Annotated in this window: 51 protein-coding genes and 1 pseudogene (2 of these 52 cut by a window edge); 31 read left to right on the top strand and 21 right to left on the bottom strand. The window is 73.8% G+C overall.

Annotation, left to right across the window (positions count from 1 at the left end; all coding sequences use genetic code 11):
• From ACF09J_RS19445 to ACF09J_RS19435, 3 genes are all read right to left on the bottom strand, one after another.
• On the bottom strand, window positions 1–476 hold the beginning of the coding sequence (locus ACF09J_RS19445; RefSeq protein WP_392306664.1) for a phosphoribosyltransferase family protein. Its footprint begins 865 nt before the window's first position; only the first 476 of its 1,341 coding nucleotides appear in the window; its start codon is at window positions 474–476; its stop codon lies off the left edge, out of view.
• A 369-nt stretch (window positions 477–845) separates the two neighbouring features.
• Window positions 846–1,028 carry a hypothetical protein gene (locus ACF09J_RS19440; protein WP_392306663.1) on the bottom strand — a complete coding sequence of 61 codons (183 nt, stop codon included), beginning with the start codon at window positions 1,026–1,028 and terminating at the stop codon, window positions 846–848.
• A gap of 50 nt (window positions 1,029–1,078) precedes the next feature.
• A complete protein-coding gene (locus ACF09J_RS19435) occupies window positions 1,079–1,477 on the bottom strand; it encodes an STAS domain-containing protein (RefSeq protein ID WP_392306662.1) in 399 nt (132 codons plus the stop codon).
• 355 nt (window positions 1,478–1,832) lie between these two features.
• Here ACF09J_RS19435 and ACF09J_RS19430 point away from each other — a divergent pair, with 355 nt between their 5' ends.
• The 8 genes from ACF09J_RS19430 (at window position 1,833) to ACF09J_RS19395 (ending at window position 10,206) form a co-directional block, all read left to right on the top strand.
• A complete protein-coding gene (locus tag ACF09J_RS19430) occupies window positions 1,833–2,903 on the top strand; it encodes an alcohol dehydrogenase catalytic domain-containing protein (RefSeq protein ID WP_392306661.1) in 1,071 nt (356 codons plus the stop codon).
• Window positions 2,904–3,027: 124 nt separating this feature from the next.
• Complete coding sequence (locus tag ACF09J_RS19425; protein WP_392306660.1) at window positions 3,028–3,468, top strand: pyridoxamine 5'-phosphate oxidase family protein; 441 nt, start codon at window positions 3,028–3,030, stop codon at window positions 3,466–3,468.
• 65 nt (window positions 3,469–3,533) lie between these two features.
• Window positions 3,534–4,262 carry a CBS domain-containing protein gene (locus tag ACF09J_RS19420; protein WP_392306659.1) on the top strand — a complete coding sequence of 243 codons (729 nt, stop codon included), beginning with the start codon at window positions 3,534–3,536 and terminating at the stop codon, window positions 4,260–4,262.
• 147 nt (window positions 4,263–4,409) lie between these two features.
• Window positions 4,410–5,285, top strand: coding sequence for a universal stress protein (locus ACF09J_RS19415; protein ID WP_392306658.1), 876 nt, complete (start codon window positions 4,410–4,412; stop codon window positions 5,283–5,285).
• A gap of 7 nt (window positions 5,286–5,292) precedes the next feature.
• Window positions 5,293–7,680, top strand: coding sequence for a glycoside hydrolase family 65 protein (locus ACF09J_RS19410; protein ID WP_392306657.1), 2,388 nt, complete (start codon window positions 5,293–5,295; stop codon window positions 7,678–7,680).
• A 131-nt stretch (window positions 7,681–7,811) separates the two neighbouring features.
• The gene (locus tag ACF09J_RS19405; protein ID WP_392306656.1) at window positions 7,812–9,197 is read left to right on the top strand and encodes a rhodanese-like domain-containing protein; all 1,386 of its coding nucleotides are present in this window, start codon (window positions 7,812–7,814) and stop codon (window positions 9,195–9,197) included.
• A gap of 92 nt (window positions 9,198–9,289) precedes the next feature.
• Window positions 9,290–9,463: a hypothetical protein gene (locus ACF09J_RS19400; RefSeq protein WP_392306655.1), complete on the top strand. Its 174-nt coding sequence runs from the start codon at window positions 9,290–9,292 to the stop codon at window positions 9,461–9,463.
• Window positions 9,460–10,206: a sulfite exporter TauE/SafE family protein gene (locus ACF09J_RS19395; RefSeq protein WP_392306654.1), complete on the top strand. Its 747-nt coding sequence runs from the start codon at window positions 9,460–9,462 to the stop codon at window positions 10,204–10,206. The genes ACF09J_RS19400 and ACF09J_RS19395 overlap by 4 nt, the downstream gene beginning before the upstream one ends.
• Window positions 10,207–10,243: 37 nt before the next feature.
• Here the strand turns inward: ACF09J_RS19395 and ACF09J_RS19390 are convergent, their stop codons facing one another.
• Entirely contained in the window at window positions 10,244–10,531 is a 288-nt protein-coding gene (locus ACF09J_RS19390; RefSeq protein WP_392306653.1) for a metal-sensitive transcriptional regulator, read from the bottom strand.
• Between the two features lie 93 nt (window positions 10,532–10,624).
• On the opposite strand from ACF09J_RS19390, the gene ACF09J_RS19385 reads away from it, so the two are divergent.
• Entirely contained in the window at window positions 10,625–11,212 is a 588-nt protein-coding gene (locus ACF09J_RS19385; protein ID WP_392306652.1) for a rhodanese-like domain-containing protein, read from the top strand.
• 172 nt (window positions 11,213–11,384) lie between these two features.
• On the opposite strand, the gene ACF09J_RS19380 is transcribed toward ACF09J_RS19385, so the two are convergent.
• Entirely contained in the window at window positions 11,385–12,191 is an 807-nt protein-coding gene (locus tag ACF09J_RS19380) for a ribonuclease BN (RefSeq protein WP_392306651.1), read from the bottom strand.
• Between the two features lie 789 nt (window positions 12,192–12,980).
• Here ACF09J_RS19380 and ACF09J_RS19375 point away from each other — a divergent pair.
• Complete coding sequence (locus ACF09J_RS19375) at window positions 12,981–15,227, top strand: tetratricopeptide repeat protein (protein WP_392306650.1); 2,247 nt, start codon at window positions 12,981–12,983, stop codon at window positions 15,225–15,227.
• Between the two features lie 62 nt (window positions 15,228–15,289).
• Window positions 15,290–16,858: a phytoene desaturase family protein gene (locus ACF09J_RS19370; protein ID WP_392306649.1), complete on the top strand. Its 1,569-nt coding sequence runs from the start codon at window positions 15,290–15,292 to the stop codon at window positions 16,856–16,858.
• A gap of 316 nt (window positions 16,859–17,174) precedes the next feature.
• On the opposite strand, the gene ACF09J_RS19365 is transcribed toward ACF09J_RS19370, so the two are convergent.
• Together ACF09J_RS19365 and ACF09J_RS19360 are read right to left on the bottom strand one after the other, a co-directional pair.
• On the bottom strand, window positions 17,175–17,744 hold the full coding sequence (locus tag ACF09J_RS19365) for a hypothetical protein (protein WP_392306648.1): 570 nt from the start codon (window positions 17,742–17,744) through the stop codon (window positions 17,175–17,177).
• A 366-nt stretch (window positions 17,745–18,110) separates the two neighbouring features.
• Entirely contained in the window at window positions 18,111–19,901 is a 1,791-nt protein-coding gene (locus tag ACF09J_RS19360; protein WP_392306647.1) for a serine hydrolase, read from the bottom strand.
• 194 nt (window positions 19,902–20,095) lie between these two features.
• Between ACF09J_RS19360 and ACF09J_RS19355 the strand changes: the two genes are divergently transcribed.
• From ACF09J_RS19355 to ACF09J_RS19335, 5 genes and pseudogenes are all read left to right on the top strand, one after another.
• The gene (locus ACF09J_RS19355) at window positions 20,096–21,595 is read left to right on the top strand and encodes an acyl-CoA synthetase (RefSeq protein WP_392306646.1); all 1,500 of its coding nucleotides are present in this window, start codon (window positions 20,096–20,098) and stop codon (window positions 21,593–21,595) included.
• Complete coding sequence (locus tag ACF09J_RS19350) at window positions 21,592–22,185, top strand: GNAT family N-acetyltransferase (RefSeq protein WP_392306645.1); 594 nt, start codon at window positions 21,592–21,594, stop codon at window positions 22,183–22,185. The genes ACF09J_RS19355 and ACF09J_RS19350 overlap by 4 nt, the downstream gene beginning before the upstream one ends.
• A 57-nt stretch (window positions 22,186–22,242) precedes the next feature.
• Complete coding sequence (locus ACF09J_RS19345) at window positions 22,243–22,485, top strand: DUF397 domain-containing protein (protein ID WP_392306644.1); 243 nt, start codon at window positions 22,243–22,245, stop codon at window positions 22,483–22,485.
• Window positions 22,486–22,610: 125 nt separating this feature from the next.
• Window positions 22,611–23,512: pseudogene (locus tag ACF09J_RS19340) on the top strand (universal stress protein).
• Between the two features lie 304 nt (window positions 23,513–23,816).
• Window positions 23,817–24,314 carry a hypothetical protein gene (locus ACF09J_RS19335; RefSeq protein ID WP_392306643.1) on the top strand — a complete coding sequence of 166 codons (498 nt, stop codon included), beginning with the start codon at window positions 23,817–23,819 and terminating at the stop codon, window positions 24,312–24,314.
• A gap of 70 nt (window positions 24,315–24,384) precedes the next feature.
• On the opposite strand, the gene ACF09J_RS19330 is transcribed toward ACF09J_RS19335, so the two are convergent.
• Together ACF09J_RS19330 and ACF09J_RS19325 are read right to left on the bottom strand one after the other, a co-directional pair.
• Window positions 24,385–26,367: an N-acetylmuramoyl-L-alanine amidase gene (locus ACF09J_RS19330; protein WP_392306642.1), complete on the bottom strand. Its 1,983-nt coding sequence runs from the start codon at window positions 26,365–26,367 to the stop codon at window positions 24,385–24,387.
• 329 nt (window positions 26,368–26,696) lie between these two features.
• Window positions 26,697–27,836, bottom strand: a complete 1,140-nt coding sequence (locus tag ACF09J_RS19325; protein ID WP_392306641.1) for an aminoglycoside phosphotransferase family protein — start codon at window positions 27,834–27,836, stop codon at window positions 26,697–26,699.
• Window positions 27,837–28,069: 233 nt separating this feature from the next.
• Here ACF09J_RS19325 and ACF09J_RS19320 point away from each other — a divergent pair, with 233 nt between their 5' ends.
• Window positions 28,070–29,563, top strand: a complete 1,494-nt coding sequence (locus ACF09J_RS19320; RefSeq protein WP_392306640.1) for a hypothetical protein — start codon at window positions 28,070–28,072, stop codon at window positions 29,561–29,563.
• Window positions 29,564–29,584: 21 nt separating this feature from the next.
• On the opposite strand, the gene ACF09J_RS19315 is transcribed toward ACF09J_RS19320, so the two are convergent.
• Window positions 29,585–31,030 carry a PP2C family protein-serine/threonine phosphatase gene (locus tag ACF09J_RS19315; protein ID WP_392306639.1) on the bottom strand — a complete coding sequence of 482 codons (1,446 nt, stop codon included), beginning with the start codon at window positions 31,028–31,030 and terminating at the stop codon, window positions 29,585–29,587.
• A gap of 416 nt (window positions 31,031–31,446) precedes the next feature.
• Here ACF09J_RS19315 and ACF09J_RS19310 point away from each other — a divergent pair, with 416 nt between their 5' ends.
• Window positions 31,447–31,860 carry an SsgA family sporulation/cell division regulator gene (locus ACF09J_RS19310; protein WP_392306638.1) on the top strand — a complete coding sequence of 138 codons (414 nt, stop codon included), beginning with the start codon at window positions 31,447–31,449 and terminating at the stop codon, window positions 31,858–31,860.
• Between the two features lie 45 nt (window positions 31,861–31,905).
• Here ACF09J_RS19310 and ACF09J_RS19305 read toward each other — a convergent pair whose 3' ends face one another.
• Complete coding sequence (locus tag ACF09J_RS19305; RefSeq protein WP_392306637.1) at window positions 31,906–33,006, bottom strand: chemotaxis protein; 1,101 nt, start codon at window positions 33,004–33,006, stop codon at window positions 31,906–31,908.
• Window positions 33,007–33,409: 403 nt separating this feature from the next.
• Between ACF09J_RS19305 and asnB the strand changes: the two genes are divergently transcribed.
• Complete coding sequence (gene asnB, locus ACF09J_RS19300) at window positions 33,410–35,254, top strand: asparagine synthase (glutamine-hydrolyzing) (protein WP_392306636.1); 1,845 nt, start codon at window positions 33,410–33,412, stop codon at window positions 35,252–35,254.
• A gap of 14 nt (window positions 35,255–35,268) precedes the next feature.
• Here asnB and ACF09J_RS19295 read toward each other — a convergent pair whose 3' ends face one another.
• Complete coding sequence (locus ACF09J_RS19295) at window positions 35,269–36,876, bottom strand: alpha/beta hydrolase (RefSeq protein WP_392306906.1); 1,608 nt, start codon at window positions 36,874–36,876, stop codon at window positions 35,269–35,271.
• Window positions 36,877–37,137: 261 nt separating this feature from the next.
• Between ACF09J_RS19295 and ACF09J_RS19290 the strand changes: the two genes are divergently transcribed.
• Complete coding sequence (locus ACF09J_RS19290; RefSeq protein WP_392306635.1) at window positions 37,138–37,803, top strand: chaplin family protein; 666 nt, start codon at window positions 37,138–37,140, stop codon at window positions 37,801–37,803.
• A 134-nt stretch (window positions 37,804–37,937) separates the two neighbouring features.
• A complete protein-coding gene (locus ACF09J_RS19285; protein ID WP_392306634.1) occupies window positions 37,938–38,714 on the top strand; it encodes a GNAT family N-acetyltransferase in 777 nt (258 codons plus the stop codon).
• 34 nt (window positions 38,715–38,748) lie between these two features.
• Here ACF09J_RS19285 and ACF09J_RS19280 read toward each other — a convergent pair whose 3' ends face one another.
• The 3 genes from ACF09J_RS19280 to ACF09J_RS19270 form a co-directional block, all read right to left on the bottom strand.
• Complete coding sequence (locus ACF09J_RS19280) at window positions 38,749–39,015, bottom strand: GlsB/YeaQ/YmgE family stress response membrane protein (RefSeq protein ID WP_392306633.1); 267 nt, start codon at window positions 39,013–39,015, stop codon at window positions 38,749–38,751.
• A 196-nt stretch (window positions 39,016–39,211) separates the two neighbouring features.
• Window positions 39,212–40,585: a cryptochrome/photolyase family protein gene (locus ACF09J_RS19275; RefSeq protein WP_392306632.1), complete on the bottom strand. Its 1,374-nt coding sequence runs from the start codon at window positions 40,583–40,585 to the stop codon at window positions 39,212–39,214.
• Between the two features lie 123 nt (window positions 40,586–40,708).
• The gene (locus tag ACF09J_RS19270) at window positions 40,709–42,241 is read right to left on the bottom strand and encodes an SDR family oxidoreductase (protein WP_392306631.1); all 1,533 of its coding nucleotides are present in this window, start codon (window positions 42,239–42,241) and stop codon (window positions 40,709–40,711) included.
• Window positions 42,242–42,470: 229 nt separating this feature from the next.
• Here ACF09J_RS19270 and ACF09J_RS19265 point away from each other — a divergent pair, with 229 nt between their 5' ends.
• The 3 genes from ACF09J_RS19265 to ACF09J_RS19255 all read left to right on the top strand — a co-directional run bounded on the left by ACF09J_RS19265 (window position 42,471) and on the right by ACF09J_RS19255 (window position 45,503).
• Window positions 42,471–42,827 carry a YciI family protein gene (locus ACF09J_RS19265; RefSeq protein ID WP_392306905.1) on the top strand — a complete coding sequence of 119 codons (357 nt, stop codon included), beginning with the start codon at window positions 42,471–42,473 and terminating at the stop codon, window positions 42,825–42,827.
• Between the two features lie 323 nt (window positions 42,828–43,150).
• Entirely contained in the window at window positions 43,151–44,527 is a 1,377-nt protein-coding gene (locus ACF09J_RS19260; protein WP_392306904.1) for an RICIN domain-containing protein, read from the top strand.
• 55 nt (window positions 44,528–44,582) lie between these two features.
• Entirely contained in the window at window positions 44,583–45,503 is a 921-nt protein-coding gene (locus ACF09J_RS19255) for an oxidoreductase (RefSeq protein ID WP_392306630.1), read from the top strand.
• A 99-nt stretch (window positions 45,504–45,602) separates the two neighbouring features.
• Here ACF09J_RS19255 and ACF09J_RS19250 read toward each other — a convergent pair whose 3' ends face one another.
• On the bottom strand, window positions 45,603–46,310 hold the full coding sequence (locus ACF09J_RS19250) for a dienelactone hydrolase family protein (protein WP_392306629.1): 708 nt from the start codon (window positions 46,308–46,310) through the stop codon (window positions 45,603–45,605).
• Between the two features lie 326 nt (window positions 46,311–46,636).
• Between ACF09J_RS19250 and ACF09J_RS19245 the strand changes: the two genes are divergently transcribed.
• From ACF09J_RS19245 to ACF09J_RS19230, 4 genes are all read left to right on the top strand, one after another.
• Entirely contained in the window at window positions 46,637–47,011 is a 375-nt protein-coding gene (locus ACF09J_RS19245; RefSeq protein ID WP_392306628.1) for a BlaI/MecI/CopY family transcriptional regulator, read from the top strand.
• A complete protein-coding gene (locus tag ACF09J_RS19240) occupies window positions 47,008–47,943 on the top strand; it encodes a M48 family metalloprotease (protein ID WP_392306627.1) in 936 nt (311 codons plus the stop codon). Before ACF09J_RS19245 ends, ACF09J_RS19240 begins: the two co-directional genes overlap by 4 nt.
• Window positions 47,944–48,043: 100 nt before the next feature.
• Window positions 48,044–48,442 (top strand): VOC family protein, encoded by a 399-nt coding sequence (locus ACF09J_RS19235; RefSeq protein ID WP_392306626.1) that lies wholly within the window; start codon window positions 48,044–48,046, stop codon window positions 48,440–48,442.
• 57 nt (window positions 48,443–48,499) lie between these two features.
• Window positions 48,500–49,570 carry an adenosine deaminase gene (locus tag ACF09J_RS19230; protein WP_392306625.1) on the top strand — a complete coding sequence of 357 codons (1,071 nt, stop codon included), beginning with the start codon at window positions 48,500–48,502 and terminating at the stop codon, window positions 49,568–49,570.
• Here ACF09J_RS19230 and ACF09J_RS19225 read toward each other — a convergent pair.
• Both ACF09J_RS19225 and ACF09J_RS19220 read right to left on the bottom strand, forming a co-directional pair.
• Complete coding sequence (locus ACF09J_RS19225; RefSeq protein WP_392306624.1) at window positions 49,552–50,067, bottom strand: DinB family protein; 516 nt, start codon at window positions 50,065–50,067, stop codon at window positions 49,552–49,554. The genes ACF09J_RS19230 and ACF09J_RS19225 overlap by 19 nt on opposite strands.
• A 52-nt stretch (window positions 50,068–50,119) precedes the next feature.
• A complete protein-coding gene (locus tag ACF09J_RS19220; protein ID WP_392306623.1) occupies window positions 50,120–51,013 on the bottom strand; it encodes a LysR substrate-binding domain-containing protein in 894 nt (297 codons plus the stop codon).
• 129 nt (window positions 51,014–51,142) lie between these two features.
• Between ACF09J_RS19220 and mgrA the strand changes: the two genes are divergently transcribed.
• Window positions 51,143–52,135: an L-glyceraldehyde 3-phosphate reductase gene (gene mgrA, locus ACF09J_RS19215; RefSeq protein WP_392306622.1), complete on the top strand. Its 993-nt coding sequence runs from the start codon at window positions 51,143–51,145 to the stop codon at window positions 52,133–52,135.
• An 81-nt stretch (window positions 52,136–52,216) separates the two neighbouring features.
• On the opposite strand, the gene ACF09J_RS19210 is transcribed toward mgrA, so the two are convergent.
• The gene (locus tag ACF09J_RS19210) at window positions 52,217–52,600 is read right to left on the bottom strand and encodes a nuclear transport factor 2 family protein (RefSeq protein WP_392306621.1); all 384 of its coding nucleotides are present in this window, start codon (window positions 52,598–52,600) and stop codon (window positions 52,217–52,219) included.
• Window positions 52,601–52,902: 302 nt separating this feature from the next.
• Between ACF09J_RS19210 and ACF09J_RS19205 the strand changes: the two genes are divergently transcribed.
• Complete coding sequence (locus ACF09J_RS19205) at window positions 52,903–53,313, top strand: hypothetical protein (protein ID WP_392306620.1); 411 nt, start codon at window positions 52,903–52,905, stop codon at window positions 53,311–53,313.
• Here ACF09J_RS19205 and ACF09J_RS19200 read toward each other — a convergent pair.
• Window positions 53,297–54,478: a streptophobe family protein gene (locus ACF09J_RS19200; RefSeq protein ID WP_392306903.1), complete on the bottom strand. Its 1,182-nt coding sequence runs from the start codon at window positions 54,476–54,478 to the stop codon at window positions 53,297–53,299. The genes ACF09J_RS19205 and ACF09J_RS19200 overlap by 17 nt on opposite strands.
• A 260-nt stretch (window positions 54,479–54,738) precedes the next feature.
• On the opposite strand from ACF09J_RS19200, the gene ACF09J_RS19195 reads away from it, so the two are divergent.
• Window positions 54,739–55,194, top strand: a complete 456-nt coding sequence (locus ACF09J_RS19195) for an ATP-binding protein (protein ID WP_392306619.1) — start codon at window positions 54,739–54,741, stop codon at window positions 55,192–55,194.
• A gap of 143 nt (window positions 55,195–55,337) precedes the next feature.
• Here the strand turns inward: ACF09J_RS19195 and ACF09J_RS19190 are convergent, their stop codons facing one another.
• A protein-coding gene (locus ACF09J_RS19190; RefSeq protein WP_392306902.1) for an RNA polymerase sigma factor SigF crosses the window boundary here: on the bottom strand, window positions 55,338–56,207 show its 3' portion. It continues 15 nt past the right edge of the window; the window shows 870 of its 885 coding nt (coding positions 16–885); the start codon falls outside the window, past its right edge; it ends in the stop codon at window positions 55,338–55,340.

The following is a 56,207-nucleotide window of genomic DNA, read 5'->3' as shown; positions in this document are numbered from 1 at the left end:
ACCGGGACCGCGAGGACCACCTGCTCGGCGCCACGGGTCCGGGCCACCCGGCATGCGGCCTCGGCGGCGGCGCCGGTCGACAGCGAGTCGTCCACGACGAGCGCTGTCCGCCCGGCCACGGGCAGCGGCGGCCGGCTGTCGCGCAAGTGCCGCAGTCGGCGTTCCAGTTCGGCCCGTTCGGCGCGTTCGACGGTCTCCCGCCCGGCGGGATCGAGGCCGCTCTCGCTCAGGACGGTCCGGTCGATGACGCGTATTCCGTGCTCACCGAGGGCGCCGAAACCCAGCTCCGGCTGCCAGGGCACGCGCAGCTTGCGCACCACGGCCAGGTCGAGCGGGGCGCCCAGGTGCCGGGCCACCTCGAAGGCCACCGGGACGCCGCCCCGGGGCACTCCGAGCACCACCACGTCCTCGTCGCGCAGGTACTCCAGGCACCGGGCCAGGCGTCGTCCGGCGTCCGCGCGGTTCTCGTAGCGCATGCGCCGCCACCTCCTCGTACGTGGTTCCGGCGGCGCGGCGGCAAACCGCCTCGACTCCATTCGAACGCTTCCGGCGTGCGCACGCCTCCGGGCGGGTCGCGGACGTCTTGCCGGGGCAGCTCACGGTCCGGTCCCAGCGCGGTCCGACGAGGTCCCACTCCGCGCCCCACAGGTCGTAGCGGCGCCGGTCCGGCCGCCGGCGGACCAGGGCCGTCGCCGCGCGGGCCGGCCCGCCGAGGACGAGCGCCGCCCGGTGCCGAACAGAGCGGCCTGCGCGGTCGCCTCCGCCGGGCCGGGCGGCTCGGCGGCCAGGAAGCCCCCGGCCGTCCTGCCGGACGGTGACCGTCGCACCGGCGTGCAGGTCCGTGCTCACCAGGGCCTGCCCGGTACGGATGGTGCCGTCGGGCCCGTCCAGCGGACCTTCGCCGGTGCCAGACAGGTCGCGTCACCCGTCGACGTGGTGTCAGGAGCGGCCGTGAGCAGCACGGCCCGCACGGGCTGCCGGGCGGCGCGCTGCCAGGCGAACTCCTGGCCCGCGGCGCGCCCCGCCACCGTCGCCGCCTCCCTTTCTCGCGCTCACCGGGCACCCTGCCGCGCAGGCGTCATCCCTGTCCCGCGGCGGCCACCCCCCGCCGGTGCGCCGGCCCGGCGACCGGGCCCTCGCCGAACTCCGGCAGCACCTGGAAGACACCGGTCAGGCCGGTGTGCCGCAGGATCCGCCGGAAGGACGGACTGCCGCTGACCAGCCGCAGCCGGCCGCCGCGCGCCGCGACCCGGTTGCGGACCCGGCACAGCAGACCCAGCCCGGCGCAGTCGATGAAGGGCACCGGCCGCAGGTCGAGCACCAGGTCCGGCCGGGGCCCGTCGGTCAGCGTGTCGAGGTGTGCGGCGAGGGACAGCCTCGTGACCAGGTCGACGTCGCCGCTCAGTATGACGACGGTCGTCGTGCCGACCGTGCGTTCCGCATGGCTGTCGGCGGACCCGGTGGGACGTTCGGACATGCCGTCAGCCAAGCCGGTCCGGCGGGGTGCGGGGAAGGGCCGTTCGGTCCTCTCCGCGGCGGCCGAAGCGCCCTCGGGCGGCCGCCCGCGGGTACGCGCCCCCGCGGGCGGCCGATGGGGCCGACCGGCCCATGCGGAACCCCGGGTCGTCGGAGAAGCTGAAGACGTGGGCGGTGGCGGTGCCACGCCGGAGCGCGGTCCGCGCCCGCCGGCCGCGGACCGCCGGGTCCCGGCCGAACCGACCGGGACGGCCGATCGAGAAGGCCAACTGAAAGCGCCGTCCGAGAAGGCCGCCCGCGACGGCCGTCCGTCCGTCAAGGCCACCCGTTCCGGAACGAAGAGGGTGAGGTTCGGCATGAAAGGCTATGTCTTCCACGGCCCCGGGCAGTCCGCCTGGGAGGAGGTCCCCGACCCGGACCTCGAGGAGGCCACCGACGCCGTCGTGCGCGTCGACGCCGTGACCATCTGCGGGACCGACCTGCACATTCTCAAGGGCGACGTGCCCGAGGTCCGCCCCGGCACGGTGCTGGGGCACGAGGCCGTCGGCGAGATCGTCGAGGTCGGCGCCGAGGTACGCGCCGTACGGCCGGGCGACCGGGTCCTCGTCTCCTGCATCACCGCCTGCGGCCGGTGCCGCTTCTGCCGCGACTCCATGTACGGCCAGTGCCGCGGCGGCGGGGGCTGGATCCTCGGCCACCTGGTCGACGGCACTCAGGCGGAGTACGTCCGGGTGCCCTTCGCCGACCTCTCCGTGCATCCGCTGCCCGCCGCGGTGACCGACACGGACGCCGTGCTGCTGACCGACATCTTTCCCACCGCGTACGAGGTCGGCGTGCTCAACGGGCGGGTACGGCCCGGGGACACCGTCGTCGTGGTCGGCGCCGGGCCCGTGGGACTCGCGGCGATCGCCACCGCCCGGCTGTTCGCACCCGAGCGCATCATCGTCGTGGACCTGGCCGCCGCCCGGCTCGAGGCCGCCCGCAAGCTCGGCGCCGAGGCGGTGGCCGACGCGCGCGAGGTCCCCGAGCAGCTCGTCGAGGACCTCACCGGAGGCCTCGGCGCGGACGTGGTCGTCGAGGCAGTGGGCGTGCCGGAGACGTTCGAACTGTGCACGCGCATGGTGCGGCCCGGCGGACACGTGGCCAATGTCGGAGTGCACGGCAGGCCCGCCACCCTGCACCTGGAAGACCTGTGGATCAAGAACGTCACCATCACCACGGGCCTGGTCGACACCCGTTCCACGCCGACCCTGCTGCGCATGGCGGCGGCCGGCCGGCTGCCCACCTCCCAGCTCGTCACGCACACGTTCCCGATGGAGCGCATGGAGGAGGCGTACGACGTCTTCGCCCACCCCGCCGAGACGGGCGCCCTGAAGGTCGTGCTCGGCGGTCCGCGGCGCGAGGTCGTCCCGGTGACGGCGGCCTGACGGGCCGGACGGCTCCACCCGGCCGCGGACGTGCGCGGACGTGCGCGAGAGGTGCGGGAGACACGCGGGAGACGCGGCGCGGAACGGCCGCACGCGCTCCGCCAGGCGGAAAGACGGATGACTGATGTATCGCAACGACGGGTTCCGCGAGCTGGGGCGGCAGGAGTGCCTGCGGCTGCCGGCCAAGGCACCGGTGGGCCGTATCGTCCACACGCGGCACGCCCTGCCCGCGGTGCTCCCGGTCAACTTCGCCCTGGACGGCGACGGCGCGGTGCTGCTGTGCACCTCGGCCACCTCCGAACTGGTCCGCGCGATCGACGGCGCGTTGGTCGCCTTCGAAGCCGACGAGGTGGACGCGGTCGCGCACTCCGGCTGGAGCGTCGTCGTCACCGGCCCCGCCTCGGTGGTGACCGACCCCGCCGAGCACCGGCGCCTGCTTCACGGCGGCCCGCGTTCCTGGGTGCCCTCGCCGCGGGTGGTGTTCGTCCGCATCGAACCGGAACTGGTCACGGGCCGCGAACTCGTCGGCGGACTCAGCATCCACGGCCTGGACTCCGTCCTCTGATCTCCGCTCGATCCCCGACCCCCTCTTCAGTCCGACCCTCTTCTTCGAGCCCGCCGGAGGACGCCATGCAGGGTTCCCAGTACACCGTCGGCGACGTGATGACCCCGACCGTCGTGGCCCTGGCCCGTGGAGCGATGTTCAAGGAGATCGTGCGGACCATGGAGGAGTGGGGCGTGAGCGCGATGCCCGTGCTGGACGGCCGTGGCCGGGTGCTCGGCGTCGTCTCCGAGGCCGATCTGCTGCGCAAGGAGGAGCAGCGCGAGGACGACCCGGACCTGCCCGGCGGGCCGCCGCGGCCCGTGGCCGGCGCGGGCTCGGCCAAGGCCCGGGCCGTGACCGCCGAGGAGCTGATGAACACCCCGGCCGTCACCGTCCACCCCGCCGCCACCCTGGGCCGGGCCGCCCGCCTCATGGCCGGGCACGGCGTCAAGCGCCTGCCGGTCGTCGGTGACGACGGCGTGCTCGTCGGCATCGTCAGCCGCTCCGACCTGCTCAAGGTCTTCCTCCGCGACGACGAGGACATCGCCGCGGACGTACGCCGTCAGATCGTCGCCGCCGGTTTCCTGACGGACTCGGTGGGCGTGGCGGCGCGCGAGGGCGTGGTCACGCTCACCGGCCGGCTCCCGGACGCCTCTCTCATCCCGCTCGTCATCCGCCTGGCGCGGAGCGTCGACGGCGTGGTGGACGTGCGGTGCGACCTCACGGGGCCACGGCGCCGCCCCCTCCTGGAACCCGATCTGGCCGGCGAGCAGCCGCCTGGCGCCGCGGGGACGGGCACCGGACCCGAGACCTGACGGCGGGGTGAGGGGGGCCGAACGGCCCACCGAACCGGCCCCGGAAGGACCGAACCGCTCTCGCGCCGCGCCGTGCCGGATGCGACGGTGAAAGTGGGACGCGCTGCCGCAGGAGGGCGGCAGCCCCGGTGGAAGGCGGTGGGGTCGATGGAACTGCCCCTGGTGGTGGGCGTCGACGGGTCGGACCCGAGCCTGACAGCGGTGGACTGGGCGGTGGGCGAGGCCGCCCGGTTCGGACTGCCGCTGCGCCTGGTGTACGCGTCCCTGTGGGAGCGGTACGAGGGCGCGATGCCGTCGGGAACCGTGGGACGTTCCTCGGAGCAGGTGATGGCGGAGCACATCGTCGCCTCCGCCGCGGAGCGCGCCCAGCGGTGCGACCCGGAGGTGAAGGTCTCCACCGATGTCCTCCCGCAGGACGCGGTCACCGCCCTGCTGGGCGAGGCAGCCAACGCCTCCGCGGTGATCATCGGCTCTCGTGGCCGGGGACAGCTCAAGGGGCTGCTGCTGGGATCGGTCGGTCTGGCCGTGGCGGCCCGGGCGCACTGCCCGGTGGTCGTGGTCCGCGGCGACCGGGCGGGCCTGGCCGGCACCCATGAGCGGATCCTGCTGGCCGTCGGTGACGCCGACACCGGGCACGAGGCCGTGCGGTTCGCGTTCCGGGAGGCCGAGGTGCGCGGCTGCGTCCTCGACCTCGTACGCACCTGGCGGCGCCCCATGCACGAGGGTGTCGGGAACCCGGAGCTCGCCGACGAGCCGGCCCAGCGGCACGAGGAACACGCGGCCGCCGTCCTGGAGGAGCTGCTGCGCGAACCGGCGGCCGAACACCCGGCGGTACGGGTGCGCCCCGCGACGGTCGAGGGTCCCGCACACCGGGTGCTCGTGGACCGGTCGGCCGCCGCCGACCTCGTGATCGTCGGAGTACGGCGCAGGGAGGGCCACTTCGGTCTCCAGCTCGGCCGGACGGCCCACACCCTGTTGCACCACGCGCACTGCCCGGTGGCCGTCGTGCCGCAGCGGGCGTGACCGCGCCGTGCCGGCGGAGACGGCGCCGACCTGGGCGTACGACGGCTACGACCCCGCGCGGGAGCGGCTGAGGGAGGCCCTGTGCACTCTCGGTAACGGCCGCTTCGCCACCCGCGGAGCGCTGCCGGAGTGCGCCGCGGACGAGACGCACTACCCGGGTACCTATCTGGCCGGCTGCTACAACCGGCTCGTCTCCCACGTCGCCGGGCGCCAGGTGGAGAACGAGGACCTGGTCAACCTGCCCGACTGGCTGCCGCTGCGCTTCCGCCTCGCGGGCGGAGCCTGGCTCACCCCGGACACGGCGCCGGTCCTCGACCACCACCAGGTCCTGCACCTGGACCCGGGCGTGCTGGAGCGCCGCACCCGGTACGGGCTCGGTGACGGGCGGACGCTGACCGTGCGCCAGCAGCGGATCGTGCACATGGCCGACCCGTATCTGGCCGCCCTGCGCACCGAGTTCACCACCGAGGGCGGCCCTGCGGACCTGGAGGTGGAGGCGGCACTCGACGGCGGTGTGAGGAACGCCGGAGTGCGCCGCTACCAGGACCTGGACGGCCGCCACCTCACCCAGGTGCACACCGGCGGCGCGGCCCCGGACACGGTGTGGCTGCGCTGCCGTACCCGTACCTCCGACATCCGGATCGGCCTGGCCGCCCGCCTGAGCGGCGACCGGGCGGCCGGACCGGTCGGCACCCGGCACGAACACCCGCGCGCGATCCAGCGGGCACGTCTGAGCCTGGCGCCCGGCCGGACCGCCACGGTGGACAAGACCGTCGCCCTGCACACCTCCCGCGACCTGGCGATCAGCGACCCGCTGGACGCCGCGATCGACCGGGTGGGCGCGGCGCCCGCCTTCGAGGAATTGCTGGAGAGCCACCGTACGGCCTGGGCGCGGCTGTGGCGCCGGGCCGCCGTCGACGTGCCCGGGGAGCCGGGCCGCATCCTGCGCCTGCACCTCTTCCACGTGCTCCAGACCATCTCCCCGCACACCGCCGACCTGGACGTCGGCGTGCCGGCCCGCGGACTGCACGGCGAGGCCTACCGCGGCCATGTCTTCTGGGACGAGCTGTTCGTCCTGCCGTATCTGAACCTGCACTTCCCCGAGGTCTCCCGCGCCCTGCTGCACTACCGGCACCGGCGCCTGGAGCGGGCCTGCTCGGCGGCGCGCGCGATCGGCCGGCGCGGCGCGATGTTCCCGTGGCAGAGCGGCAGCGACGGCCGGGAGGAGAGCCAACGGCTGCACCTCAACCCCCGCTCGGACCGTTGGCTGCCGGACCACTCGCATCTCCAGCGCCATGTCGGCTCAGCGGTCGCCTACAACGTGTGGCGGTACTGGGAGGCGAGCGGCGACGCGGAGTTCCTGCACACCAAGGGCGCCGAGACGCTGTTCGAGATCGCCCGCTTCTGGGCCGATTCGGCGACCTGGGACGAGCGTCTGGGACGCCACCGCCTCCTCGGCGTGATGGGCCCCGACGAGTACCACGACGCCTACCCGGACGCCGAGCGCCCCGGCCTCGACGACAACGCCTACACGAACGTCACGGCCGCCTGGGTGCTCGACCGCGCCCTCCGGACGCTGCGCGTCCTGCCCGAGCCGCGCCGCCGTGAACTCGTCGAGCGCACCGGCGTGGACGACGCCGAGTTCGACCATTGGGAGCACGTCTCCCGCACGCTGCACGTGCCCTTCCACGACGGCGTCATCAGCCAGTTCGAGGGGTACGGGGGCCTCGCCGAGTTCGACTGGGCCGGCTACCGCGAACGCTACGGCGACATCCGCCGCCTGGACCGGATCCTGGAGGCCGAGGGCGACAGCGTCAACCGCTACAAGGCGTCCAAGCAGGCCGACGTGCTCATGCTCGGCTACCTCTTCTCCCCGGCCGAGCTGCGCGCGCTGTTCGCCCGCCTTGGCCACCGTTTCGACGAGGACCTGTGGCGGCGCACCGTCGACTACTACCTGGACCGCACCTGCCACGGTTCCACTCTCAGCGGTCTGGTGCACGGCTGGGTCCTGGCCCGCGCCCGACGGGCGGAGGCGTGGGCCTTCGTCCAGGAGGCGCTGCGCAGCGACATCGCCGACGTCCAGGGCGGCACCACCGGCGAGGGCATCCACCTCGGCGCCATGGCCGGCACGCTCGACCTCGTGCAGCGTGGACTGACCGGTCTGGAGACGCGCGAGGGCGCGCTGTGGCTCGACCCCGCCCCGCTCCCGGAGCTGTCCTCCTACGGCGTCTCGGTCCGCTACCGGGGGCACTGGGGCGTGGGGCTGCGTCTCGAGCACGGCCGGATCCGGATCACCGTCCCCGAGTCCGGCGGCTCGCCGATCGAGGTACGCCTGGCCGACCGCGCCGTCAGCGTCCAGCCGGGCGAGACGTGCGCCCTGGTTCTGCCCGACTGAATCCCGTTCCCCGCCCCTGGACCGTCCACCTCCCGCTGCCGAAGAGGGCGCGGAATACCCCGGGGGGTACTCGTGCTACTCTCGGTCCTAGATACCCCCGGGGGTAATTCTTCGCTAGGAAGGGAGCGCCTGTGTTCTTCGTCGAGACCATCGAGCTGGCAGGACTCGGCAACCGCAGCTACCTGGCCGGAGGCGAGCACACGGCGGTGGCGGTCGACCCGCCCAGGGACGTCGACCGGGTGCTGGCGGCGGCGGCACGGCGCGGGGTGCGCATCGCGTACGTCGTGGAGACCCACGTCCACAACGACTACGTCTCCGGCGGTCTGGAACTCGCCCGGCTGACCGGAGCCGACTACCTCGTCCCCGAGGGGGCCCGCGTCGGTTTCGCGCGCACCCCCGTCCGCGACGGCGACACGGTGACCGTCGACGGGGACGCCCGGCTGACCCTGCACGCCCTGGCCACCCCCGGACACACCCCGCATCACACCTCGTACGTCCTGCGCGAGGCCGCAGCCGCCCTCGCCGTGTTCACCGGCGGCTCGCTGCTGATCGGCACCGTCGGCCGCCCCGACCTGGTCGAACCGCGGCTGACCGAGGGCCTGGCCCGCGCCCAGCACGCCTCCGCCCACCGGCTCGCCGACGCGCTGCCCGACGCCACCGCGGTGCTCCCCACCCACGGCTTCGGCAGTTTCTGCTCGTCCGGGCAGACCGAGGGCGACGCCACCACCATCGGCCGGGAGCGTGTGGTCAACGACGCGCTCACCCGCGATGTCGACACCTTCGTCGCCGACCTGCTCGCGGGCCTGGACGACATCCCCGCGTACTACACGCACATGGGACCGGCCAACGCCGCCGGGCCCGTTCCGGTCGACCTGACCCCGCCCGCCGTGGCCGACCCCGAGGAGATAGCCGCCCGGCTGGCCGCGGGGGAGTGGGTCGTCGACCTGCGCAACCGGGTGGCCTTCGCCGAAGGGCACGTCGCGGGGTCGTTCAACTTCGAGGCCGAGGGCAGGCTCGCCACCTATCTGGCCTGGCTGGTGCCCTGGGGCAGGCCGGTGACGCTGCTCGCCGGGACGGCCGCGCAACTGGCCGACGCGCAGCGAGAACTGGCCAGGGTCGGCATCGACCGCCCGGCCGCCGCGGCCACCGGAGGGCCGTCCGCCTGGCTCCGCCCGGGCGAGGAGCCCGCCTCCTTCCCGAGGGCCACCTTCGCGGACCTCGCCGAGCGGCACCCGGGGGAGGGCGTCGTCGTACTGGACGTGCGGCGCGACTCCGAACGGGCCGGAGGCTTCGTCGAGGGCTCGGTGCACATCCCGGTCCACCGGCTGCACCGGCGGACCGGCGAGGTCCCCGACGGCCAGGTGTGGGTGCACTGCGCGGGCGGCATGCGGGCCGCCGTGGCCGCGTCCCTGCTCGACGCGGAGGGCCGCGACGTGGTCGCGGTGGACGACGGGTTCGAGTCCGCGGAGAAGGCCGGACTCACCGTGCGGACCCCACGGGAGGAACAGTGCCGATGAGTCCGGTCCGCCCCGCCCCCGCTCGGCCCACGGCTCGTGAGTCCTTCGCACGCCCGGGTCGCACCCCGGTCGGCGGCGGATCCGATACCGCCGTGCCCTTGGACGGGGGAGCCGTCTGCCGCCCGGGCAGCCGCTCCCAGCGGGTCGCCGGCCTGCCGGCCGCCCGGGGCGCCGACGCCGTCGACGTGATCGGCGGGACGTGGGACCGGGTACGGGCCGGACTTCCCGTGGCGGACGTGCGGGGCGAGGACGGCACGATCGCGTGAGTGCTCTGCTCCTCGCCCTCGCCGCCGGGGCCGTCGTCGGCCTGGCCCTGGGCGCACTCGGGGGCGGCGGCAGCGTCCTGGCCGTCCCCGCCCTGATTTACCTGCTCGGCTTCACCCCGGTCGCGGCCACCACCGCGAGCCTGGTCGTCGTCACCGTCACCTCGGCCACCGCGCTCGTCGCACACGCCCGCGACGGCCAGGTGCGCTGGCGTACCGGCCTGCTGTTCGCCGCCGCGGGCGCCGGACCGGCCGTGCTGGGCGGCGCGGTCGCCGGACGGCTGCCCGACGCCGTGCTGACCGCCGCCTTCGCGCTGGTCGCGGCGGTCGCCGCGGCCCGGATGCTGCGCCCGCGCCCGGCGCCGGAGGCGGACCGTCCGGTACGGCACGGCCGGGCGGCGGCCGCGGGCGCCGGACTCGGCGCGGTCACCGGCGTGCTCGGCGTCGGCGGCGGCTTCCTCGCCGTCCCCGCCCTGGTGGGCGTGCTCTCGCTGCGCATGCGCGCCGCCGTGGGCACCAGCCTGCTGGTCATCACCGTCAACTCACTGGCCGCGCTGGGGCTGCGGGCCGGGACGGTCGACGGTCTCGACTGGGCGGTCATCGCGCCGTTCGCCGGTGCGGCGGTCCTCGCCGCGTGGGACGGCAGGCGGCTGGCCGCCAAGGTGTCCGGGCCGGTGCTGCAGCGGATCTTCGCCGTGGCGCTGCTTGCGGTGGCGGCGTTCATGCTCATCGACGCGGTGGCCTGATGCCCGCCGCCCGGCCGCCCCGCACCGGCCCGCACGCTCACGCCAGCGACAGGAACAGCTTCTCCATGCGGGCCCGCATCATCGCGGGGTCCTGGCCGTTCGTCCGACCCGCCTCGATGTCGGCCACGCACTTCTGCAGGCCGGTGGCGATGATGGCGAAACCGGCCCGGTCCAGGGCGCGGGAGGCGGCGGCGAGCTGGGTCACGACCTCCTCGCAGTCCCGGCCCTCCTCGATCATCCGGATCACCCCGGAGATCTGGCCCTGCGCCCGGCGCAACCGGTTCAGCACGGCCTTGAGGTCCGCGCCCTCGAGCTCCAGTTCCACGATCACTCCTTGCAAAATACCCCTGGGGGTACTGTACGTCCGTCCCCGGGACGACGTCGACCGCCCCACCGACCGGAAAGGACCCGTTTCGCCGTGACCGTTCCCTCCACCCCCGTACCCCTGGCCGTCGAGCAGGCACGCTCACGGCTCGACGAGCTCACCGTCATCGATGTGCGCACGCCCGGCGAGTATGCCTCGGGACACCTGCCCGGCGCGCTCAACATCCCGCTGGACCGTGTGGGGCAGGCGCTGCCCGAGATACGGCACGCGGCGGAGCGCGGCGAGATCCTCGTCGTCTGCGCCTCTGGCGCCCGCTCGGCCAAGGCCTGCGTGTACCTGGCCCGGCAGGGCGTCGCCGCCGCCACCCTCACTGGCGGCACGGGCGCCTGGGCGGCGGCGGGTCACGAACTGCACCGGCCCACGGCCCGCGAGAACCCGGCCGGCTGGAGCATGGAACGCCAAGTGCGTCTCACGGCCGGGTCCTTGGTGCTGCTCGGGCTGGTGCTCGGACTGCTCGTCCACCCGGCCCTGCTGATCCTGTCGGCGGGCGTGGCGGGCGGACTGGTCTTCTCCGCCCTCACCGACACCTGCGGCATGGCCGTCCTGCTCGGGAAGCTCCCCCACAACCGGCCGCGCGCGGCCCGGCTCGAGGCGACGCTCGCGACACTGCGGAGCAGGTGAGACCGGCGGGGCGGCCGGGGGGGGGCCCCGCCCCCCCCCCCCCCCCCCCCCCCCCACGCCCCCGCCGCGCGCCGGCCCCCGGCCGCGGGGGGGGCGGCGGCGCCGCGCGCCCCCGCCCCCCCCCCCCCCCCCCCGCGACCGGCCGCCCCCGACGAATGAGTCCGGCCCGGACTCATTCGTCGGGGCCCTCCTCGTGTTCCAGCAGATGCCCCATGCGGTCGCAGAACAGATGGCCGAACAGGGCGCCGCCGTACACGACGAACCCCGCGCCGACCAGCCAGGACTCCACCACCAGGATGGTGCCGATGGCGCCGTAGCTGACCGCGTTGGTCACGATCAGCGGGGTGAACACCAGGAACGAGAAGGCCCGCAGGCCCACCAGGCCCACCATGGTGGCGACGGCGCCGGGGAAGAGGAGCCGCCAGCGCACCTGGTGGCCGAGCAGGAAGTGCGGGCCCCACCAGAAGAACAGCACGCCGACGCCCACGCTCAGCAGCATGCGGTAGGTCCCGTCGAACACCGTCCGGGTGAGCACCTGCATGTACAGGTACACCATGAGCGCGACCAGCCAGACGGCCTGCCGCCAGATCCGGTGCCAGGGCCCGGCGGGCAGCCGCCACACCCGCTCGTAGGCGTTCTGCACGCTCGACGCGAAGGACACGCCGAACACCGCGAGCAGCACCAGGCCCCACGCACTGGTGGTGCCGGCCACCTTGCGTGCCGGGCTGAAGACCTCCGAGAGCACGTCGGCGGACCGGCCGGACAGGTCCATGCCGTCCACCAGCCACAACGCGAACCCGCCGTGGTGCAGGGGATCGAGCGCGGCCACCACGATCAGCAACGGGGCCAGGGTGACCAGGGAGAGCGTGGCGAACCCCATCGCCCGGTGCATGAGCTCCAGCCGCTTGCCACGCCGGTAGAGCTCAGCGGCCCACCCCAGGTGTGTCGTCGGGCGGTCGGAGGACTTCCGCTCGCTCAACCCGGCCGCCGTGAACGCCCGTCACGGTGGCCGGTGCCGCTCGACGCCGGAGGGGACGGGGTGGGACATGACATGGCGACGGCGCCTCCTCTCCGCGGTCCGGGTGACCGGCCTCCGGCCGTGCAAACCCGGCGACCCACCCGCCCGGCCGCACCCGGCACTCCCATCGTCACGCCGCCGCAGCGCGCCGGCACACCGGGAGCAAGGAGGCCCCGCCCTCGCCCCTCCGCCGCATGCCCAGGCCCCTCCCGCCCGTGGACGAGAAGGGCCCTCCCTCACTGATGGCGAGGCGGTTCCAGCCTCAGCGCATCCTGGTGGTACAGACCATGTGCTCCGAAACCCAGACCCTCTTGCCGTGGCGGGTCGTGAAGTGTCCCTTGACCTTGTGACAGTGGTGCGCTGTCGAGTACGAGGTGGTGCTCTTGGCGGGCGCTGCCGATGCGGTGCCCACGGAGGCCACGGCGGCGCCACCCGCCATGACGCCCGCAGCGAGGCCGGTGGCCAGTGCGCGTGTGAGTCGACGTCGCATTACTGGCTCCCTTTCGCTTGAGAATCAGGTACCTTGCCCATTTTCGTCGCCGTTTTCGGCACTTGCATCAGGGCTGGTAGAGGGACCGGCCCCGGGTCCCGAGTCCGTTCCGCACCGTACAAAGCCGGGCGGTGGCTCGCCATACTGGACGAGGGCCTCCCCGCGGAGCAGGCCGGTGCCGGGACGGGGCCAGGGGCGGCCCGGACGGCGGGCCCGGTCCGGAGAGGCGGGGTACACGGCGACGGGGGCGGCGGCGCGAGATGTCGGACACCATGCTGATCCAGGGCCGTTACCGGCTGCTCGACACCATCGGCCGGGGCGGCATGGGCGAGGTCTGGCGGGCGCGGGACGAGTCACTGGGCCGCCATGTCGCGGTGAAGTGCCTCAAACCGCTCGGCCCCCAGCGCGACCCGTCCTTCACCCGGGTGCTGCGCGAGCGGTTCCGGCGCGAGGCCCGGGTGGCCGCCGCGCTCCAGCACCGCGGGGTGACCGTGGTCCACGACTTCGGCGAGTCCGACGGCGTGCTCTACCTCGTGATGGAGATGCTCGACGGGCGCAACCTCGGGCAGCTCCTGGACGACAACGACCACCGGCCCCTGGCCGTGCCCGAGATCGTCGAGATCGCCGAACAGGTCACCGCGGCCCTCGCCTACACCCACCAACAGGGCATCGTGCACAGGGATCTGAAACCGGCGAACATCATGCGCCTGACCGACGGCACGGTGAAGATCTGCGACTTCGGCATCGCCCGGCTCGGCCACGACATCGGTTTCACCGCCCGGCTCACCGGCACCGGCGTCGCCATGGGCACCCCGCACTACATGTCGCCGGAACAGATCGGCGGAACCGAGCTCGACCAGCGCAGCGACCTGTACTCGCTGGGCTGTGTGCTGTACGAACTCGCCACCGGTGCCCCGCCGTTCGACTTCGACGACGCCTGGGCGGTCCTCGTCGGGCACCGCGACACCCCGCCCGAGCCCCCGCGCCGCCACCGCGCCGAACTCCCCGAGTACCTGGAGCGGATCATCCTCGACCTGCTCGCCAAACTGCCCGAGCAACGACCCGACGACGCCCAGGCGTTGAGCCGCCGCATCACCGCCGGCCGCACGGCGGCGCCACGGTACGCGCCCACCGTGGTCACCCCGCTGCCACGGCCGCGCCCGTCCGGACCGGCCGGTCGTGACGCCCGACTGCCGTCCTGGACCCGCGGCATGACCACCGGTCACAAGGCCGCCGGGGCGGCACCGCGCACCGCGCCCCCGGACGGAGCGGCCGGGCTGACCGGCGAGTGGACCCCGCGCGCCGCCACCGGCGGCCCGGCGGAGACCGCGCGGGCGCCCGGCGGGCGGCCCGTCCCGCCGCCGGAGGCGGTCAGGGCGCTGGCCGACCGGCACCAGGCGGCCCTGGCTCTCGGCCGGCTCGGCCGCTGGGAAGAGGCGGCCGAGGCGCACCGCGCGATCACGGACGAGCGGGCCCGCCTCCTCGGGCCCGAACACCCCGACACCCTCGCCGGCCGCTACGAACTCGCCTTCGGCCTCAGCCGCACCGGTCGCCCGGCCGAGGCACTGCGTGAGTACAAGCAGGTGGCCGAGGCGCGCATCAGGGCCCTCGGCGCCGACCACCCGGACACGCTCGCCGTGCGCCAGGAGATGGCGTACGTGCTGGGCCGCCTGGGCCGCCACTTCGACGCGCACCAGGTGTACGCGGCGGTGCTCGCCGCGCGCGAGCGCACCATGGGCCCGGACCACCCCGACACCCTGCGCTGCCGGCACAACCTCGCCTTCAGCCTCAGCCGGCTCGGCCGCCCGGACGACTCCTACCGCATGGCGTGCCAAGTCGCCGCCGCCCGCGCCCGCGTGCTCGGGCCGCAGCACCCCGACACCCTGGTCACCAGATTCGAAGTCGCCTACGCGCTTGGACAGTTGGGGCGGTGGGCGGAAGCCCTGGAAACCTACCGCGAGGTCGCCGAAGCACGCGCCCGTGCGCTCAGCGCGGACCACCCCGACACCCTGACCGCCCGCTACGAGGTCGGCATCAGCCTCGGCCGGCTCGGGCACAGCGCGGAGGCGCTGGAGCTGTACCGGGCCCTGATCGACGACCGCACCCGCGTGCACGGCCCGGAGCACCCCGAAACCCTGCGCGCCCGCCACGGTCTCGGGGTCAACCTCGGCCGGCTCGGCCGCTGGGAGGAAGCCCTCGCCGAGTCCCGCGACGTGTGCGCGATCCGCGGGCGCGTCCTCGGCCCCGGCCACCCCGACACCCTCGTCAGCCGCCGCGAGGTCGCCGTCGGCCTCGGCTGGCTCGGCCGCTGGGCCGACGCGCTCACCGAGTACCGTGCCGTGGCCGACGCCCGCGAGCGCGTCCTGGGCGCCGGCCACCCCGACACCCTCGCCAGCCGCACCGACGAGGCCCACTGCCTGGAACAACTCGGCCGCGGCCCGGAAGCCGTGGAGCTGTACCGCAGGGTCGCCGTCCTGCGCGGACAGCGAGCGGCCGACGGGCCTTAGGTCCTGGATCCTCCACGGACCGCGCCCTGGCCGAAGTGGATCACCGCGTGTTACGAAGGACCATGAGCGCACACGAGGGACACGGTACGTACGACGCCGTCATCGTCGGCGGAGGGCACAACGGCCTGGTCGCCGCCGCCTACCTGGCCCGCGCCGGACGGTCGGTGCTCGTGCTGGAGCGGCTGGACCACACCGGGGGCGCCGCCGTCTCCACCCGCCCGTTCGCGGGCGTGGACGCCCGGCTGTCCCGCTACTCCTACCTGGTCAGCCTGCTTCCCCGGAAGATCGTCCAGGACCTGGGCCTGGACGTCCGGCTGCGCACGCGCACGATCTCCTCGTACACGCCCGTCGAGCGCGGCGGGCGGCCCACCGGACTGCTCGTGGGCGGCGGCGAGGAGCGCACCCGCGAGGCGTTCGCCGGGCTCACCGGCTCCGACCGCGAGTGGGAGGCCTGGCAGCGCTTCTACGGCATGACCGGCCGCCTCGCCCGCAGGGTCTTCCCCACGCTCACCGAGCCGCTGCCCACCCGGGAGGAACTGCGCCGCCGCGTCGACGACGAGGAGGCCTGGCGGATCCTGTTCGAGGAGCCGATCGGCGTGGCCGTCGAGGACCGCTTCGCCGACGACCTCGTACGGGGGGTCGTCCTCACCGACGCCCTCATCGGCACCTTCGCCGACGCCCACGATCCGTCGCTGGCGCAGAACCGGTGCTTCCTGTACCACGTGATCGGCGGCGGCACCGGAGACTGGGACGTACCGGTCGGCGGCATGGGCGCCCTGACCGACGCGCTCGCCGCGGCCGCCCGCCGGGCCGGAGCCGTCATCGCCACCGGCCACGAGGCGGTGCGGGTGGCGAGCGACGGGCGCGCGGCGGAGGTCACGTACCGCACCCGCGACGGCGAGGGCGCCGTCGGCGCCCGGCACGTGCTGGTGAACGCCTCCCCGCAGGCCCTGGCCGCGCTGACCGGCGAGGAGCCGCCGGAGCCCGCCGAGGGCGCCCAGCTCAAGGTGAACATGCTGCTCAGGCGACTGCCCAGGCTCCGCGACACCGCGGTCGACCCGCGCGAGGCCTTCGCCGGCACCTTCCACATCGCCGAGGGGTACCGGCAGCTCGCCGACGCCCACGCCCGGGCCGCCGCGGGGGAGCTGCCCACCGCGCCGCCCTCCGAGATCTACTGCCATTCCCTGACCGACCCGACCATCCTCGGCCCCGACCTGGTCGAACAGGGGTACCAGACGCTCACCCTGTTCGGCCTGCACACCCCGGCCCGGCTCTTCGCCCGGGACAACGACGCCGTACGCGAGGAACTGCTGAAGTCCACGCTCGCGCAACTCGACGCCCACCTCGCCGAGCCACTCGCCGGCTGCCTGGCCACCGACGCCGACGGCCGGCCCTGCATCGAGGCCAAGACCCCACTGGACCTGGAACGGGACCTGCGCCTCCCCGGCGGCAACACCTTCCACCGCGCCCTGAGCTGGCCGTACGCCCAGGAGGGCACAGGCCGCTGGGGCGTGGAGACCCCGCACGCCAACGTCCTCCTCTGCGGCGCGGGCGCGGTACGCGGCGGCGGAGTCAGCGGAGTACCGGGCCACAACGCCGCGATGGCGGTCCTCGAAGACCACGACGCCTGACGACACGCGTCGCGCGCCCCGGGATGGTGGGGACCCGCGCCCTCGCTCCCGCGGACGGCGCGGGCGGCCGACGCCCCGGATGGCGGGGCCCGGAGTCCCGCCCCCCGGACGGTGAAGACCCACGGGCCCCTTCCTGCACGCCACGCCGGCGGCGTGCTGTCGGGTCCGGATCAGGGTGGCGTGCGCCGCCGCGGCGGGCCACGACCCGCGCTCCCGCTCCAGCAGGCCGGGCGGGCGGCTGCGGTCCGGGGCCGTGGCTGCGCGCTGCCGCGCGGCGGGCAGTGGGACCGCGCCCCCGCCCCCCGTGCACGCCGGGCTATCGCACCGCCGCGGGGCCGTCGGTTGTACGTGGCTGTGTGCTGCCGGAGTGCTGTGGTGCCCGCCGCGCTACCGGACCGCCGCGGCCGACCACGAGCGGCTCCGCCGTGTCGCGGTGCCCGGTCCGCGTGAAGGCGGCCAGGGAGTTCCGCAGGGCGGGGCCGATCCGGGCCGCGGTGCCGGGAGCCCCGCCGGCGAGCAGGAACAGGCGGCTCGGCCGCTCCCGCGAGAGCACCGCGGACACGGGAGCCAGTTCGGTCCAGGACGACTCGGCCGGCCGGACCAGCTCCGGACCGGTCGCGCCGGGGGCGTAGGCCAGCCGGTGCAGGCGCAGCCGCTCGCAGCCGGCCTCCAGGACGTCCAGGGACGGGAGGGCGCCGGAGGCGAGTTGGGTGAGCACCCAGCCCAGGCCCGTGCGCGACCGCCCGCTGCGTTCCTCGGCGAGCACGTCCTCCCAGGCGGATCGCCAGGCGTGGGCGGGCGGCGGGGCCGCGGCGGACAGCAGCCGCGCCATCCCGTGCCGGTCGGGCGGCGCCGGCCGGAAGATCGGCCGCCGCGGTCCTCGCACCGTGGTTCCGACTGCACTGTTCCTCACCCCCCGAATACGGCCGCCGGCGCCCGCGGAGGCGGCCGGCGACCGTTGTCGCACATGTTTCAGGCATGGAACGGCCCTGACACAGAGACAGCCGGACTGAGCGCAGATCCCGGAATCCCCCATCCGGTTGCGGATTCACATTATCGCCCGTGATGCGGATGGGACCCGCATTCGTGAGCTTTTTATTTCCGTCGCCGCGTCGCTGGTGGGGGAGTCGAAGGGGAACTGAGGGAAAAGCAGGGGAACAGCATTTGTCTGTTTCCGCTGTTGGCGATTGCTGACGTTTTCCTGAGTGCGGGAAGGCCGGAATTGATCGAAGTCGACCGGGTGTCGATTTCCTCAGTCCGCGGAGGCCGTCCAGCCCTTCGCCTCGATACGTGACGAGTCCGCCGGGCGCGCCTCGTCGAACAGGACGGCGCGGCCGGTCTCGACCCGCTGGGCGTCGACGTAGGCTCCGCGGCCCACGTACAGGCGGTCCGTCGTGTAGCGCCAGCGCAGGGTCAGCTGCCCGGCCGCCGGGAGGTCCGCCGTGAGCCCGTGCCAGACCCGGCCCGAGTAGCCGGTGGCGGTGCCCGTGGGGTGCCGCTCCGGCTCCTCGCCCCGGTGCGTCGTGGTGAACGGCACCGGCTGCCAGGTGGCGCCGCCGTCCGCCGTGCACTCCAGGACGAGCACGTCCGAGCCGGGCTCGGTGTCCCACCACAGGTCGCACCGCAGCCGGGCGCCGCCGGCCGAGGTGTCGAGCGCCGGGAGGGCCAGGGTCGCCGTCGTGGAGCTCGCCATCCCGGAGAACCACGCAGTGCGGCCCCGTGTCGCAGGGACCGGTACGGCCCGGGCCAGATCGTTGCCGGTGGCGACCCGCGGAGCGGAGCCGGAACGCCAGTTGCGCACCGGGTGCACCGAGTTGCCGAGGACGACCAGGAACGAGTCGGTGGTCGGGTCGAGGACCAGCGACGTGCCGGTGAAGCCGGTGTGCCCCGCGGTGCGCGGAGTGGCCATCGCTCCCATGTACCAGTGCTGGTGGAGCTCAAAGCCGAGGCCGTGCGCGTCGCCGGGGAAGGCGGTGTTGAAGTCGGTGAACATCAGCTCCACCGACTCGGGCCGCAGGACGCGGGTACGCCCGTACGCGCCGCCGTTGAGCAGCGTGCGGCCCAGGACCGCGAGGTCCCACGCGCAGGAGAACACGCCCGCGTGCCCCGCGACACCGCCGAGGCTGAAGGCGTTCTCGTCGTGCACCTCGCCCCACACCAGACCGCGGTTCAGTCCCGACCAGGGCTTGCGGGCGTCCTCGGTGGCCGCGATCCGCGGCTTCCAGGAGGCGGGCGGGTTGTAGCGGGTGCGGTCGAGGCCGAGCGGCCCGGTGATCCGCTCGTGCAGCAGGGTGTCGAGCGGCTGCCCGGTGACCGCCTCCAGGACCAGTTGCATGGAGATCATGTTCAGGTCGGAGTACAGGTACGCGGTGCCGGGCGGGTTGATCAGGGCCTCGTTCCAGACGAGTTCCAGTTTCCGCTCGTACGTCGGCGCGTCGTACAGCGGGATCCAGGCGCGGAATCCCGAGGTGTGGGTGAGGAGTTGCCGGATGGTGACGTCCTGCTTGCCCGCCCGCCCGAAGTCCGGGAGATAGGACGCGACCTTGCCCTCGAGCTCCAGCGTGCCCCGTTCGAGCTGCTGCACCGCGAGCAGCGAGGTGAACAGCTTGGAGACCGAGGCCAGGTCGAAGACGGTGTCCCGGGCCATCGGGATCTGCTGCTCCGCCGGGAACTCCACGGCGGTGTCGGTCTTCTCGTCGTACGCCGAGTAGCGCACCGCCATGCCGATCGGCTCGTGCAGCGCCACGGTTCCGCCGCGCCCGGCGAGCAGCACGGCGCCCGCGTACCAGGGGTGCGTGGGGGACGGGCCGAGGAACGCCCCGGCGTCCTCGACGAGTTGACGCAGCGGGGTGGCCAGCAGGCCCGCCCGCTCGGGGGATCCGTACCGCAGGGTGGGGCTGCCGTTCGCCGGAGCGGCGGCGGCCGGGCCCGCGGGCAGGGCCGCGAGCGCCAGGGCGCCACCCAACGCCATTGTCCCCAAGCCAAGTTGGCGGCGTGTCAACCCGCCCGTCGCTCCTCTGCCTGCCGCGTCGTCGGTCGTCATGAGGCCTCCCGCCCACCGTCTGAAAGTATCTTTCGCGGATGGTCGTGCGGGGTGAAACTTTCGTGTCAGGTGGGGCCTGTGTCAACGGTGCGTGCGCGTGTGAATGAACCTGACTGCCCGTCAACCACCGCTGAGTGATGGGTGTGTACGGAGATCCTTGACCTTCCGCCGCGCCGGACCGAGGATCGTCTTTCATGACGCCTGGACACGGCAGTACGGTCGACGGAGTCCTGCGGCGCAGCGCCCGGCGCACCCCGGCACGCGTCGCCGTCGAGTACGCGGAGCGCTCCTGGACCTACGCCGAACTCGACGACGCCGTCTCCCGCGCCGCGAACGTCCTGCTCGGCCAGGACCTCGCCCCCGGCGACCGCGTCGCCGCCTACGGCCACAACTCCGACGCCTACCTGATCGGCTTCCTCGCCTGCGCCCGCGCGGGGCTGGTGCACGTGCCCGTCAACCAGAGCCTCACCGGCGACGACCTCGACTACATCGTCGCCCAGTCGGGCAGCGCCCTGGTCCTCACCGACCCGGACCTGGCCGGACGGCTCCCGGCCACGGCAAGGACGTTGCCGCTGCGCGACGCGGGCGACTCGCTGCTCGCCCGGCTGCCCTCCACGCTCCCGTACGACGGTCCCGAGCCGCGTTCGGAGGACCTCGTACAACTGCTCTACACCTCGGGCACCACCGCCCTGCCAAAGGGCGCGATGATGACCCACCGGGCGCTGGTCCACGAGTACCTGAGCGCGATCACCGCGCTGGACTTCAGCGCGGGGGACCGCCCCGTCCACGCGCTGCCCCTCTACCACTCGGCGCAGATGCACGTGTTCCTGCTGCCGTACCTCGCCGTCGGCGCGACGAACATCGTCCTCGACGCGCCCGACGGCGACCGCATCCTGGACCTGGTCGAGGCCGGACGCGCGGACAGCCTGTTCGCGCCGCCCACGGTCTGGATCGGGCTGGCCGGGCGCCCCGACTTCGCCACCCGCGACCTCGGCGGACTGCGCAAGGCGTACTACGGCGCGTCGGTCATGCCGGTGCCGGTGCTGGAACGACTCCGGGAGCGGCTGCCGCGGCTCGCCTTCTACAACTGCTTCGGACAGAGCGAGATCGGCCCCCTGGCCATGGTGCTCGGACCCGACGAGCACAAGGGCCGCATGGACTCCTGCGGCCGCCCGGTGCTGTTCGTGGACGCCCGCGTCGTCGACGAGGACGGCAAGGACGTGCCCGACGGCACACCCGGCGAGGTCGTCTACCGCTCACCGCAGTTGTGCGAGGGCTACTGGGACAGGCCCGAGGAGACCGCGGAGGCGTTCCGCGCGGGCTGGTTCCGCTCCGGCGACCTCGCCGTACGCGACCCGCACGGCTACTACACGGTCGTCGACCGGGTGAAGGACGTCATCAACTCCGGTGGCGTACTGGTGGCTTCGCGGCAGGTCGAGGACGTCCTGTACACGCACCCGGGTGTGGCCGAGGCGGCCGTGGTCGCGCTCCCCGACGAGCGGTGGATCGAGGCCGTCACCGCGTTCGTGGTCCCACGCGGCGAGGTCACCGAGGCCGGTCTGATCGCCCACGCCCGTGAGAAGCTGGCGTCGTTCAAGGCGCCCAAGAAAGTGATCTTCGTGGACGAACTGCCGCGCAACGCCAGCGGGAAGATCCTCAAGCGGGAACTGCGCGACCGGTTCGGCGCGCGATGACGGCGTACCCGGCGGCGGAGGCCGCCCCCGGCGCCCCCGCGCTGACCCTGCGCCCCTGGCGCCCGGAGGACGCCGGCGACCTGGTCGAGGCTTACTGGGACGAGACGATGCGCCGCTGGGCGGGTCCGGTCGTGGACGACGGGACCGGCGCGGCGCGGTGGATCCGGGAGCGGCGGCGGGACTGGGAGACGGGGGACCGCTTCTCGTTCGCCGTCCTGGAGACCCAGGGGCCCCAGGGGCGCGAGCGGCTGGTGGGGCACGCCGTCGTCAAGGGCCTGCGTCCCGGCGGCCCGTCCGCCGAGGTGGGCTACTGGACCGCCGCGCACGCGCGCGGCAGGGGAGTGGCGCCCCGGGCCCTGCTGGCCCTGACCGACTGGGCCTTCGCCCTGTTCGGGGACCGTGGGCCGACCCGGCTGGAGCTGCTGCACCAGGTGGACAACACGGCCTCCTGCCGGGTCGCGCGAAAATGCGGGTACGAGCAGGCCGGGATCCTGCCGGCGGCGCCGCCCGACTATCCGCTCGACGGCCACCTGCACATCCGCACGCGGCGTGACGCTTGCGCTGAAAAGTCCCCTCAGGTGGCCTGTTGACGCCCGGACTCGGTCGCTAGGCTGACCCGCGGACGACGATTGCAGAGGAGCACGGACGTGGCCGAGAGCACTGTCCAGCAGCACCCGTTCACGGGATGGGACAAGCCGGAACTGGATCTCAGCAGCGCGCAGTGGCAGTCCAGCAGCGGCGGCCTGGGAGATGTCCAGATCGCCTTCGTCGAGGGTTTCGTCGCCATGCGCAACGGCGGCCGCCCGGAAAGCCCCTCCTTGATCTTCACCCCCGCCGAGTGGGGCGCGTTCATGTCAGGGGCGCGGCAGGGGGAGTTCAACCTCACCTGACCGGCCGCGGAGCGGGGGTGTTTCCCCTCGTGTCCGGGGACAGGGGACCTTGAAAGCACCGCCGGGGCCGGCGGCCGAGCGGCGCCGGCCCCGCGGGGAGGTCTCCGTCCGGAGGAGAGGAACTCATGAGCACCCCACCGGTCGTCGCCGCCGTCGACGGCTCCGACGACAGCCTGCGCGCCCTGGACTGGGCCCTCGACGCCGCCCGGCGGCGCGGGGCGTCCCTGCGGGCGGTCCACGTCCGGCAGTACGCGGCCCTGGCCCAGCCCGACGTCCTCGTCGCCGGGCCGCCCGGCGACGACGGCGACCCGGTGCTCGACCAGGCACGCGCCCACCTCGGCGAGCGCGCCCGCGGTACGGACGTCGAGTGCTCCGGTCTGGACGGGCTTCCGGGCGCCCTGCTGCCGGAACTCGGCGCCGGCGCGCAGCTTCTGGTGCTCGGCTCACGGGGGCGCGGCGGCTTCGCCAGCCTGCTGCTCGGCTCCAGCAGCCTGGCCGCGGCCCGCGACGCCGAGTGCCCGGTCGTCGTGCTGCCCCGGCCCGGCCGCGAGGTCCCCGACGGGACGGCCGCCGGCCGGGGCCACGGGTGGTCGTCGGCGTCAACATCGACAGCCCCGACGACGCCGTGCTCGACTTCGCCTTCACGGAGGCCGCCCTGCGCGGGGCCCGGCTCCAGGTGGTCGCCGCCTACCCGTGGCCGCCCCCGGCCTGGGTAGCCCCGGCGGAGGTCACCGCGCTCATGGTCGACCAGGACGCCGTGGAGAACGAGACCCGCACCCTGGCCGAGGGCTTCCTCACCCCGCACCGCACCCGTCACCCCGAGGTGACCGCCGAGCCCCACGTGGCGCCCGGCGACGCGGCCGGCCTGCTGGTCGCCGCCTCCCGCGACGCCGAGCTGATCGTGGTCGGCCGCCACCGCCGGCGGCTCCTGGCCCCGGCCCGCATGATGGGCTCCGTCACCCAGGCCGTCCTGCTGCACGCGGCCGCTCCCATCGCGGTGGTGCCCCCGTCACCACCGGAGGAGTGACGCCGGTCACTCCTCCGCCCGCCCCCCGCACTCCTCACCCAGCCGTGCGGGGCTCCGCACCCACGCCGTGCGCGCCGGTGCGCCGAGCTCTCCCGGCGCACCGGCCCGCACGCCACGCACCCGCCGCGGACGATCCGTCCCGAAGCACCACTACCTCCCCGAGCGGGCCACCCCGCGCCCCGGTGACCGCGCCCGCGGCGCCGCCACCACGAGTCGCACCACGGGAAGGACCACGGGTGATTCCACCCCCGGTCGGTGGCCTCCCTCACGCCGCGGGGCCCGGCGGGGCACGTACCATGGCGGCATGTCGTTCCTCCGCCGCCGCAACGCCACGCCCGCCGGGCCCGACTTCGATGTCCTGGCCATGGATCCGGGCGACTGGCCCGGCAACCTGGGCGCCGGTCTGCTGCCCGCGCCCGACGGCACCTGCCAGGGCGTTTTCCTGCGCTACGACCTGTTCGGCGGCCGCGGCACGGCGATGATCATCGGCAATCTGCCCGAGGGCTCGGCCGCCCGCGAGGTCGCCGACGGCGAGGTCCCCTTCGAGGTGGCGCAGCTCCTGCTGGCCCTGGAGAACGACGAGGAGGTCACCGTCGTCGGCACCGAGGACATGCCGGTGCTCCAGGGCGACAACCTCCTGATCGTGCGCCGGCTGAGGCTCTCCGAGAGCCGTGTCTCCTGCGTGCAGTTCGACCGCAGCGACGGCGTCCTGGTCACCATCGCCGCCTGGGACCGGCCGATCACCGACGATCTGTACGCCCTGCTCAAGCCGCTGCCCGCCGAGCTGTTCCAGCAGGGCTGACCGGTCACTGAGCGAAAGGGCCGGCCCCACGGGGCCGGCCCTTTCGTCGTTCTCGTACACCCCCGGCCCGCTACCGGGACGAGCGTTCCACCTGTACGTCCGCGGCGCGCACGAACGCCACCCGGTGGCCGAACTGGACCTGGTAGTACATGTCCTTGCCGACCACGACACGGTGCGAGTCCGTGGTGAAGGTGGCCGAGTAGTAGTACTCACCCGGCAGCAGATCGCCCACCACGTACTTCTGGCCCGCGAGCAGCTTGTACGGCAGCGGCGACACCGCCTGGACGGGCACGCCCGCCGGATAGGCACCCTCCTCCGGGTAGGCCCTGCCGTACACCGGCACGCTGTCCAGCCCGGCCTTCGGCGTCACCACCGTGCCGGCCGCGTCCACCGCCGTCCGCTGCTTCGCCGGGTTCAGGAACCAGGCCTTCTGGCCCAGGTACCAGATCGCCGTCCAGTCGCCCTGCCGGTCGGCGACCGCGTACTGCTGCCCGGTCTCCACCCGCGAGGCCACGTCGTTCACGTCGATCGTCGACGGGCTGCCGTCCGGCCTGAGACCGATGTCCTTGATCAGCGGCGATGAGGTGTCGGGCTGCGAGTACAGCCGCACCTCGCTGGAGCCGTGCGCCGCGCAGGGCCGGCCGCTGGTGACGCAGCCCGTGTACTCGGGCCGGTTGGTCGCGTAGTCGGGGCGGATCGTCACCAGGCCGCCGTGCTTGCCCGCGGACGGCTCGAACGGGTGGCCGAGCAGCTTGAAGTAGTGCCGCCAGTCCCAGTACGGGCCCGGGTCGGTGTGCATGCCCGGAATGTTCGGCGTGGTGGTCCCCGGCACGGTGTCGTGGCCGAGGATGTGCTGCCGGTCCAGCGGGATGTCGTACTTCCGCGCGAGGTACTTCACCAGCCGCGCCGAGGAGCGGTACATCGCCTCCGTGTACCAGGCGTCCGGCGAGGCGAGGAAGCCCTCGTGCTCCAGGCCGATCGACTTGGCGTTGATGTACCAGTTGCCCGCGTGCCAGGCCACGTCCTTGGCCTTCACATGCTGGGCGATGTGTCCGTCGGTGGAGCGCAGCGTGTAGTTCCAGGACACATAGGTGGGGTCCTGGATCAGGTTGAGGACACCGTCCCAGTTGCCCTCTGTGTCATGGATGACGATGTACCGGATGGACTGCGCCTTCGGCCGGTCGCCCAGGTCGTGGTTGCCGTAGTCGTCCCCGCCGAACTCCTCGTACGGCGCGGGCACCCACTCGCAGGACACCGAGGCCGGGCACTCCGTGCCCTCCGCCGAGCGGCGCGGCAGGGCCGTCCGCGTCAGCTGGGCCTTGCGGGGGGCGACGCCGGGCCGCGCGGCCAGGACGACCCGCTGGCCCGAATCGGTGGTGCGCCGCTCACCGGAGCGGATCACGTTGTAGACGTCGTCGGCGTAGGCCGCCGCCGTCGCGCTGTCGTCCGCGCCGGAGTACCGGGCCACCGCGCCGTACCAGTCGGCCGGATCCGCGCTCAGCGGCTCGCCGAGCTTCTTCTGGGCGGCCGCCAGCAGGGCCGCGCCGCCCTCGATGTTCGCCGACTCGTCCTCACGCAGACGCTCGGCGGGGATCCCGGTCAGCTCGGCCGCCCGGGGCAGCGTCTTCAGCCGGGCGGGCAGGGCCGACTCCGAGGGCACCTCCGCCTCGGGGTGCAGGGCGGCCCGCGCGTCGTCACCGCGCGCGTCCTCCGAGCCCTCGGCGTGGTGCGGGGCCGAGGCGAGCGCGGTGCGCGCGTCGGTCAGGTGCATCGGTCCGTAGCCGCCGGTCACGCTCGGGGCGCCGCCGTGCCCGTCCCAGCGCGACTGCAGATAGGACACGCCCAGCAGGACGCTGAGCGGCACGTGGTACTCGGCGGACGCGGACGTGAACGCCCGCTGCAACCGGCCGGTGTCGTCCGTGGCGGCGCCCGCGGACGGGGCGCCGCCGAGCAGCGGCAGCAGCAGCGCGGCCGAGGCGACGACTCCCGCCGCGGCCCGTGCGCTTCTGCGTCCCGGCATGGATCTGGGGTCGGTGGTGGCGGATCCTCGCAATGCAGCCTCCTGGGGCGCTCGGGCGTAGCGGGGCGTGCGGGGCCGGCGTGGATCAGTGGTACCGGCTGTCCGACGATCCGTCAATCATGCGCGCAGCAAGGCGATTACCCATGTCAAGCGGCATCTCGGCGAGTTTCGCCGCGGTGCCCCCCAGGCCTGCGCGGCGTCAGTGGCTTACACCAATGGCCCCCGCGGCCAGTGCTCCGAAAGAGATCGGCTCCCGACGGGCAGCGACGCCGGACGAGCTGCACGAGAGCCGGGCAAGGGCGAGCATGAGGGAGGTCCGCGGCCACCCGAGTCGCAGGGTGCGCCGCGGACCTCTGTCCCGGTCAGCGAGTGCCGACGGCCGCGCGTACGGCCCGGCGGGCCATCTGGCAGTCGTCGTGGAGCCGTCGCAGCAGCAGCCGCTGTTCCTCGCCGGACGGCACGGCACCCGGGTGGGCCGTGCCCGGTGCCGACGGGGCCGTGTCGTGCATGGAACGCTGCACGGCCGTCTCGTAGGTGCGGATCTCCCGGGTGAGCACGAGCATCAGGTTCACCAGGAACGCGTCCCGTGAGGCCGGGCCCGCCGCCTGGGCGACCTGGCTGATCTGCCGCCGCGCGAGCGGGGCGTCCCCGAGCACCGACCACAGCGTCGCCAGGTCGTAGCCCGGCAGGTACCAGCCGGCGTGCTCCCAGTCCACCAGTACGGGACCGGCCGGGGAGAGCAGGACGTTGGCGAGCAGCGCGTCGCCGTGGCAGAACTGGCCCATGCCCTGCCGGCCCGCGGCGTGCGCGATGCCGTGCAGCAGCTTCTGCAGGTCACCCAGGTCCCGGTCGGTGAGCAGACCCAGCTCGTGGTACCGGGAGATACGGGCGGCATAGTCCAGCGGGGCGTCGAACGTGCCCGCCGGGGGCCGCCAGGCGTTCAGCCGGCAGATCGCGCCCAGGGCCGCCCCGATGTCCGCCCTCGGCGGCGCCTCCACCGGGTGCCGCTGCAGCGCGGCCACCCGGCCCGGCGTCCGTTCGATCACCAGCGTGCAGTTGTCCGGATCCGCCGCGATCAGCCGGGGCACACGGACCGGTGGCCGGTGCCGGACGAACGAGCGGTATGCGGCTATTTCGTGACGGTAGCGCTCCGCCCACGCGGGGGAGTGGTCGAGTAAACACTTGGCGACGGCCGTGCTGCGTCCGATCGTTCCGACCAGGAGCACGGACCGCCCGCTGCGCCGCAGCACCTGCACCGGGGCGAACTCCGGGCAGATCCGGTGCACCGAGGCGATCGCCGTGCGCAGTTGCGCGCCCTGAGGGCCGGACAAGTCGACTCTCCCGCTGAGCGGTTGCGTGCCGGGCCCCACGGCGTGCCGCGGCCGGCCGGCACCGAGCGCGGGGGCCGCCGGACGCACGGGGTCGAGGTAGGGGCCGCCGGCGCCCGGACGGGGACGCAGCGACCGGGGCGGGGCGGACACGGAGGACGATGCTGCATACATGGGGCGGGACCGATCCCTTCGTGTGCCTGCTGCTTCAGCGCCTCCCGGCCCGGACGCCCGGGTGCACCCTGGGGAATGTCCCTCGGCGACCGGGTCGGGGTGGCGCGTTCCTACCTGACACCCGGCGCGCACTGGCACACCATGTGGCGCACCCTGGCGAACCCTGGCGAATAGTCGCCCGGCAAGTCGCGGCGGGTCTACTGTCAACTCAGCCGAGTACCTGGGGGCTTGACGTGACAGGACAACCCAACACCCGTCTCGCGGACCTGTTCGGCCTGGCCGGCTGGTCCAAGGGGGAACTCGCGAGGCTGGTCAACCGGCAGGCGGCGGCCATGGGCCATCCCCAGCTGGCGACCGACACCTCCCGGGTGCGGCGCTGGATCGACATGGGAGAGATCCCGCGCGATCCCGTGCCACGGGTGCTGGCGGCCCTGTTCACCGAGCGTCTCGGCCGTGTCGTGACCATCGAGGACCTAGGTCTGGTGCGGCACGGGCGTACAGGGAAACGGCAGGGCGACGGGAGTGCGGAACATCCCGACTCAGTGCCGTGGGCGCCCGAGCGGACCGCCGCGGTCCTCACCGAATTCACGGGAATGGACCTCATGCTCAACCGACGCGGCTTGGTGGGCGCGGGCGCCGCGCTCGCCGCGGGCTCCGCACTCAGCAGCGCCATGCACGACTGGCTGCAATCCGATCCGACACTGAAGACCGACACCCCCGCCCTCGACCATCCCCTGCACGCCGACCCCGCCGGGTACGACCGCTATGACGCCGCCCCCGTCGGGTCGCAGGAGATCGAGGAACTCGAACGCTCGGTGGAGGTGTTCCGGGCCTGGGACGCCGCCCGCGGCGGCGGGCTGCAACGCAAGGCGGTGGTCGGCCAGCTCAACGAGGTGGGCGGCATGCTCGCCTACCGCCATCCATCCCATCTCCAGCGGCGCCTGTGGGGCGTCGCCGCCAACCTCTCCGTCCTCGCCGGCTGGATGTCCCACGACGTCGGCCTGGAACCCACCGCCCAGAAGTACTTCGTCATCGCCGCCCACGCCGCCAGGGAGGGCGGCGACCGGCCGCGCGCCGGGGAGGCGCTGTCCCGCGCGGCACGCCAGATGGTGCACCTGGGCCGGCCCGACGACGCGCTGGACCTGATGAAGCTCGCCCACTCCGGCGCTGGCGACCGCCTCCAGCCCCGCACCAAGGCCATGTTCCACACCATCGAGGCATGGGCGCAGGCCTCGATGGGCAAGGGCCAGGCGATGCGCCGCACCCTCGGACAGGCGGAGGACCTCTTCGTCTCCGACACCGGCGACGCGGAGCCGCTCGACTGGATGCAGACCTTCAAGGACGAGGACCTGTACGGCATGACGGCGCTCGCGTACCGCACGCTGGCGGAGCACGACCCGGACGCGGCCGTGCACGCCCAGCACTACGCTGAGAAGGCCCTGTCCCTGCGGGTCGACGGGCGCGAGCGGTCGAAGATCTTCGACCATCTGTCCATGGCCTCCGCCTGCTTCATCGCGGACGATCCCGAACAGGCGGACCGGTACGCGCGGTTGGCCCTGATGGCGATGGGTTCGAACTCCTCCCGCCGCACCTGGGACCGGCTGCGCGAGATGTACCGGCTCACCGCCGAGTACGCCACCTATCCGAAGGTCGGTGAGCTGAGGGAGGAGATCCGGCTGGCGCTGCCCAGGCCGAAGGGCAGGAACACCGGGAGCGCGCCGGCGTAGGGTCCCGGTTCGGTACGCGGGCTACGACGTCACCCGGGCGACCAGCACACAGGTGTCGTCCGCGCGCCCGGTTCCGGCGAACTCCTCGACGACCGTCCGTAGGCAGTCCCGCGCGCCGCGCGCCGCGCCGAACCGCGGTGCCAGGCCGAGCAGGCGGTGTGCGGTGGCCGTCCGTCCCTCACCCCCGGCCGCGCCGGCGCGGGGGGACCCGCACCGCGGTACCAGTCCGTCGGTGTGCAGCAGGAGCAGGTCGCCCGGCTCCAGGGTCTCCTCGGCCTGCCCGTAGGAGGCTCGGGAGGCGGTGCCGAGCGGGGCGCCGTCCGGGGCGTCCAGCATCCGCCCCGTCCCGCCGCGGAACAGCAGCGGGGCGGGGTGTCCCGCCCGCGCCCAGGTCAGGGTGCGGGTGGCGGGCCGGTAGTGGCAGCAGACGGCGCTGCCCGCGGCCGGCTGCGCGGTGGCGTCAAGCAACTGGTCGAGCCAGGTCATCAGTTGTTCCGGCCGGGCCCCAGCCATCGCCATGCCGCGCAGGGCGCCCAGCAGCATCGCCGCGCCCGTGGCCGTGCCCGGCCCGCGGCCGGTGAGTGTCCCGGCGGCGAGCAGGGTGTCGCCGTCGGGCAGCTCCAGGGCGTCGTACCAGCCGACCCCGGCCGGGGCTCCGGTGGAGGACGGCAGGCGGTGGGCGGCGAGGTCGAGTCCCGGGCGGCCCCGGTGCGGGAGCCGCAGGAAGCCGCGCCACGGGGGGAGCGCGGCTTCCTGCGGCTCGACCGCGAGCCGGCGCTCGGTCTGCGCGCGATGCCGGTGGCGGTGCAGCGAGTCACGGGTCTCGCGCACGGCCGACTGACTGAGCCGCAGTTCGCTGACGTCCCGCAGCACCGCCCACATCGAGGCGGTGCCGCCGTCGGCGTCGAGCACGGGCTCGCCCATCATGTGCACCGCGCGGACGGCGCCGTCAGGCCGCACGATGCGGAACTCCCCGTCGATGGGCTTGGCGTCGACCAGGCAGTCGGTGACCATGGCGGTCAGCCGCGGCCGGTCCTCGTCCAGCACGACGGAGGGCAGTTCGTCGAGGGTGAGCGGGGGGACGGCCGGGTCGCGGCCCAGGATCCGGAACAGCTCGCCCGACCAGGCGGCCTTGTCCGTCATCAGGTTCCACTCGGCGCTGCCGACACGGCTGAGCAGCGAGCCGCGCGGGGCGGCGGCCGGGGCGCGGGGATCGGCCGCCGGCACCGGTGGCGGGCCGTCCCGTAACTGCGCCAGGTGCGCGGCCAGGTCGCCGAGTTGGCGCAGAGCCAGATCGCACAGCGCGCGCTCCCACCTGCCCTGCGGATCCGAGGCGTCGCCCTGTGTGTCCCGCCGTACGGCGTCGACCTCGCCCCTGAGCCGGCGCGCCTGCGATATCAGCGCGTCGACCGGGCCGCCCGCCGGTGGCTGGGCGGGGGAGCGGTCCGCGGAGACATGGGGCGGCATGGCGCACTCCGATGCGGGGACGGTACGGCCGAGGCGGCGGGAGGGAGCGCTACGACTGTGGCACAGCCGACGGCGCCCCGTAAGGGATTTGGCAAGACGCGACGCGAGGGTGCACCTGGCATATGCCACAGTCTTCCCCCGGCGTCTGACCGGCATCTTCTGTGTAGCCGCGCGGGTGGTCGAGGCGTAGACGGTGTACGCGATTTGACGGTCGGCCCGAGGCGGCACGCGGACGTTCAAGCATGTGTTCTACGGCTGTGTGTTCCCTTCCGGCGGGCCCCCGCAGCCGATCGCCGGGACAGTGACGCACCTCACATGGATTGGTGGGCGGTCAGGCGTAATGCGAACGGCTCCTGCGGGCTCCCAAGGACAACGGCACAACCGGCCGACCTGACGACCCGCACAGGAGACCGACCATGGACACCACCCTCGAACAGACAGCGAGCGCCCGCCTGATCACCGCGGACGGACGGGAACTCCCCGTGCCCGCCGTCCTGCGCTACGTCTCCACCGACCCGCTGGCCGTGCACATGGACTTCCCGCCCGAGGCCTCCCTGGACAGCGAGGCGGTCTCGTGGACCTTCGCCCGGGTCCTGCTGGAGGAGGGCCTCGAAGGCCAGGCCGGCGCCGGGGACGTGCATCTGTGGCCGTGCGGCGGGTCCCGTACGGTGCTGGAGCTGCACTCGCCCGCCGGTCTGGCCCTGCTCCAGTTCGACACCCCGGCGCTCCACCGCTTCCTGCTGCGCAGCTACGCCGTGGTCGCCCCCGGCCACGAGGACCTCACCGCCGCCGTCGACCACGGACTGAGCACCCTGTTCGGCACCGTCTGACCCGGCCACCGCCACCGGGCCTCCCCCAGGGCCCGGCGCACGGCGTCAGTAGCGCAGCACCCCGGCGATCCCCTGCGCGTCGCCGAGGGTGCCGTCGGGAACGAAGCGCACATCGGCGCCCGTCTCCAGGCACTGCTCGACGATCTCGTCCACGATGTCGTCGCGGGCACCCGGTTCCTCGCTCCCGGCCGGAACCAGATGGCCGCCGACGGAGTCGCGCATCGTCACGCGGTAGTTCTCCTCGACGGCCAGCAGCCGGACCCGGCCCTCCCGCGCCGTCTGCCAGACCTCGTCGACACCGGCCGCGTACTCCTTGCGCCCGCGGGCCCCCTCCAGTTCGCGCGCCACCGCCTCGGTGTCGCCCCGCGTCTTCTCGTCGCGCACGGGCCCGATCGCCCGCCACACCGCCTCCGGGGTGGCGTGCGCCAGGCCGCCGTGCTGGACGGGCACCGCGCACTTCGCGACGCTGCCGACCTCCTCCAGCGCGGACAGCGCGGCCGGCTCGCCCGTGATGTACAGCCGGCGCGGGCGCTCGCGCAGGACCGCGCTCATCGCGCTGTCAGCCTCCCGCAGGAACTGGCGGGTGCTCTGGTCGCGGAACGTGCTCGGCTCGTCGCCGATCTGCATCCGGCGTTCGGCGTCGAAGTTCTCGACGAGCTTCCTGGTCAGCGGGAAGCCGCCGGTATGGTCCTGCGTCACCCGGTCGCCGCCGCCGCTCCACAGCGTCACGCGGTCCGCGGAGACGGACAGGACCCAGAACGGGCGCTCGGCGGTCCGCGCGGAGACCAGGTTGCGGGTCAGGAAGGTGTCCGAGAGGACCACGCGCTCCGGAACGGTACGGGTCAGCGACCACACCTGGTGCTCGCCCGGCGCGGCGAAGATCGCCAGCCCGTCCTCGGCGTACGTCAGGTCCACCTCCGCCAGGGCCTGGTCGAGCTGCCGGACGACGTCGTGGCGCTGCTCCCGGCCCACCTGCGGGTTGGCCTCCAGTTGCCGCTTGGCCTCGGCCACGACATTGCGCAGCCGGACCGGATCCTGTGCGTTGTCGGGCTCGCGGCGGTGCGTCGGCGTCAGCACCGACACCGCCGGGTAGGGGCGCGGACGCCGCAGCTCGGCGAGGATCGAGGGACTCAGCTCGTGCTCCATGACAGCACGATAGGTCCGATTCGCACGTCAGGCATTCGGGGCAACTCGGCTGGCGCGCGGGCCCCTTCGCTGGTACGCCCTCGGAGGCCCCGCATGCCGTGCGGCGCGCCCGCCCAGGACCGTGCGGCGCGCCCGCCCCGGGCCGGCGCGGCCCCGGTGCACCGGCGCGGGAGTGGTCCGCGGACATGGAGAAGTCTTTGCCCTTGACCGGTTCGCGCTGCTCCGCCCCAGGTGCGGGGCCCATTCCGTGCTGTTCCGGGAGCAAAGCGCGGCCGGAACCGGCGGGTCGCGGCGGCATCCGGGTGAAGGACGCGTTGACCGCCACCGCCCCGGTGGCGGACGCTCGTCATATAGGTGCTCCATGCAACTGGTTCTCCGCGGGCCGGAGGGCGGGAGGTAGCGGATGTGCGGCATCACCGGCTGGGTCTCCTACGACCGTGATCTTCGGACCGAGGACGCGACCCTGCGCGCCATGACCGAGACGATGGCCTGCCGCGGCCCCGACGACCGCGGCACCTGGGCCGAGGGGCCCGCGGCCCTGGGGCACCGCAGGCTCGCGATCATCGACCTGCCCGGCGGCCGCCAGCCGATGACCGCCGGGACCCCGGACGGCACGGTGGCCCTCGTCTACTCCGGCGAGGCCTACAACTTCACCGAGCTGCGCGCCGAACTGGCCGCCCGCGGCCACCGCTTCAGCACCGACTCCGACACCGAGGTCGTCCTGCGCGGCTACCTGGAGTGGGGCGATGCCGTGGCCGAACACCTCAACGGCATGTACGCCTTCGCGATCTGGGACGGCCGCCACGACGAGCTCGTCATGATCCGCGACCGGATGGGCATCAAGCCCTTCTACTACCGGCCCACCCCCGACGGCGTCCTCTTCGGCTCCGAGCCCAAGGCGATCCTCGCCCACCCCATGGTCCGCCCCCGGGTCACCCTGGACGGCCTGCGCGAGCTGTTCACCTTCGTCAAGACCCCGGGCCACGCCGTCTGGGACGGCATGCACGAGGTCGAGCCCGGGACCGTCGTCACCGTCGGCCGCGACGGCCTGCGCACCCGCGCCTACTGGCGGCTGCGGACCCTGCCCCACCCCGACGACCGCGACACGACCGTCGCCACGGTCCGCACTCTGCTGGACGACATCGTGCGCCGCCAGCTCGTCGCCGACGTGCCCCGCTGCACCCTGCTCTCCGGCGGCCTGGACTCCTCCGCCATGACCGCGCTGGCCGCCCGCCGCCTGGCCGAGCAGGGCGAGAAGGTGCGCAGCTTCGCCGTCGACTTCGTCGGGCAGAGCGACCACTTCGTCGCCGACGACCTTCGCGCCACCCCCGACACGCCGTTCGTGCACGACGTGGCGCGCGCCGCCGACACCGACCACCAGGACATCGTGCTCGACGCGGACACCCTCGCCGACCCGGAGATCCGCCGGAAGGTGGTCCGCGCCCGGGACCTGCCGATGGGCTTCGGCGACATGGACTCCTCCCTCTACCTGCTGTTCCGCAGCATCCGGGACCACTCGACCGTCGCCCTGTCCGGCGAGTCCGCCGACGAGGTCTTCGGCGGCTACCGGCACTTCTTCGACGAGGACGCGCGCCGCGCCGACACCTTCCCCTGGCTGGTGCGCTTCCTGCGCGACTTCGGCGACGACGCCGGTGTCCTGCGCTCCGACCTCGCCCGGGCCCTCGACCTGCGCGGCTACGTCGCCGATGGCTACCGCACCGCCATCGCCGCCGTCGGCCGCCTCGACGGCGAGAGCGACTTCGAGTTCCGGATGCGGCAGATCTGCCACCTCCACCTGACCCGCTTCGTCCGGGCGCTGCTCGACCGCAAGGACCGGATGAGCATGGCGGTCGGCCTGGAGGTCCGCGTCCCCTACTGCGACCACCGCCTGGTCGAGTACGTCTACAACGCGCCCTGGGCCCTGAAGTCGTTCGACGGCCGGGAGAAGAGCCTGCTGCGGGAGGCCACCGCGGATCTGCTGCCCAGGTCCGTGTACGACAGGGTCAAGAGCCCGTACCCGTCCACCCAGGACCCCAAGTACGCCCTCGCCCTCCAGGACCACGCCAAGGATCTGCTCGGCCGGCCGGGACACCCGGTCTTCGACCTCGTGGACCAGGAACGGCTGCGCCGCCTCGCGCACAGCGACACCCCCCTCGGCGGCAACCAGGCGGCGCGTCGCGGCCTGGAGCGGACCCTCGACCTGGCCGTCTGGCTGGACATGTACCAGCCGCAGATCGTCACCGGCTGAGCCCGGCCGGCCGGTCAGCCGCTCGCGTCCGGCTCCCGGTCCGCCCCGCAGGAACTGCCACCGGCCGGCAGGGAGCCGTACAACAGGAAGTCGTTCACCTTCTTGTGCACGCACCGGGAGGACAGGTACCCGGTGTGCCCGTCGGCCCGGTTGTCGAGGACCACGGCGGACGGGCCGAGCCGCCGCGCCGTCTCCAGCGTCCAGCGGTACGGGGTCGCCGGGTCGCCGCGGGTGCCGACCAGCAGCATCCTCGCCGTGTCGACGTTCTTCACCTTCTCGCGGATGAAGTCGGTGCCCTTCGGGCGGCCGTAGCACATCAGCAGTTCGTTCAGCCGGGCACGGCCGAAGACCGGCGAGGCCCGCCGGTACTCGGCGCTCAGCCGGCCGAGGTCCCTGGTGAGCTGCGCGGCGCCGGGCCGGTCGGGGTCGTCGGCGCAGTTGACCGCGATGGTCGCGGCGGGCTGGTTGTCCGGCGGGATCTCGCCGGAGCCGACCAGCCCGCCGTCCGCCGCACGCGGCGCGCTCCGCCGTCCCGGCAGGGTCCCGCCACCGGCGGAGAAGGCCTCGATGCCGCGCGTGTCGCCGTCCTGTACCAGGGAGGCGATCGCCCGTTCGACGGAGGGCCACAACTGCTTGCTGTAGAGCGCCTGTCCGATCGCCCGGGCCAGGTCCTGACCGGACAGCTTCCCGCCGACTCCGTTCGGCACCGGTCTCTCGTCGAGCGAGCGGACGAGCTGGACGACCTGGTCGCCTGCCAGGCGGCGGTCGTCGCCCCACGGACAGGCGATGTCCCGCACACACCAGTCGAGGAAGTCGCCGAGCGCCGTCTGCTGCGCCTCGGCGGCGACCAGCCCCTGTCGCTCCAGCGGCTCGGTCAGCGTGTCGACCCCGTCGAGGGCCATCCTGCCGACCTTGCCGGGGAACAGGGCCGCGTACACCGCGCCAAGCCGGGTGCCGTAGGAGAAACCCAGGTAGTCGAGCCGGTCGTCGCCGAGCGCCTGCCGCATCACGTCCATGTCCCGGGCCGCGTCCACGGTGCCCATGTGCGCCTGGACCGGGCCCGAGTGCCGGGCGCACTCGGCGGCCGTCCGCTGCCAGGCCGTGAGTTTCTCGCGGGCCACCTTCGGGTCGCCGAGGTCCCCGTTCCCGCCGGTCGCCCGCGTCGCCCGGTCGTCGGTGCCGAGGCCGCAGCCGACCGGAGAGGACCTGCCGACGCCCCGCGGGTCGAAGGCGACCACGTCGTAGCCGTTGGTCAGGTCCAGGAACCGCTTGCCGTCGGTGGTCAGTCCGGGCACGCCCGCGACGCCGGGACCGCCGAAATTCAGCAGCACCGAGCCCCGGGAGGGGCCGGTGGCCCGGTAGCGGGCCACGGCGAGGTCGAGGGTGGCCGCGCCCGGGTGCGCGTAGTCGAGGGGAACGGTGACCTTGCCGCACTGCATGTCCTTCGGGGCGCCCGCCTCGCACGCCCCCCATGCGACCTTCTGGCGGTAGAACCGGCTCAGGCCCCTCGGCGCGCCGGCGTCGGCCCGCGCGGGCAGTCCCGCGCCGAGGAGGACGAGCGTGACGGCCCCGGCGCACGCGCCGCGCCGGGCCGCGCGCCGCGTCGACAGCTTGGCCAGCATGGGCGCCTCCAGCAACGCTCCGCCGCGGACCGGGAACAGGCCTTCGCCCACCTTAGGCCCGTCGCCACATTCCCGCCTGCCCCGCGACGTCGGCAGGCGGACGCCGGGAGGCCGCCGCCGGCCTCGGCGGGTTCGCGCGCCGTTCGATAACGGGCCCCCCGATGGGGTGAAAGGGCGAGAGGCCATAACCCGGAACCTTTCACCAGCGTTTTACGGGGTGCGGGTGAGCGCCCGCGACCATGTCTGGAAGGCAGGGAACCTATGAAACGGGTCACGCGGAACAGTGTGATCGCCGTGGCCGCCGCCTCCGGCGCGATGGCGATGGCGATGCCGGTGTCCGCCTTCGCGGCGGACGGCGGCGCCGTGGCGGAGGGTGCCGCGTCCGGCTCGCCCGGTGTGCTCTCCGGCAACACCATCCAGCTGCCGGTGGACGTTCCGATCAACGTGTGCGGGAACACCGTCGACGTGGTGGGGCTTCTCAACCCCGCGGCGGGCAACCGGTGCGCCAACGCGTCCGACGGGGGAGACCGGACGCCGGCGGCAAGCGGTGCGGTGGCACAGGCCGCCGCGCAGGACTCCCCCGGGGTGGTCTCCGGCAACACCATCCAGTTGCCGGTGCACGTTCCGGTGAATGTCAGCGGCAACAGCGTGAACGTGGTGGGCATCGGGAACGCGGCCTCCGGCAACACGTCCACGAACACGCCGGGCGAGCAGGTCACCCCGACGCCCCCGCCGCCCGTGCGGTCCGAGCCGCAGCCGGTGCCGAGGCACGTGACGCGTCCGCAGCCCGCGGCCGTGCCTCAGACGCAGGTGTCGCTCGCCCACACCGGCGCGGACCAGACCGCGCCCGTGGTGGCGGCGGGCGCGGCCCTGGTGCTCGGCGGAGCCGTGCTGTACCGGCGCTTCCGGCCCGGCGCGCTCCGCTGACACGGAGCCGCGACCGCGGCGGGGGCCCACCGGACACCGGTCCGGCGGGCCCCCGCCCGGTGCGGCCCCCCAGGCCGTGGCCCCGCACCGTAAACCTGTTGCCGCGGACGTCCGCGCCCTGGTCCAGTGGGCGTATGGATCACACCGAGGTACTCGCCCTGTACGACCGCGAGCTGCGCGAAGGCGTCCGGCCCGACGGTCCCGGACTGCGCGTGGAGCGCGCCGGGAACGTGGTGCGCCAGATCGGCTCGGCACAGGACTGGAACGGCGTCCTGTGGTCGGACCTGGACGAGTCCTCCGTGGACGCCGCGATCGCCGAACAGACCTCCCGCTACGCTGATTCGGGCCTCGCGTTCGAATGGAAGGTGTACGGGCACGACCGCCCCGTGGACCTCGGGCGGCGCCTGCTGGCCGCCGGCTTCGCCGCCGAGCCGCAGGAGACGCTGATGGCCGCCGAGATCGCCGAGCTGGACCTCGACGCCGAGCCGCCCGAGGGCGTGCGTCTGCGCACGGTCACCGACGAGGCGGGTGTCGATCTCGTGGTCGGCGTGCACGAGCAGGCGTTCGGCAAGGACGCCTCCCGTCTGCGCCACCGCCTGCTCGCCCGGCTCGCCGCCGAACCGGACACGCTCGTCGCCGTCGTCGCCCTCGCCGGGGACGTGCCGGTGAGCGCGGCCCGGATGGAGCTGGTCCCCGGTACGCGGTTCGCGGGCCTGTGGGGCGGCGGCACCGTCGAGGGCTGGCGGGGCCGGGGCGTCTACCGCGCCCTCGTCGCCCACCGCGCCCGTGCCGCTGCCGACCGCGGCTACCGCTACCTCCAGGTCGACGCCTCCAGCCTGAGCCGCCCCATCCTCGAACGCCTCGGCTTCGTCGCCCTGACCACCACGACGCCGTACGTGTACGAGCCGTGAGCCCGCCTGCGGGCTCACGGCCGGGGTCGCCGGCTCAGCGGTGACCCGCCTTCGCCCGGTCCAGCAGGGAGACACCCAGGGCGGCGAGGGCGATCTGGATGAGCCACTCGATCCAGTCGACCCCCTTGGTGTCCGCGACGCCGAGCGCGGAGGCGATCGCCGCGCCGATCAGCGCGGCCACGATGCCGATGAGGATCGTCCAGAGAACGCCTATGTGCTGGCGTCCGGGAACGACCAGCCGTCCCAGGACACCGATGATCAAGCCGATGACGATGGCACTGATGATGCCCGTGATCTCCATCTTCCGCCCCTCTGCGTCGTGACCCCCGCGCCCTTTCGCATTCCCGCTGGAACCGGAGCCACACCGGTGGGTTCGGCCTGGTGCAGGAAGCGGCGGCGCCGGTAGCCGTGCCTGCCCCGCCGGACGCCGCGGAGGACCTGCCGGGCCACGTCCTCCGCTTCCTCGGCGTCTCCCGGGGCCGGGAAGCGCGGTTCCCTCAGTCGCGGGCGCGGGCGCGTTTGAAGCGGGCCAGCCCGTCCGACAGGTCCACCACCGGGTCCGGGTAGTCGAGGGCGGCCCGCGCCGGCCCCGGGAGCTTCCACGGCTCGTGCACGGCCGGCCCCTCCAGCCCGGCGAGTTCGGGCACCCAGCGGCGTACGTACGTGCCGTCGGGGTCGTACCGCCTGGCCTGGGTGACGGGGTTGAGCACCCGGCCCGGCCGGGTGTCCGTGCCGGTGCCCGCCATCCACTGCCAGTTGAGCTGGTTGTTGGCGAGGTCGCCGTCGACCAGGTAGCGCAGGAAGTGCCGCGCGCCCACCCGCCAGTCGACGTACAGGGTCTTGGTGAGGAAGCTCGCCGTCAGCAGGCGGCCCCGGTTGTGCATCCAGCCCTCGTGCAGCAACTGGCGCATGGCCGCGTCGACGACCGGATAGCCGGTGCGGCCCTCGCGCCACGCGTCCACGTCCTCGCGCGCGGACCGCTCGGACCGCCACCGGTCGTGCTTCGTGCGGTAGTCGGCGCTCGCCGCGGCGGGCCGCGCCGCCAGGACCTGGCGGTGGAAGTCGCGCCAGGCGAGCTGCCGTACGAAGGCCTCCGCGCCCGGACCGCCCGCGTCGCGCGCCAGGTGCACGATTTCGGCCGGGGAGAGGGTGCCGAAGTGCAGATGGGGGGAGAGCCGGGACGTGGCGTCGGCGGCCAGGTCGTCGTGCCGCTCCCCGTAGGCGGCGGCGCCCGAGCGCAGCCAGCCGGCCAGCCGCCCGCGGCCCTCCGCCTCGCCGCCCGGCGCGAGGCCCGCCGACAGCTCCGAGGCGGCCGGCCGGGAGGGCAGCTCATCGGAGGCGACGCCGTCCGGGACGCGGACGGCGCGGGGGGCGCCGAGTGGAGCGCGCAGCCGCTGCCGCGACCACTGCCGGAAGTAGGGAGTGAAGACGGCGAAGTGGTCCGAGGAGGACGGCGTCAGCGCGCCCGGCGCGACGGCCGTGGTCACCGCGTCGTGCACGTGCAGCCGGCGTCCGTCCGCCGCCAGGGCGCGCCGCAGCCGCTCCTCCCTGCGGTGGGCGAAGCCGCTGACGTCGGCCGCCAGGTGGACCTCACCGGCGTCGGCCTCGCGGGCCACCTCCCGGACCTGCTCGACGGGGTCGCCGCCGCGGACGACCAGCCGGCCGCCGCGCCGGCGCAGTTCCGCGTCGAGGCCGTGCAGGCAGTCGGCGAGGAACGCCAGCCGGTTCGGGGCGGCGAAGCCCGCCGCGTCCACGGCCGGGTCGCGTACGAACAGCGGGACGACGTGCCGGGAGCCGTCGAGGGCGGCGCGCAGCGGCGGGTGGTCGTGCACCCGCAGGTCGGCGGTGAACAGGACGACCGAGACGTTCATGGTGGGGCTCCGTGGCGGGGTCGGGGAGGGCCGGACGGATCGCTCCTGACGGTCAGGACCGCTCCTGACGGTCCGGGGCGCTCCGGACTGCTTCTGGCGCGGGGCCGCCGGCGGATGCGGGCGTCAGCGGACGGAGGTGCGTTCCCCCGACGGGGTGAGCCGGGCCTGTTCGGCCGCCGCCCCGGCGATGTTGCGGGCCATCCCGCCGAACACGACCGCGTGGAAGGGCGAGACGCTCCACCAGTAGGCGTGCCCGAGCAGCCCGTGCGGATGGAACACCGCGCGCTGGCGGTACAGCGTGCGGCCCTCGGCGTCGGTGCCGACGCGCATCTCCAGCCAGGCCAGGCCCGGCAGCCGCATCTCGGCCCGCAGCCGCAGCAGCCGCCCCGGTTCGATCTCCTCCACGCGCCAGAAGTCGAGCGAGTCGCCCACCCGAAGCCGCCGCGGGTCACGGCGTCCCCGGCGCAGCCCGACGCCGCCCACCAGCCGGTCGAGCCCGCCGCGCAGGGCCCAGGCGAGGGGGAAGGAGTACCAGCCGTGGTCGCCTCCGATGCCCTCGACGACCCGCCACAGGTCCTCGGGCGGGGCGTCCACCGTGCGTTCCCGCCGGTCGGTGTAGAGGCTGCCGCCGGCCCAGTCGGGGTCGGTGGGCAGGGGATCGCTGGGCGCGCCGGGCACCGACGCGGACGACCACCGGGTCGTCACCTGCGCGTCGCGGACCCGTCGCAGCGCCAGCCGCACCGCCTCGTCGAAGCCGATCGGATGCCCGGGAGGGTCGGGCACGTACCGCAGGACGTCGTGCTCCCGGCAGACGACCTCGTGGCGCAGCGACTCGGCGAGCGGGCGCGCGAGGGCCGCCGGTACCGGGGTGACCAGGCCGATCCACTGGCTGGACAGCCGGGGGGTGAGGACCGGGACGGGGACGACGATCCGGCGGGGCAGGCCCGCCACCGCCGCGTACCGCAGCATCATGTCCCGGTACGTCAGGACGTCCGGCCCGCCGATGTCGAAGGCCCGGTTCACGTCGTCGGGCATCCCCGCGCTGCCCACCAGGACGCGCAGGACGTCCCGCACGGCGATCGGCTGGATGCGGGTGCCCACCCAGCTCGGGGTGACCATCACGGGCAGGCGCTCGGTGAGGTAGCGCAGCATCTCGAAGGAGGCGGATCCCGAGCCGATGACGACGGCGGCGCGCAGGACGGTGGTCGGCACCCCCGAGGCCAGCAGGATGCGGCCGACCTCCGCGCGCGAGCGCAGATGCGGGGACAGCTCCCGCTGCGGCACGCCGGCGGGCATCAGGCCGCCGAGGTAGACGACGCGCCGCACGCCCGCGGCCCGGGCCCGCTCACCGAACACGCGTGCGGCATGGCGGTCGGTCTCCTCGAAGTCCTTGCCGGTGCCGAGGGCGTGCACCAGGTAGTAGGCGACGTCGACGTCCCGCAGGGCCGCGGCGACCGACTCCGGGTCGGTGACGTCGCCGCGCACCACCTCCGTGCGGGGCGCCCACGGGTGGTCGCGCAGCCTGCCGGGGGAGCGGGCCAGGCAGCGCACCCGGTGGCCGGCGTCGAGCAGCTCCGGGACCAGCCGGCCACCGATGTATCCCGTGGCGCCCGTCACCAGGCAGAGCGGGCCGTCGCCCGTGTCCTCACCGTTCATCGTCCCGGTCCCTCGCGTGTCGGTGCCTTGTGTCCTACCGGAAGGCTTCCACCGGGACGGCCCTCGCGGATGCGCGCACGACGCTTTCCGTGGGCCGATCGCGTGGCCGTGGCTGCCGCGCGGCGATGCCCGGGGAAGGATTCCGCCGATGCCGTCGGGCGAGGTGCCGGTGCGGGGCCCACCGTTCGAGCGAGAGGTGGGACGACGGCACGACGTCAAGGAGAACGTCATGAAGTACTACCTGCTCAGCGTGATCCAGCCGGCCGAGGGCGAGCCGCCCGCGGCCGAGGCGCTGGCGCGGATCATGCGCGAGGTCGAGGGCTTCCACCAGGAGCTGCGCAAGGCGGGCGCCTGGGTCTTCGCCGGCGGGCTGCACGGCCCGGAGGCCGCCGTGGTCCTGCGTCCCGTGGACCGTGAGGTACGGGTCACCGACGGCCCCTACGCCCAGGGCGCCGAATACCTGGGCGGTCTGTGCCTCATCAAGGCGCCCGATCTGGACGCGGCCGTGGAGTGGGGCCGGAAGGCGAGCCTGGCCACCACCCTCCCCATCGAGGTGCGGCCGTTCCTGCACCCGGCCGGGGACTGACGCCCGGCACTTCGATTGGTCTACACCCTTGACTGGTACAGACCAGTGCGGTTGAGTGCCCCCAACCCCCCACCGCGGCCGCCCCCACACCGTGCCCGGTACCGCCGGCACGTGCGCGCGAGGAACCGGCTCCGTCCGGCCTCGCGGGGGTGCGGCCGCGCTCTGCGGATCCTCCAACTCCCCTGGAGCGCAGGCCAGTTCGCCTGACGTCCGGGCGCCGGGCGTGGTGTCATGCACCTGACCATCCTGACCGACGGTGTCATCGGCCGCCGGGGCGCGGCCCCGTGGCGACGGCCACCGTCCGGACGAAGGGCAACACCGCCATGCGCACCCCCCACGCGCTGCTCGCCACGACCGCGGCGCTCGCCGCCGTCGTGGCATCCCCCGCATCCGCTCCCGCGAGCGCCACGGCACAGGCCCCGGCCGCCGGGGCGTACTACGTCCAGAGCGTCACGACCGGCCTGGCCGCGGCGGCCGCCGGGACCGGCGCCGTGGAACAGCACAACCCCAGGGGCGACGAGGACCACCAGCAGTGGAACCTGAGGGCGAACGGACCGTCGTACGTCCTGGAGAGCGCCGACCTGGCCGGCACCTGCCTCGGCCGCTCGGGCGACCAGGCGCGCACCGTCGCCTGCGCCGACGCGGAGGCGGCCTGGGAGATCGCCCCGGCCGGGAACGACCAGTACACGCTCAAGTCGCCCGGGGCCGACCGCTACTTGACCGTCGGCGCCAGGCCGTCCGGTGCCAACTACCCCGCCCCGCTGGCCCTCGGACCCGCGGGCGACCTGGCCCGCTGGTACCTCACCCCGGTGACACCGGACACCCGGCCCATGCCGCCGGCGTATCAGCGCACCCTCGACCAGGTCACGTTCCTCACCGCCCACAACGCCTACGCCAACGGGGTCGACGGCGGCTTCGCCCCGCCGTTCGTCAACCTCTTCCCCAACCAGAGCCGTGGCATCGACCAGCAACTCGCCGACGGCGTACGCGGGTTCATGCTGGACATCCATCAGACCCCGGACGGCGCGATCCTGTGCCACAACAGCTGCACACTGGTCAGCAGGCCGGTCGCCCTGTGGGTGGACCTCCAGCGCATGGTGGACTTCCTCGAGGCGCACCCCGACCAGTTCGTCACCGTGTTCCTGGAGGACTACGTCGACCCGGGCGTCCTGCGCGCCGAACTCGCCCGTGTCCGCGGCCTGTCCGATGTGCTCTACCGGCCCGACCTGACCGGTGTGCGCGACAGCGGCTGGCCCAGGATGGCCGACCTGATCGCGGACAACCACCGGCTGCTGATCCTCACCGACCACAGCCGCTCGGCCGACGAGGCCGCGGGCCTGACCCGGGACGGCTTCGGCGTGATGTACCAGCGCGAGTGGACGGTCGAGAACTACTGGTCGATGGGGCCGGGCCTCGGCGCGTCCGACTGGTCCTGCTACAGCCGCTGGTACGGCGCCGACCTGAACATCCCGCTGACGCACACCGAACCGGGCTTCCGTCCGCTGTTCGTGATGAACCACTTCCGGGACAGCACGATCACCGCCACGGCACAGACCGACAACGGCAAACTCGCCGACCGCGCCCAGCGGTTCTGCGAGCCCGCCGCACGCAGGAAGCCCAACTTCCTGGCCGTGGACCGCTACGACCTCGGCGACCCCGCGGCCGCCGTGAACGCGCTGAACACCCACACATATCCGTGACATCCAGCCCTATGGCGCACGCAATCGCGACACGAGGGTGTGCGAGACTCCGCCGATGACCTCCGAAACGATCACCGCGGACGCCGCGGGCACCTGGGAACTCGGCGACCTGCCCGTCCACCGCATCGGCCTCGGCGCGATGCGGCTGACGGGCAGCGCCGCCTTCCACCTCGGCACCCCGAGCGACCGGAACCGCTCGATCGCCGTCCTGCGCCGGGCGGTCGAGCTCGGCGTGAACCACATCGACACGGCGGCCTTCTACTTCTCCGCCCGGCGCTCCGCCAACGAACTGATCAACAGCGCCCTGTCGCCGTACCCGGACGACCTGGTCGTCGTCACGAAGGTCGGTCCGTTCCGGAACTTCTCGGGGGAGTGGGGCCCCTCCGCGCGCCCCGACGACCTGCGCGGCCATGTCGAGGAGAACCTGCGTCAGCTCGGCCGCGACCACCTGGACGTGGTCAACCTGCGCCGGATGGGCCAGGACTCCATCGCCGAGCACTTCGGCGCGCTCGCCGAACTGCGCGAGGAGGGTCTGATCCGCCACCTCGGCATCTCCGACGTGGAGCCGCGCCATCTCGAAGAGGCCCGCGCCATCGCGCCGGTGGTGTGCGTGCAGAACCGCTTCGGGCTCGATCTCCACGCCCCCGGCACCGACGAACTGCTGCGGGTCTGCGGTGAGGAGGGCATCGCCTTCGTCCCGTTCTTCGCCATCGCCGGCGAGGGCGGCTCCCAGGGGGCGGCGGACGGCGCCCACGACGAGGAGGTCGCGGCCGTCGCCCGCGCCCACGACGCGACACCCGCCCAGGTGCGGATCGCCTGGACCCTCCAGCAGGGCCCGCACGTGCTGGCCATCCCCGGCACCGGCAACCCCGACCACCTCGTGGAGAACGTGGCCGCGGGCACCCTGCGCCTCACCGACGAGGAGATGGACCGCCTCGACGCGCTGCACACCGGCGCCGACGACGGGAACGAATGAGCGGCGTCCCCTGCCGCACGCCTGCCGCACGCGGGGACCGCGTGAGCGACCCCGCGTGCGCCGCGGCCCCGGCCGCGGTGTCCGATCCGGGTCAGTCCGTCAGCCCAGATGCCGGTGCAGGAAAGCCACGGTGCTCTGCCAGGCCCGGTCCGCCGAGTCGGGCTCGTGGCCGGGGCGGCGGTCGTTGAAGAAGGCGTGGCCGGCCGGGTACAGGCGGAAGTCCGCGGTGACGCCCGACTGCCGCCGGATCCTCTCGCGCAGCTCCTCGACCTGCTCCAGCGGGATGCTCCGGTCCTGCTCCCCGTAGTGGCCGAGGAGCTGGGCGCGCAGCCCGGAGAAGTCGGGCAGTTCGCCGCGGACGACGCCGTAGAACGGCACGGCCGCGCTCACCCGCGGATCGACGGCCGCCAGGTACAGCACGAACCCGCCGCCCATGCAGAAGCCGACCGCGCCGATCGTGCCGGAGGTGACCTCGGGCAGGGACAGCAGGTGGCCGACGGCGCCGGAGAGCAGTTCGACACCGCGCAGGACCGGCAGGGCCTTCACCATGCGCCGGGCCTCGTCGGAGTCGTGCGCCACGCTGCCGCCGTACAGGTCGGGAGCCAGGGCGACGAAACCCTCGGCGGCGAGCCGGTCGGCCACGTCGGCGATGTGGTCCGTCAGCCCCCACCACTCCTGGATGACGAGAACGCCCGGACCGCTTCCCGAAGGGGGCAGCGCGAGATAGCCGTGCGCGGTGGCCCCCGCGCTCGGGAAGGTGACGTTCTGCCGAGCCGGCGTCTCGGCGGGCCTCGGCCGCTCGGACATGGCGCTCAACTCCTTGCCGGATCGAGGATCGGCGCCCGGCCGGACAGTGGCGGAGGGGCCTTTGCGGATCCTTGCCGCGTTCGCCGTGCCGCCGCCCGCCGTTCACGGTCCGGTTCGCACCCCTTCGTACGCTACTGCCGGCGGTCCGGTCGTGCAGCGGGCCCCGCCCGAGCGCACCGGGGCGCGTGTGCTCCCCGCGGTCGTTCCCGGCGGCTCCTTCCATAATGGGCGGGCGGGCACGGCCGCGAGCGGAGCACGGCGCCGGACTGACTACAATCATGTAGACGACCTATGACTGTGGGCGACAACGGGGTGAGGAAGTACCCATGACCGACGACGACAAGGACGAGCGCAGGCCGGCCGGTGAGCTCGAAGCGGGCGTCATGGCCGTCCTGTGGGCCGCCGGCGCGCCCCGCACCCCCGGTGAGGTCCAGCTCAGCCTCGGCACCGGCCTGGCCCGCACCACGGTCACCACCATCCTGACCCGGCTGCACGACAAGGGCGTCGTCGAGCGCCGCCGCCAGGGGCGCGGATACGCCTACTACCCCGTCCAGGACGCGCACGGGCTGACCGCCCGCCGCATGCACTCCGAACTCGACCGCGACACCGACCGCGAGACGGTTCTCGCCCGCTTCGTCGCCCAGCTCAGCCCCGACGACGAGCGCGTCCTGCGCGACCTGCTCGAATCCGGTGAGCGATGACCGCCGCCCTGCTTCTGCTCCTCCCCCTGCTGCTGCCGTTCGCCGCGCCCGCGCTGGCCCGGCGCGCGCTCGACCGCCTCGCCCCCGTCACGGCGCTGTGGATGATCACCGGCTCCGCGGTCGTGCTCGCCGGCTGCTCCCTCGCGGCGCTCGGCGCCTTCGTCCTCACCGGACTGCTCAAGCTGCCCCTGGTCGCGGCGCTCGGCAAGCTCGTGCACCCGGTGTCCACCCCCTCCGACCTGGTGGTCGTCCCGGCGGCCGCGATCTCCGTCGGAGCGCTCGCCGTGTGCGCGTGCACGCTGGGGCGCGCGGCGCTGAGAGAGTTCCGCGCCTTCCGCAGCGCGCACACGGAGGCCGGCCGCAGGCCCGCTGCCGGAGACCTGTGCGTGGTGGACTCCCCGCACCCCGACGCGTACGCGCTGCCCGGCCGCCCGCACCGCATCGTCGTCACCACCGCGATGCTCCGCAGTCTCGACGCGGCCGAGCGCGAGGCGCTGTTCGCGCACGAGCGGGCCCACAACCGGGGCGGCCACCACTACTTCCTGGCCGTCGCCGAGCTCGCCGCCCACTGCCATCCCGCGCTGCGGCGGGTCCGCGGGGCGATCCGCCTCGCCGCCGAGCGGGCCGCCGACGAGGCGGCGGCCGCGGCCGTCGGCGACCGCCGTCTGACCGCCCGCGCCATCGCGCGCGCCGCCCTGGCCGGCCACGAGGCCCGCTCCGTACGGCCCGAGTTCGCGCCCGCGGCCACCTCGGGACCGGTCCCGCACCGCGTCAAGGCGCTCCTGGCGGCCCCGCGCGTCACGCGCCGCGCCGCGGCCGGGATCGCCGCGCTGCTGGTGGCCTGCGCCGCGGTCTCCTTCGCCGCCTCGGCGACCGGCCTGATCGACGTCCACCACCGGGTCGAGGTCGCCCAGGGCGACACCGACCGCTGACCCCTTGCCGACCGGTGTCCGGGATGACTGGCGCCATGGAGGTTTTACGTATAACCTCACCCGACGATCGTCCCTCCGATCGCTGTTCCGAAAGGCCCCGATGAGACGCATCGCCCTGATCACCCTTGTCGTCGACGACTACGACGAGGCGATCCGCTTCTACACCGGGGCGCTCGGCTTCCGTCTCGCCGAGGACGCCCCGCGCCCCGACGGCTCGCGCTGGGTCGTCGTCGAACCGGGCGACGGAACCGGGACCGCCCTGCTGCTCGCCCGCGCCGGGACCGGGCTCCAGCGGGCCCGGGTGGGCGACCAGACCGGCGGACGCGTCGGGTTCTTCCTGCACACCGACGACTTCGCCCGCGACCACGCCCGGATGCGGGCGGCGGGCGTCACCTTCCTGGAAGAGCCGCGTCAGGAGCCGTACGGCAGGGTCGCCGTCTTCGAGGACCTGTACGGCAACCGCTGGGACCTGCTCCAGCCCGCCCCCGACGCGGGCTGACCACCGCACACCACCACCGCGCACACCACCACGCTCGACTGCCCTAGGAAACGCCCCATGACCGCGCCCCGCATCGACACCGACACCCTCCGCCGGCTCCCCAAGGCCGTGCTGCACGACCACCTCGACGGCGGCCTGCGCCCCGCCACCGTCGTCGAACTCGCGGACGCGGTCGGCCACACCCTGCCCACCACGGACCCCGCCGAACTCGCCGCCTGGTACTACGACGCGGCCAACTCCGGCGACCTGGTCCGCTACATAGCCACCTTCGAGCACACCCTCGCCGTGATGCAGACCCGCGAGGGCCTGCTGCGCACCGCCGAGGAGTACGTCCTCGACCTGGCCGAGGACGGCGTCGTCTACGGCGAGGTGCGCTACGCCCCCGAACTGATGGTCAACGGCGGGCTGACCCTCACCGAGGTCGTGGAGACCGTCCAGGAGGGCCTCGCGGCGGGCATGGCCAAGGCGGCCGCCCAGGGCACGCCCGTCCGGGTCGGCACGCTGCTGTGCGGCATGCGGATGTTCGACCGGACCCGTGAGATCGCGGACCTGGCCGTCGCCCACCGCGACGCCGGTGTCGTCGGCTTCGACATCGCGGGCGCCGAGGACGGCTTCCCGCCCGCCGACCACCTGGAGGCGTTCGAGCACCTGCGCCGCGAGAGCGTGCCGTTCACCATCCACGCCGGCGAGGCGCACGGCCTGCCCAGCATCCACCAGGCCCTCCAGGTGTGCGGCGCCCAGCGCATCGGGCACGGCGTGCGCATCACCGAGGACATCGTCGACGGCAAGCTGGGCCGGCTGGCCGGCTGGGTGCGCGACCGCCGGATCGCCCTGGAGATGTGCCCGACCTCCAACCTCCAGACCGGCGCCGCCACCTCGATCGCCGAGCACCCCATCACCGAGCTGAAGGACCTCGGCTTCCGGGTCACCCTCAACACCGACAACCGCCTGGTCTCCGGCACCACGATGACCCGCGAGATGTCCCTGCTGGTCGAGCAGGCGGGCTGGACGGCCGAGGACCTGCGCACGGTCACGGTCAACGCCGTCAAGAGCGCGTTCCTCCCCTTCGACGAGCGCGTGAGCCTGATCCGGGACGTGGTGCTGCCGGGCTACGAGTCCGCGCTCTGAAGCAGCCCCCTGACGTAGGCGGCCTGTCCGGCGTGCTGGAGATCGTCGGACAGGACGCTGACCAGGCGCGTGCCCAGCGTGACCGGGGGATCCCAGTTCTCGTCGACGACGCGTTCCAGGTCCTTGGCGGTCAGTTGGCGCAGGGCGGTCAGGGTCTGCTCGTGCACGGCGTCGTAGTAGCCGGTCAGCAGCTCGCCGTCGTCGACCCGTACCTCGGCGACCTTCGCCGGGGTGTGCCCGTAGCCGGTGTCGTGGCGGTTCAGGTGCAGTCCGAAGCGCTTCTGCCAGTCCCGCGCGAGCCACACCTGGTCGAGGCCGAAGGCGTCGGCCACGTGGTCGTCCTGTACGCGCGTCAGGTGCCAGACGAGCCAGGCGACGGAGTTGGCGTCGGCGGCGGGACGGGCGTTGAGCCATTCGGCCGGCAGGCCGTCGACGACGGCGTGGACCTCTTCCCGGATGCGGCCGTAGCCGTCGATGAGGATGTCCTTCGCATGCATAAGTCCACCTTGGCGCATCGCCGACCGTCCCGCGTCCGGAACCCGGACCGCGTCAGGCGGTGCCGGGCTCCTGCGTCCCGAGGACGGTGATCAGGGCGCGGGCCGCCGGACTGGTGGCCTGTTCCGGCGGCAGCAGGGCGACGGTCTCGTACTCCGTCTCCGTGGCGCCCTTGAGCGGCAGCGCGGTGAGCGAAGGCCGCTTGTGCCGGAAATGGCGGGGCACGACGGCGATGCCCAGGTTCTCGTCGACCAGGTCGAGCAGACTGTGCACGTCGTTGACCTCAAGGGTCACCGTGCGCCGTACGCCCGCGGCGGCGAAGGCCGCGTCGGTGGTCCGGCGCGGCCCCCAGTCCGGGTGGAAGTCGACGAAGACCTCGCCGTCCAGGTCCCGCGGCGTCAGGACGGCCTCGGCGGACGCGAGCCGGTGCCCCGGGTGGCAGAGGACCGTCATCGGCTCGCCGGCCAGGGACACCGAGCGCAACTGGTCGGTGTCCGCGCGGGTCCGGTAGGCGAACGCCAGGTCGAGCCGGCCGGCCGCGACCTCCTCCGCCAGCGCGCCCGACCCCGTCTGCCGCAGCCGGATCTCCACGTCCGGATGCCGCCGCCGGAACGCGGCGAGCAGCCCGGCCACATGTACGCCCGCGATGCACTGCTCGGTGCCCAGCGACAGCGTGCCGCGCAGCACGCCCTGCACCGCCGCCACCGCCTCGTGCGCGGCCCGCACCTGCGCCAGGATCCGCTGTGCCTCGCCGAGCAGCGCGCGCCCGGCCTCCGTGAGCGTCACCCGGCGCGTGGTGCGCACGAACAGGGAGGTCTGCAACTCGCGCTCCAGCGCGCGGATCGACGCCGAGAGCCCCGACTGGGAGACCATCAGGCGCTCCGCCGCCCGGGTGAAGTGCCGGTCCTCGGCGACCGCGACGAAGTGCTGGAGATGACGCAGTTCCATGATTGAGCAGCGTAGTCGTTGAATCCCATCGGATTCTCCTGTTGGACCACTGCCCCCGGAGCGCGCGAGAGTGGGGGCACCGGTTCCGCCGGAACCGTTCACCACCGTGCCAACCCCGATGGAGTCGCGTTGTTCACCGCCCACCCCGACCGCTACGCGGACATGCCCTACCGGCGCACCGGACGCAGTGGCCTGAAGCTTCCCGCGCTGTCGCTCGGCCTGTGGCACAACTTCGGCCCGGACCGCCCGGTCGACACCCAGCGCGCCATCCTGCGCCGCGCCTTCGACCTCGGCGTCACCCACTTCGACCTGGCCAACAACTACGGGCCGCCGCCCGGCTCCGCCGAGTCCGCCCTCGGCGACGCGCTCCGGGCGGACTTCGGGCCGTACCGCGACGAGTTGGTCATCTCCACCAAGGCCGGCTACCTGATGTGGCCCGGCCCGTACGGCGAATGGGGCTCCCGGAAGTACCTGCTGTCGTCGCTGGACCAGAGCCTGAAGCGCATGGGCCTGGAATACGTCGACGTCTTCTACTCGCACCGCCCCGACCCGGACACCCCGCTGGAGGAGACCATGGGTGCCCTGCACTCGGCGGTCCAGCAGGGCAAGGCGCTCTACGTCGGCGTCTCCAACTACTCACCGGAGCAGACCCGCGAGGCCGCCCGGATCCTGGGCGAACTGGGCACCCCGCTGCTGATCCACCAGCCCCGCTACTCGATGCTCGACCGGCGCCCCGAGGAGGAGGGCCTCCTGGACGCCCTGGACGAGCTCCAGGTCGGCTCCATCGCCTACTCCCCGCTGGAGCAGGGCCTGCTCACCGCCCGTTACCTGGACGGCATCCCCGAGGGCTCCCGGGCGGCGAGCGACAGCCCCTTCCTCGACTCGGCCGCGGTGACCGGCGAACTGGTGGGCAAGCTGCGCGCGCTGGACGAGATCGCCAAGTCCCGCGGGCAGTCCCTGGCGCAGATGGCGCTGGCCTGGGTGCTGCGCGGCGGACGGGTCACCTCGGCCCTGGTCGGCGCGAGCAGCCCGCGGCAACTGGAGGACAGCGTCGCCGCGACACGTTCCCTGGACTTCGACACGGAGGAACTGGCCCGCATCGACGCGGTCGTCGCCTCCTAGGACGACGCGTCCGGCCCGCGGTGCGGGCCGGACGCGCGGTCGTACCGGCCCCGGCGGAGGACGCTCCGCCGGGGCCGGACCTCATGCCGCCGTGGGCACCCGGTCGAGGAAGCCGAGGACTGTTCGGATCCTGCCCCCGTCGTCCAGGGTGATCACGTCGGAGCCGGCGACCGGGGCGGAGCCGTCCGACTCGCTCACCAGCTCCCAGGAGAAGCGGGCCGTGTCGTGGTGGCCGTCGACGGTGCCGGTGAGCCGGAAGGCGAACCCGGGGAACTGCTCGCGCGCGGCGGTGATCACGGCGGTGATCTCGTCATGGCCGCCGGCCTCGGCCAGGGGATCGGTGTAGCTGCCGCCGGGGGTCCAGGCGTCGGCCACCGCCTTGGCCCGGGCCTGGGCGTCCGGCGCGTTCCAGGCCTCGAAGTAGCGGGTGACGGCGATCGTGTACCGGTCGGTCTGCGCGGACATGCTGAATCAGCCTCCATCGAGGTCGTAAACGCTGGTGGGAGCCCGGGTCCTGGTGCTCGGCGACCCGATGGGACCACCCTGCCGCGCGAGTGCCGCCGGGGTCGATTACCGCGCGGGTCATGCCCGCCGGTCACGGACCGTCGCGTTTCGGCCACCTGGCGTGAGGAATATGCCGGGAGACTGGCCGGAAAGTCGTGGTGACAGTGGTTCAGCAGTGAACATACTCGAATTCAGGGGCACTTCACCGCATAAAAGCCGCACGGGCCGGGCCGACCGGGCGGCGACGCCACGGGGGAGGAGCAGTGCACGACGAATTCCTGTGCCACGTGACCGCGTACGGAGTGTGCGACGGCCGCCGCGTCGGCGTACCGCTCGGCACCTACCGGGCGCCCACCCTGGCCCTGGCCCTGTGGTGGCTGCGCGACCGCGCCTCCTGGATCGCCGAGCGGCTCGACCCCGGCCCCGACACCCCCCATGTCCCGCCCGGCGCGCTGGTCCCGGTGCCCGACTCCGTGCCCGACGTTCCCGCCATCCTGCGCGCCTGGTGCGCCGACGTGGCCCAACAGGAGGTCATGGCGGACGAGTTGACCGAGGGACGGCTGGTGCGGATCGCCGCCGGCGACGAGACCACGGAGTACGAACTGCTCGCCGAGTCGGTGGACGCCCTGCGCATGCACCGGACCCTGCCCGCGCTCGTCATGCCGATGGCCTGAGCACCCGGTGACGTGACCGGCGCGCCGCCAGAGCACCCAGGAAGCCCGTGACCAGACCCCACAGGACGGCGAGGCCCAGCGCGCCCCAGAACCGGGGACGCAGCAGCAGTTCCCCGGAGAGGCCGCCGCCCACGTCTCCGATGCCGAGGAGCGACAGACCGTAGTGCGCGGAGATCCGGCCGACGACACAGACCGTCAGGACCGTCAGCAGCAGTGCGACGGCCATGCGGACGGCGTGCCGCCAGGTCGGCGTCCCGGCCGGGGAACGCGCCGCCATCAGGAACGCGGCGCCCAGCAGCAGCACCGCGTCCACGACCACCAGCCACCACACCCGGCCGTCGTGTTCGGCGAGCGTGCCCAGGTTGAGCGCGGAGACGTCCGGGGTGCGCAGCACCTCGTCGAGCAGGCGCGGCATCGGCAGCCCGAACGGGCCGTCCACCCGGCCGTTCCAGGTGGCTCCCAGGCCGATGGTGAACACCGGCCAGACCACGTTCGGCAGCCCGAGCAGGATCACGGCGAGGTGCTCCGCCGGGCGCCCCCGAGTGCCCGCCGTCACCAGCGCGACGACCAGGCCCACGGCCACGCACGCGAGCAGCAGAACCACCATGGCGTACGCCGCCGGACGCACCGCCTCCCGCCGGCGCAGCAGCCGCCCGGGCAACGGCGCCCCCGGCGCCACCAGCAGGGCCAGCACCAGTACGCCCGCCAGCCACAGCAGCCCGAAGACCACGGTGAGGGGCACCTGTGCGGCGAAGCCGACCTCCGGCGCGGCGCCGAACAGGCCGCCGATGACGCCGAGCACCCCGTTGCCGAGGTCGACGGCGAAGGTCTGCCGGGCGGCGAGCGCGAGGCCGATCAGCGCGAGCAGCCACAGGACGGAGATCCGGGCGGCCCAGCCCGCCAGTTCGCGTGCCCCGGCCACCGCGCGGTGCCGCAGCGGCCGCAGGAACCCCGCGGCGACGACGAGCGTGCCCACCAGCGTGACGGACAGCGGCATCACCGTGATCCCCGCGTGCGTCCTGGCGAGGGCGCCCGCGTCGCCGGACAGTTCCACGCTGCCGCCGACGGCCGTCACCACGGTCGCGGCGACCACCCGGGGGAAGGCGTTGCCGGGAAGACGCGCCGCACCGGCAGCCCACAGCCCGAGCGCGGCGACCGCGCCCATGCCCACCACCGCGGCCAGTACTGTGGCCAGGGCCTGTGCCCAGCCATGGCGGGCGGTCGGCGCGACCGGCGGGCTCGGCGGGACCGGAAGGCTCGCGGGGCTCACACCGCCACGCTATGCAGGGCCCCGGCGCCGCGCCTGCCGGACGGTCCGTCCGCGTTTGTCCGCATCCGCCGACAGGTGGGACTGCCGGGCGCGGCTCGGGGTAACAGCACAGGTGCAGCAGTGTCCGGCCTGGCCGGCTTCCGAGAGAGACACCCATGACCGACCATCTGGACGGGGCAGTGATAACGACTGGTTTCGACGTTCCTGTGGAACCGCTCCGGCGGGCGACGCACTTCACCGGCGAACCGGGTTGCATCGCCGAGGCGCGGTCCTTCGCCGCGCACTTCCTGGACCAGCTCAGGACCGCGTGGTGCGCCGAGATCGGCCGCCGCTGCGGCGACGCGCTCCTGCTGGTGGTCAGTGAACTGGTCACCAACGCCGACCGGCACAGCGACGGGCCGTACATCCTGGAGCTGGAGGGCACGGACAGCGCGGTCGACGTGTGCGTGTACGACAGCAGCGCCGTACTGCCCCGGCGCTTCCCCCGGGATCCGCGGCGCGTGGGCCGGCACGGCCTGGAGATCGTGCACGCACTGGCGCTCGAGGTGACCGTGGAACGCGTCCCGGTGGGCAAGCGCGTCCGCGCGCTGGTCGAACTCGGCAGCGAGTGACCAGCGCGCGACGGAGCGATCGCCAAAGCCGGCGCGAGCGCGCGCCGACAGGCGCTAGGGCCAGGGTCCGGCACGGCGAGAGCACGCACCTGACGCCGCGAGGCCCGCCCTCCGGGCGGACGACGGGACTTTCACAACAGGTGCTAGGCGCAGCCCAGTTCGCCGAGCATGCCCTGGCGGAGCTGGGTGATGATCCGTTTGATCAGCCGGGAGACGTGCATCTGCGAGCAGCCGAGCCGTTCGCCGATCTCCGCCTGGGTGGCCTCCTCCACGAACCGCAGATGGATGATCTGCCGGTCGCGTTCACTGAGCCCGGCCACCAGCGGCGCGAGGGCGTGGAAGTCCTCGACCAGCCTGATCCCGTCCTCCTCGACGCCGATGAAGTCGGCGAGCACCGCCTCGCCGTCCTCCGCCCCCTCACCGGTGAGGGCGGCGTCCAGCGACGCGGAGTTGTAGCCGTTGGAGGCGATCTGGGCCTCCACCACCTGGTCCTCGGAGATGTTCATGAGCGTGGCGAGTTCGGCCACCGTCGGGTCCCGGTCCAGGCGGCTGGACAGTTCCTCGCGCGCCCGGGCCAGTTCCACCCGCAGCTCCTGGAGCCGCCGCGGCACGTGCACCGCCCAGGTGGTGTCGCGGAAGAACCGCTTGATCTCGCCCACGATGTAGGGCAGGGCGAAGGAGGTGAACTCCACCTCGCGCGCCAGCTCGAACCGGTCGATGGCCTTGATCAGGCCGATCATCCCGGTCTGGACGATGTCCTCCATGTCGTCGCCGCGGTTGCGGAACCGCCCGGCCGCGAACCGCACCAGGGACATGTTCATCTCGATGAGCGTGTTGCGGGCGTACTGGTATTCGTGCGTGCCCTCGTCGAGTTCGGTCAGCCGCCGGAAGAAGTGGCGGGACAGCTCGCGCGCGTCACGCGGAGCGACCGACCGCGGGTCCTCCACCCCCGGCAGCGACCCACCACCCGTCACGGCCTCCCGGGTCTCCCCGACCGCTGCCCCGGACCGGAT

Source organism: Streptomyces sp. NPDC014889 (genome assembly GCF_043081205.1).
Classification (GTDB): Bacteria; Actinomycetota; Actinomycetes; order Streptomycetales; family Streptomycetaceae; genus Streptomyces.
The sequence above is the reverse complement of the archived record's forward strand: the minus strand, read 5'-3'. Positions and strand labels throughout refer to the sequence as shown.

Excerpts from the sequence above, each read along its gene's own strand:
- ACF09J_RS19435 (WP_392306662.1), bottom strand. The coding sequence starts at position 1,477 with ATGTCCGAACGTCCCACCGGGTCCGCCGACAGCCATGCGGAACGCACG.
- ACF09J_RS19430 (WP_392306661.1), top strand. The coding sequence starts at position 1,833 with ATGAAAGGCTATGTCTTCCACGGCCCCGGGCAGTCCGCCTGGGAGGAG.
- ACF09J_RS19425 (WP_392306660.1), top strand. The coding sequence starts at position 3,028 with ATGTATCGCAACGACGGGTTCCGCGAGCTGGGGCGGCAGGAGTGCCTG.
- ACF09J_RS19420 (WP_392306659.1), top strand. The coding sequence starts at position 3,534 with ATGCAGGGTTCCCAGTACACCGTCGGCGACGTGATGACCCCGACCGTC.
- ACF09J_RS19415 (WP_392306658.1), top strand. The coding sequence starts at position 4,410 with ATGGAACTGCCCCTGGTGGTGGGCGTCGACGGGTCGGACCCGAGCCTG.
- ACF09J_RS19375 (WP_392306650.1), top strand. The coding sequence starts at position 12,981 with ATGTCGGACACCATGCTGATCCAGGGCCGTTACCGGCTGCTCGACACC.
- ACF09J_RS19370 (WP_392306649.1), top strand. The coding sequence starts at position 15,290 with ATGAGCGCACACGAGGGACACGGTACGTACGACGCCGTCATCGTCGGC.
- ACF09J_RS19360 (WP_392306647.1), bottom strand. The coding sequence starts at position 19,901 with ATGACGACCGACGACGCGGCAGGCAGAGGAGCGACGGGCGGGTTGACA.
- ACF09J_RS19355 (WP_392306646.1), top strand. The coding sequence starts at position 20,096 with ATGACGCCTGGACACGGCAGTACGGTCGACGGAGTCCTGCGGCGCAGC.
- ACF09J_RS19350 (WP_392306645.1), top strand. The coding sequence starts at position 21,592 with ATGACGGCGTACCCGGCGGCGGAGGCCGCCCCCGGCGCCCCCGCGCTG.
- ACF09J_RS19335 (WP_392306643.1), top strand. The coding sequence starts at position 23,817 with ATGTCGTTCCTCCGCCGCCGCAACGCCACGCCCGCCGGGCCCGACTTC.
- ACF09J_RS19325 (WP_392306641.1), bottom strand. The coding sequence starts at position 27,836 with ATGTATGCAGCATCGTCCTCCGTGTCCGCCCCGCCCCGGTCGCTGCGT.
- ACF09J_RS19315 (WP_392306639.1), bottom strand. The coding sequence starts at position 31,030 with ATGCCGCCCCATGTCTCCGCGGACCGCTCCCCCGCCCAGCCACCGGCG.
- ACF09J_RS19310 (WP_392306638.1), top strand. The coding sequence starts at position 31,447 with ATGGACACCACCCTCGAACAGACAGCGAGCGCCCGCCTGATCACCGCG.
- ACF09J_RS19305 (WP_392306637.1), bottom strand. The coding sequence starts at position 33,006 with ATGGAGCACGAGCTGAGTCCCTCGATCCTCGCCGAGCTGCGGCGTCCG.
- asnB (WP_392306636.1), top strand. The coding sequence starts at position 33,410 with ATGTGCGGCATCACCGGCTGGGTCTCCTACGACCGTGATCTTCGGACC.
- ACF09J_RS19295 (WP_392306906.1), bottom strand. The coding sequence starts at position 36,876 with ATGCTGGCCAAGCTGTCGACGCGGCGCGCGGCCCGGCGCGGCGCGTGC.
- ACF09J_RS19290 (WP_392306635.1), top strand. The coding sequence starts at position 37,138 with ATGAAACGGGTCACGCGGAACAGTGTGATCGCCGTGGCCGCCGCCTCC.
- ACF09J_RS19285 (WP_392306634.1), top strand. The coding sequence starts at position 37,938 with ATGGATCACACCGAGGTACTCGCCCTGTACGACCGCGAGCTGCGCGAA.
- ACF09J_RS19280 (WP_392306633.1), bottom strand. The coding sequence starts at position 39,015 with ATGGAGATCACGGGCATCATCAGTGCCATCGTCATCGGCTTGATCATC.
- ACF09J_RS19275 (WP_392306632.1), bottom strand. The coding sequence starts at position 40,585 with ATGAACGTCTCGGTCGTCCTGTTCACCGCCGACCTGCGGGTGCACGAC.
- ACF09J_RS19270 (WP_392306631.1), bottom strand. The coding sequence starts at position 42,241 with ATGAACGGTGAGGACACGGGCGACGGCCCGCTCTGCCTGGTGACGGGC.
- ACF09J_RS19265 (WP_392306905.1), top strand. The coding sequence starts at position 42,471 with ATGAAGTACTACCTGCTCAGCGTGATCCAGCCGGCCGAGGGCGAGCCG.
- ACF09J_RS19260 (WP_392306904.1), top strand. The coding sequence starts at position 43,151 with ATGCGCACCCCCCACGCGCTGCTCGCCACGACCGCGGCGCTCGCCGCC.
- ACF09J_RS19255 (WP_392306630.1), top strand. The coding sequence starts at position 44,583 with ATGACCTCCGAAACGATCACCGCGGACGCCGCGGGCACCTGGGAACTC.
- ACF09J_RS19250 (WP_392306629.1), bottom strand. The coding sequence starts at position 46,310 with ATGTCCGAGCGGCCGAGGCCCGCCGAGACGCCGGCTCGGCAGAACGTC.
- ACF09J_RS19245 (WP_392306628.1), top strand. The coding sequence starts at position 46,637 with ATGACCGACGACGACAAGGACGAGCGCAGGCCGGCCGGTGAGCTCGAA.
- ACF09J_RS19240 (WP_392306627.1), top strand. The coding sequence starts at position 47,008 with ATGACCGCCGCCCTGCTTCTGCTCCTCCCCCTGCTGCTGCCGTTCGCC.
- ACF09J_RS19235 (WP_392306626.1), top strand. The coding sequence starts at position 48,044 with ATGAGACGCATCGCCCTGATCACCCTTGTCGTCGACGACTACGACGAG.
- ACF09J_RS19230 (WP_392306625.1), top strand. The coding sequence starts at position 48,500 with ATGACCGCGCCCCGCATCGACACCGACACCCTCCGCCGGCTCCCCAAG.
- ACF09J_RS19225 (WP_392306624.1), bottom strand. The coding sequence starts at position 50,067 with ATGCATGCGAAGGACATCCTCATCGACGGCTACGGCCGCATCCGGGAA.
- ACF09J_RS19220 (WP_392306623.1), bottom strand. The coding sequence starts at position 51,013 with ATGGAACTGCGTCATCTCCAGCACTTCGTCGCGGTCGCCGAGGACCGG.
- ACF09J_RS19210 (WP_392306621.1), bottom strand. The coding sequence starts at position 52,600 with ATGTCCGCGCAGACCGACCGGTACACGATCGCCGTCACCCGCTACTTC.
- ACF09J_RS19200 (WP_392306903.1), bottom strand. The coding sequence starts at position 54,478 with ATGGGCGCGGTCGCCGCGCTCGGGCTGTGGGCTGCCGGTGCGGCGCGT.
- ACF09J_RS19195 (WP_392306619.1), top strand. The coding sequence starts at position 54,739 with ATGACCGACCATCTGGACGGGGCAGTGATAACGACTGGTTTCGACGTT.